This is a genomic window from Pseudomonas sp. S3(2024), from assembly GCF_036861315.1.
In the GTDB taxonomy this organism is placed as follows: domain Bacteria; phylum Pseudomonadota; class Gammaproteobacteria; order Pseudomonadales; family Pseudomonadaceae; genus Aquipseudomonas; species Aquipseudomonas putida_A.
Map to the genome: position 1 here is coordinate 1 of NZ_JAZAQQ010000008.1, position 54099 is coordinate 54099.

A 54099-nucleotide genomic window follows, 5' to 3' on the forward strand; every position below is an offset into this window, starting at 1 on the left:
ACATTCAGATGACTGTTACCCTGATCAAAACCATCGCGATGGAAGATGGTCTGCGTTTCGCTATCCGTGAAGGCGGTCGTACCGTCGGCGCTGGCGTCGTAGCCAAAATCATCGAGTAATTCTCTTTTATAGAGTCTGCTTGATGAATTGAAAAAGCCCCCGCTCAGCGGGGGCTTTTTTATTGGGTTGACACCTATCTGGGGCGTCTATAGAATTGCGCCTCCTTTTAACGGGCGTATTGCGCCCGGTGGGAATAGCAGCCGGAGTCTGAAATCCAATGCAAAATCAGCAAATCCGTATCAGGTTGAAGGCTTTCGACCATCGCCTGATCGACCAATCAACCCAGGAAATCGTGGAAACCGCGAAACGTACTGGTGCTCAAGTGCGTGGTCCAATTCCACTGCCTACCCGTAAAGAGCGGTTCACCGTTCTGGTTTCCCCGCACGTCAACAAAGACGCGCGTGACCAGTACGAAATCCGCACTCATAAGCGCGTTCTGGACATCGTCCAGCCAACGGATAAAACCGTTGATGCTCTTATGAAGCTTGATCTTGCGGCCGGTGTGGAAGTGCAGATCAGCCTCGGCTAAGACTCGGTCTTGGTCGTGTAACGCTCTGAAATGGGCGGCCATAGCGGGTGAAAGCCCCGTACACTCATGAGGTTTACAACATGACTATTGGTGTAGTCGGTCGTAAATGCGGTATGACCCGTATTTTCACCGAAGAAGGTGTCTCCATTCCGGTCACGGTCATTGAGATCGAGCCGAATCGCGTCACCCAGTTCAAAACTGAAGAGACCGATGGCTATCGTGCAGTGCAAGTCACTGTCGGCGAGCGTCGTGCTTCGCGTGTAACAGCAGCTCAAGCTGGCCACTTCGCTAAAGCGAACGTTGCCGCTGGTCGCACCACCATGGAATTCCGTCTTGAAGAAGGCGAGTACCAGGCTGGCGATCTGATCAACGCTGAAATCTTCGCCGCTGGTCAACTGGTTGATGTAACCGGTCAGTCCAAGGGTAAAGGCTTCCAGGGTACGATCAAGCGTTGGAATTTCCGCGGGCAAGATAACACCCACGGTAACTCCGTATCCCACCGCGTCCCAGGCTCTATCGGCCAGTGCCAGACTCCTGGTCGTGTATTCAAGGGCAAAAAAATGTCCGGTCATATGGGCGCTGAGCGCGTGACCGTGCAGTCCCTGGAAGTAGTGCGCGTGGACGCTGAACGCAATCTGTTGTTGGTCAAGGGCGCTGTTCCTGGCGCTACTGGCGGCAACCTGGTTGTACGTCCAGCAGCCAAGGCTCGCGGTTAAGGGGAAGCTGACATGCAATTAAATGTAAATGACGCTCAAGCGATCGAAGTTTCCGAACTGACATTTGGCGGCGAGTTCAACGAGACGCTGGTTCACCAAGCAGTCGTGGCCTACATGGCCGGCGGCCGTCAAGGTAGCAAGCAGCAAAAGACCCGTTCCGACGTTCGTGGTGGCGGTAAGCGCCCATGGCGTCAGAAAGGTACTGGCCGTGCTCGTGCCGGTACTATCCGTAGCCCAATCTGGCGTGGCGGCGGTACCACTTTCGCAGCTCGTCCACAGGATCACTCCCAGAAGCTGAACAAGAAGATGTATCGCGCAGCAATGCGTTCCATCCTTGCTGAGCTGGTGCGTACTGATCGTCTGGTCGTGGTTCAGGATTTCGCTGTTGAAACTCCGAAAACCAAAGATCTGCTGGGCAAGCTGAACAACATGAGCCTGACCGATGTTCTCATCGTGTCGGACGCTGTTGATCAGAACCTGTACCTGGCTGCTCGTAACCTGCCACACGTAGATGTACGTGACGTGCAAGGTTCCGATCCAGTTAGTCTGATCGCATACGACAAGGTGTTGATCACCGTGTCGGCCGTGAAGAAATTCGAGGAGCTGCTGGGATGAACCAGGAACGCGTATTTAAAGTTCTGCTTGGCCCGCACGTTTCCGAGAAGGCTACGGTTCTGGCAGACAAGAAAGGCCAGTTCGTTTTCAAGGTTGCTACTGATGCAACCAAGCTGGAAATCAAGAAGGCCGTCGAAAGCCTGTTCAGCGTGAAAGTAGAGCGCGTCACTACCCTGAACGTTCTGGGTAAGAGCAAGCGCACTGCTCGCGGTCTGGGCAAGCGTAATGACTGGAAGAAGGCAGTTATCTCCCTTCAGCCAGGCCAAGATCTCGATTTCAGCAGCAGTGCTGAGTAAGGAAGGGGTGCATCATGGCAATCGTTAAATGCAAACCGACTTCCCCTGGCCGCCGTTTTGTGGTCAAGGTGGTCAACCAGGAGCTGCATAAAGGCGCTCCTCACGCACCGCTGCTCGAGAAAAAATCGAAGACTGGTGGTCGTAACAACAATGGCCGTATTACCACTCGTCACATCGGTGGTGGTCATAAGCAGCATTACCGTATGGTCGATTTCCGTCGCAACGACAAAGATGGCATCGTCGCCACTGTCGAGCGTATCGAATACGATCCAAACCGTACTGCTCACATCGCACTGCTCTGCTACGCAGACGGCGAGCGTCGCTACATCATCGCCCCTAAAGGCGTGAGTGCTGGCGACCAGCTGATCGCAGGCGCTCTGGCTCCAATCAAGCCAGGCAACGCTCTGCAACTGCGCAACATTCCAGTCGGTTCTACCGTACACGGCATCGAACTGAAGCCAGGTAAAGGCGCGCAGATCGCTCGTTCCGCTGGTGCTTCGGCTCAGCTGATCGCTCGTGAAGGCGTGTACGTTACCCTGCGTCTGCGTTCCGGTGAAATGCGTAAAGTCCTGGCTGAATGCCGTGCGACCCTGGGCGAAGTCTCGAACTCCGAGCACAGCCTGCGTTCGCTGGGTAAAGCTGGTGCCAAACGCTGGCGTGGCGTTCGCCCAACCGTTCGTGGTGTTGCCATGAACCCGGTTGACCACCCACATGGTGGTGGTGAAGGTCGTACCTCTGGTGGTCGTCATCCGGTATCGCCATGGGGCTTCCCGACTAAGGGCGCGAAGACTCGTGGTAATAAGCGTACCGACAAAATGATCGTCCGTCGTCGCAAGTAAATAGAGGGATACGACAGTGCCACGTTCTCTGAAAAAAGGTCCTTTTATTGATCTTCACCTACTGAAGAAGATCGAAGTGGCGGCGGAAAAGAACGATCGCAAACCAATTAAGACTTGGTCGCGTCGTTCGATGATCCTGCCACAAATGGTCGGTCTGACCATCGCAGTACACAACGGCCGTCAGCACGTCCCAGTTCTCGTGAACGAAGACATGGTTGGCCATAAACTGGGCGAGTTCGCCGGTACCCGCACTTATCGTGGGCACGTGGCTGACAAGAAAGCCAAGCGTTAAGGGGTAAGGAAATGGAAGTAGCCGCTAAGTTGTCGGGCGCTCGAATCTCCGCCCAGAAAGCCCGCTTGGTCGCCGACCAGATCCGCGGGAAGAAGGTGGGCGAAGCGCTCAACCTGTTGGCTTTCAGCAGTAAGAAAGCCGCCGAGATCATGAAGAAAGTGCTGGAGTCGGCCGTAGCCAACGCCGAGCATAACGAAGGCGCAGACGTTGATGACCTGAAGGTCAGCACCGTTTTCGTCAACGAAGGGCGTTCGCTGAAGCGCATCATGCCACGTGCCAAAGGCCGTGCTGATCGCATCGTCAAGCGGTCTTGCCATATCACTGTCAAGGTTGCTGACAAGTAACGGAGTCGAAGAGATGGGTCAGAAAGTACATCCCATTGGCATTCGCCTGGGAATCGTCAAGGAGCACACCTCCGTCTGGTACGCAGACGGTCGGACTTATGCGGACTACTTGTTCGCAGATCTGAAAGTGCGTGAGTATCTCCAAGACAAACTAAAAAGCGCGTCCGTAAGCCGTATCGATATCCATCGTCCGGCCCAAACTGCACGCATCACCATCCACACCGCTCGTCCAGGTATCGTTATCGGGAAGAAAGGTGAAGATGTTGAGAAACTGCGTCAGGACCTGACCAAGCAAATGGGTGTGCCTGTGCACATCAATATCGAAGAGATCCGCAAGCCGGAGCTCGACGGTATGCTGGTTGCGCAGAGCGTAGCTCAGCAGCTGGAGCGTCGTGTAATGTTCCGTCGCGCTATGAAGCGCGCAGTACAGAACGCCATGCGCATTGGTGCCAAAGGCATCAAAATCCAAGTGAGCGGTCGTCTCGGCGGTGCTGAAATCGCACGTACTGAATGGTATCGCGAAGGTCGTGTGCCACTGCACACCCTGCGTGCCGACATCGACTATGCCAACTACGAAGCTCACACCACCTACGGTGTGATCGGTGTAAAGGTTTGGATCTTCAAAGGCGAAGTAATTGGTGGTCGCCAAGAAGAGCTGAAACCACAAGCACCAGCGCCTCGTAAAAAAGCTGCTAAGTAAGGGGTACGCCAAATGTTGCAACCAAAGCGTACGAAGTTCCGCAAGCAGATGACCGGCCACAACCGTGGTCTGGCACTGCGCGGTAGCAAAGTCAGCTTCGGCGAGTTCGCGCTGAAGTCTGTTGCTCGTGGTCGTCTCACCGCTCGTCAGATCGAGTCAGCGCGTCGTGCTCTGACCCGTCACGTAAAACGTGGTGGCAAGATCTGGATCCGTGTATTCCCGGACAAGCCGATCTCCAAGAAACCTCTCGAGGTTCGTATGGGTAAAGGTAAGGGTAACGTGGAGTACTGGGTTGCCCAGATTCAGCCAGGCAAAGTCCTGTATGAAATCGAGGGTGTTTCTGAAGAGCTGGCGCGTGAGGCTTTCGCCCTGGCTGCTGCAAAGCTGCCGCTCGCCACCTCCTTTGTTAAACGGACGGTGATGTGATGAAAGCGAATGAACTTCGTGAAAAATCCGCACAGCAGCTGAACGAGCAACTGCTCGGCTTGCTGCGCGACCAGTTCAATCTGCGTATGCAGAAAGCAACTGGCCAGTTGGGGCAGTCTCATCTGCTCTCGCAAGTTAAGCGTGACATCGCTCGCGTGAAGACTGTGCTCAACCAGCAGGCAGGTAAGTGATCATGGCTGAAGCCGAAAAAACTGTCCGTACGCTGACTGGCCGTGTTGTCAGCGACAAGATGGACAAAACCATCACCGTTCTGATCGAGCGTCGCGTTAAGCACCCGATCTACGGTAAATACGTTAAGCGTTCGACTAAGCTGCACGCGCACGACGAAACCAATCAGTGCCACATCGGCGACAAAGTCACTATTCGTGAAACTCGTCCGATGGCCAAGACCAAGTCTTGGGCGCTGGTTGATGTTCTCGAACGCGCTGTGGAAGTCTAAGGGCTAGGGGTCGGAGAAATTATATGATTCAGACTCAATCCATGCTCGATGTGGCCGATAACAGCGGCGCTCGCCGCGTTATGTGCATCAAGGTGCTGGGTGGCTCCCATCGTCGTTACGCTGGTATCGGTGACATCATCAAAGTTACCGTCAAGGAAGCAATTCCTCGCGGTAAAGTGAAAAAAGGCCAAGTGATGACTGCTGTTGTAGTCCGCACTCGTCACGGCGTACGTCGTGCTGATGGCTCCATTATCCGCTTTGATGGCAACGCTGCTGTTCTTCTGAACAACAAGCAAGAGCCGATCGGCACCCGTATCTTTGGGCCAGTGACCCGTGAACTTCGTACTGAGAAGTTCATGAAGATCGTCTCGCTCGCCCCAGAAGTGCTGTAAGGAGATCCGACATGCAAAAGATTCGTCGTGACGACGAGATCATCGTGATCGCCGGCAAAGACAAAGGTAAGCGCGGTAAGGTGCTGAAGGTTCTTGCTGACAACCGTCTGGTTGTTGGTGGTCTGAACCTGGTCAAGCGTCATACCAAGCCTAACCCGATGTCGGGCGTACAGGGCGGTATCGTCGAGAAAGAAGCGCCACTGCACGCTTCCAACGTCGCCATCTTCAACGGCGAAACCAACAAGGCTGACCGCGTTGGTTTCAAAGTAGAAGACGGTAAGAAAATTCGTGTCTTCAAGTCGACCCAAAAAGCGGTTGATGCTTGAACACTGCTAGGTAGAAGACCATGGCACGACTAAAAGAGATTTACCGGAAGGAAATCGCTCCGAAACTTAAGGAAGAACTTAAGCTTTCGAACGTGATGGAAGTTCCGCGCGTTACCAAAATCACCCTGAACATGGGTCTGGGCGAAGCGATCGGCGACAAAAAAGTCATCGAGCACGCTGTTGCTGACCTGGAAAAGATCACCGGCCAAAAAGTCGTTGTGACCTACGCTCGTAAATCCATCGCTGGCTTTAAAGTCCGTGAAGGATGGCCGATCGGCGTCAAAGTGACTCTGCGCCGTGAGCGTATGTACGAGTTCCTGGATCGTCTGCTGTCGATCTCCCTGCCTCGGGTTCGCGACTTCCGCGGCCTGAATGCCAAGTCCTTTGATGGTCGTGGCAACTACAGCATGGGCGTGAAAGAGCAGATCATTTTCCCGGAAATCGACTACGACAAGATCGATGCTCTCCGCGGTCTGGACATTACCCTGACCACCACTGCCAAGAACGATGATGAAGGCCGCGCTCTGCTGCGTGCTTTCAAATTCCCGTTCCGCAACTGATTGGAGTAGGAAAATGGCCAAGAAGAGCATGAAAAACCGTGAGCTGAAGCGTCAGCTCACTGTTGCCAAGTACGCCACCAAGCGTGCAGCGCTGAAAGCTATCATCGTTGATCTGAACGCAAGTCCAGAAGCGCGTTGGGAAGCTACCGTAGCTCTGCAGAAGCAACCACGTGACGCAAGCGCTTCGCGCATGCGTAACCGTTGCCGCCTGACTGGTCGTCCGCACGGCGTTTACCGCAAGTTCGGCCTGGGCCGTAACAAACTGCGTGAAGCGGCAATGCGTGGTGACGTTCCAGGTCTGGTTAAAGCCAGCTGGTAATCGCTGTCAAAGCCTTGATGGTCAGGGTCGCAAGAACCTGACCATCGGTGGCCTTGAATCTGAATCAAGCCCCTTTTGGGGCTTGATTCATTTCTGGGGTGTGTCTAGAATGACCGGCTCGCCTGAGCCCGTGTTTTTCATGCCCGGAGTTTCTCGGCGACATGTAGTAGCCGCAAGGCTAATTTTTCTGTATTAGGAGCGTCTAGCCCATGAGTATGCAGGACCCGTTAGCGGACATGCTAACTCGAATCCGTAATGCCCAGATGGCTGAAAAGTCTGTCGTAAGCATGCCGTCTTCCACGTTGAAGGTGGCTGTAGCAAAAGTCCTGAAGGACGAAGGTTACATCGCGGATTTTCAGATCACCACCGACGCTAAGCCGTCGTTGTCCATCTCGCTGAAATACTTCGAAGGCCGTCCGGTCATCGAGGAAGTGAAGCGCGTTAGTCGTCCAGGCCTGCGTCAGTACAAGTCCGTTGAAGATCTGCCGAAAGTTCGTGGCGGTCTTGGCGTGTCTATCGTCTCCACCAACAAAGGTGTGATGACGGATCGTGCTGCGCGCGCTGCCGGTGTCGGCGGCGAAGTTCTTTGCACTGTGTTCTAAGGGGGGATAAGCATGTCTCGCGTCGCTAAGAACCCCGTTAAGCTGCCAGCCGGTGTCGAAGTAAAATTCGCAGGCCAACAGCTTTCGGTGAAGGGTGCCAAGGGTACTCTTGAACTGAACATCCATTCGTCCGTTGAGATCGTTGAAGAAGCTGGTGAGCTGCGTTTCGCTGCTCGCAATGGCGATCAACAGACTCGCGCAATGGCCGGTACCACGCGTGCGTTGGTAAACAACATGGTCCAAGGCGTAAGCCAAGGCTTCGAGCGCAAGCTCCAGCTGGTCGGTGTTGGTTACAAAGCGCAAGCAAAAGGTCAGGTGCTGAACCTGGCTCTTGGCTTCTCGCACCCAGTGGATTACGAACTGCCGCAAGGCATCACCGCTGAGACTCCTAGCCAGACCGATATCCTGATCAAGGGCATCGATAAACAGCTGGTAGGTCAAGTGGCCGCTGAGATCCGCGACTTCCGTCCACCAGAGCCGTACAAAGGCAAAGGTGTGCGCTACGCGGACGAAGTCGTCCGTCGTAAAGAAGCCAAGAAGAAGTAGGGCATAGCAAATGACCGACAAAAAAGTTACTCGACTGCGTCGCGCTCGCAAAGCACGCCTGAAAATGCACGAACTCGAAGTCGTGCGTCTCTGCGTGTTCCGCTCGTCGCAGCACATCTACGCCCAGGTCATCTCGGCCGACGGCAACAAAGTCCTGGCAAGCGCCTCGACTTTGGATAAAGAACTGCGTGATGGCGCCACTGGCAACATCGACGCGGCCACAAAGGTTGGCCAGCTGGTCGCTACGCGTGCTAAGGCCGCTGGCGTCTCGCAAGTGGCTTTCGACCGCTCTGGCTTCAAGTACCATGGCCGCGTTAAAGCGCTGGCTGATGCTGCTCGTGAAGCTGGGCTGGAGTTCTAAGTTATGTCAAATAACGACCAAAAGCGCGACGAAGGCTACATTGAGAAGCTGGTTCAAGTTAACCGCGTAGCCAAAACCGTTAAAGGCGGCCGTATCTTCACTTTCACCGCGTTGACCGTGGTTGGTGATGGTAAAGGGCGTGTTGGCTTCGGCCGTGGCAAGTCGCGTGAAGTGCCTGCTGCGATCCAGAAGGCAATGGAAGCTGCTCGCCGCAACATGATTCAAGTTGACCTGAACGGCACTACCCTGCAGTACGCAATGAAGTCCGCTCACGGCGCTTCGAAGGTGTACATGCAGCCTGCTTCTGAAGGTACCGGTATCATCGCTGGCGGCGCTATGCGTGCTGTCCTCGAAGTTGCTGGCGTTCAGAACGTTCTGGCCAAGTGCTACGGCTCGACTAACCCGGTAAACGTGGTTCACGCCACTTTCAAAGGTCTGAAAGCCATGCAATCTCCTGAGTCCATCGCTGCCAAGCGTGGCCTGACTGTCAAGGAGATCTTCTGATCATGGCTACCGTTAAAGTTACGCTGATCAAAAGCATGACCGGCCGCATCCCTAACCACAAACTGTGCGTTAAGGGTCTGGGTCTGCGTCGCATCGGTCACACTGTAGAAGTCCAGGATACTCCCGAGAATCGCGGGATGATCAACAAGGCTTACTACATGCTGCGTGTCGAGGGTTAATCGATGAAACTCAATGATCTGAGTCCAGCGCCGGGTTCCCGTCGCGAAAAGCATCGTCCGGGCCGTGGTATCGGTAGCGGTTTGGGTAAGACTGGTGGCCGTGGCCACAAAGGTCAAACCTCCCGCTCCGGTGGCACTATTGCTCCAGGCTTTGAAGGCGGTCAACAGCCGCTGCATCGTCGCCTGCCGAAGTTCGGTTTCGTTTCCCTGAAAGCCATGGACCGCGCAGAAGTGCGTCTGTCCGAGCTGGCCAAAGTGGAAGGCGACATCGTCACCGTGCAGTCCCTGAAAGATGCCAACGTGATCAACGTCAACGTACAGCGTGTGAAAATCATGCTGTCCGGTGAGGTGACTCGCGCTGTCACTATCGGCAAGGGAATCGGCGCCACCAAAGGTGCGCGTGCGGCTATCGAAGCAGCTGGCGGCAAGTTCGAGGAATAAATGGCTAAGCAAGGTGCTCTCTCTGCGCTCGGCAAAGGCGGTATGTCTGAACTCTGGGCTCGTCTGCGTTTTCTGTTCCTGGCGATTATCGTCTACCGAATAGGCGCACACATCCCGGTTCCAGGTATCAACCCGGACCGACTCGCAGACCTGTTTCGACAGAATGAGGGGACCATTCTTAGCTTGTTCAACATGTTCTCCGGCGGCGCGCTGGAACGGATGAGCATCTTTGCACTGGGGATCATGCCGTACATTTCGGCATCGATCATCATGCAACTGATGACCGCCGTCAGCCCGCAGCTGGAGCAGTTGAAGAAGGAAGGTGAAGCTGGCCGTCGCAAGATCAGCCAGTACACCCGCTACGGCACCGTCGTCCTCGCTCTCGTTCAGGCTATTGGCATGTCCATTGGTCTGGCGGGGCAGGGCGTTGCGTTCACTGGTGACTTTGGCTTCCATTTCGTCGCGGTATCCACTTTTGTGGCTGGTGCGATGTTCATGATGTGGCTGGGTGAGCAGATTACTGAGCGTGGTGTAGGCAACGGTATCTCGATGTTGATTTTTTCGGGTATCGTCGCCGGTCTTCCGAGAGCAATCGGGCAGTCTTTCGAGTCTGCGCGTCAGGGTGATATCAATATCTTCGCCTTGGTTGCCATCGGTTTGCTGGCAGTAGCGATTATCGGTTTCGTGGTGTTCATTGAGCGTGGCCAGCGTCGTATCGCTGTTCACTACGCCAAGCGTCAGCAGGGCCGCAAGGTTTTTGCTGCGCAGACAAGCCACTTGCCGCTGAAGGTGAACATGGCCGGTGTTATTCCGGCTATTTTCGCGAGCAGCATTTTGCTGTTCCCGGCTTCGTTGGGTGCCTGGTTTGGTCAGTCTGAAGGTATGGGCTGGTTGCAGGACATCTCGCAGTCGATCGCTCCTGGTCAGCCGTTGAATATTCTGCTGTTTAGTGCAGGGATTATTTTCTTCTGCTTCTTCTATACGGCGTTGATGTTCAATCCGAAAGACGTAGCGGAAAACCTGAAGAAGTCCGGTGCCTTTATTCCGGGCATCCGTCCAGGTGAGCAGTCTGCACGCTATATTGATGGCGTTCTGACTCGCTTGACCATGTTCGGTGCTCTTTACATGACGGCCGTGTGCCTGTTGCCCCAATTCCTGGTGGTTGCAGCAAACGTTCCGTTCTACCTTGGCGGGACCTCGTTGCTGATCGTGGTCGTGGTTGTGATGGACTTCATGTCCCAAGTACAATCGCACCTCGTTTCGCACCAGTACGAATCCCTGATGAAGAAAGCCAACCTGAAGGGTTACGGCAGCGGCATGTTGCGCTGAGTACCCATAAGGTTCGAGGAGTTGGTGATGAAAGTTCGTGCATCGGTGAAAAAGCTGTGCCGTAACTGCAAGATTATTCGCCGCGAAGGTGTTGTTCGAGTAATTTGCAGCGCGGAACCGCGTCACAAACAGCGCCAAGGCTGAGTGTGATTGTGCTTCAAGCCCGGCAGCTAGTGCGCTGCCGGGTTGATTATTTGTTATTACAGCGATATTATCTCGCGCCCTATTTCTTGGCTTCCGGGGCGTAGGTAGCTGTCAATTGGAGTCCCACTGAATGGCCCGTATTGCAGGCGTTAACATTCCAGATAACAAGCATACTGTTATCTCGCTGACCTACATCTATGGTGTCGGTCGCACTACTGCGCAGAAAATCTGTGCAGACACTGGGGTAAACCCAGCAGCAAAGATCAAAGATCTGAGCGACGAGCAAATTGAACAGCTGCGTGGCGAAGTGGCGAAGTTCACCACTGAAGGTGACCTGCGTCGCGAAATCAACATGAAAATCAAGCGCTTGATGGACCTCGGTTGCTATCGCGGTCTGCGTCATCGTCGCGGTCTTCCAGTACGCGGTCAGCGTACCAAGACCAACGCGCGTACCCGTAAAGGTCCGCGTAAGCCGATCCGCAAGTAATCGCCCCAGCGAATCGACAGGAATTTAATCATGGCAAAACCTGCTGCTCGTCCTCGTAAAAAAGTTAAAAAGACAGTGGTTGATGGCATCGCCCACATCCATGCTTCTTTTAACAACACCATCGTGACCATTACCGACCGTCAAGGTAACGCTCTTTCCTGGGCTACCTCCGGTGGTTCGGGTTTCCGCGGTTCCCGCAAGTCCACTCCGTTCGCTGCTCAAGTAGCTGCTGAGCGTGCTGGTCAAGCTGCGCTGGAATACGGCCTGAAAAACCTCGACGTTAACGTCAAGGGTCCAGGTCCAGGTCGTGAATCCGCAGTCCGCGCTTTGAACGGCTGTGGCTACAAGATCGCCAGCATCACCGACGTGACGCCAATCCCGCACAACGGGTGCCGTCCGCCGAAGAAGCGCCGCGTGTAATCCAGGAGATTGTAAAGAATGGCTCGTTACATTGGTCCAAAATGCAAACTCGCTCGTCGCGAAGGCACCGATCTCTTCCTGAAGAGCGGCGTGCGCGCGATCGAATCGAAGTGCAACATTGAAGCAGCACCTGGTATCCACGGCCAACGCCGCGGTCGCCAGTCCGACTACGGCACCCAACTGCGTGAAAAGCAGAAGGTCCGTCGTATCTACGGCGTTCTCGAGCGTCAGTTCAGCGGCTACTACAAAGAAGCTGCTGGCAAGAAAGGTGCAACCGGTGAAAACCTGCTGCAACTGCTCGAATGCCGTCTGGACAACGTTGTATACCGTATGGGCTTTGGTTCGACTCGTGCCGAATCCCGTCAGCTGGTATCGCACAAGTCGATCAGCGTTAACGGTCAGACCGTAAACGTTCCGTCGTATCAGGTTCGTGCTGGTGACGTGGTCGCAGTTCGCGAGAAAGCAAAAAACCAACTTCGCATTGTCCAAGCTCTCGATCTGTGTGCCCAACGTGGCCGCGTAGAATGGGTAGAAGTAGACACTGAGAAGAAGTCGGGCGTTTTCAAGAACGTTCCTGCTCGCAGTGATCTGTCCGCCGACATCAACGAAAGCCTGATTGTCGAGCTCTACTCCAAGTAAGGGCTAGAAAATAGGTGCATCCATGCAGATTTCGGTAAATGAGTTCCTGACACCCCGCCACATTGATGTGCAGGTTGTCAGTCCAACCCGCGCCAAGATCACTCTCGAGCCTCTCGAGCGTGGTTTTGGCCACACCCTGGGCAACGCGCTGCGCCGCATCCTGTTGTCCTCAATGCCCGGCTGCGCAGTAGTCGAGGCCGAGATTGACGGTGTGCTCCACGAGTACAGCGCCATCGAAGGTGTACAGGAAGACGTAATTGAAATCCTGTTGAACCTTAAAGGTCTGGCCATCAAGCTGCACGGTCGTGACGAAGTTACGCTGACCTTGTCGAAGAAGGGTTCGGGGGTGGTTACCGCTGCCGATATTCAGCTGGATCATGATGTCGAGATCGTTAACCCCGATCACGTAATCGCTAACCTGGCGTCTAACGGCGCCCTGAACATGAAGCTCACCGTAGCTCGTGGTCGTGGTTATGAACCAGCCGACTCGCGTCAGAGCGATGAAGACGAAAGCCGCAGCATTGGTCGCTTGCAGCTCGACTCTTCGTTCAGCCCGGTTCGCCGTATCGCATACGTGGTGGAAAACGCCCGTGTCGAGCAGCGTACCAACCTGGACAAGCTGGTTATTGATCTGGAAACCAACGGTACCCTGGATCCTGAAGAGGCTATCCGCCGCGCTGCAACCATCCTGCAACAGCAGTTGGCTGCGTTCGTCGACCTCAAAGGTGACAGTGAGCCAGTGGTTGTCGAGCAGGAAGACGAGATCGATCCGATCCTGCTTCGCCCGGTTGACGATCTGGAACTGACTGTACGTTCGGCTAACTGCCTTAAGGCGGAAAACATCTACTACATCGGCGACCTGATTCAGCGTACCGAAGTAGAGCTGTTGAAGACTCCGAACCTGGGCAAGAAATCCTTGACTGAAATCAAGGACGTTCTGGCCTCCCGCGGTCTGTCCCTCGGCATGCGCCTCGACAACTGGCCGCCTGCAAGTCTTAAGAAGGACGACAAGGCGACTGCCTGATCGTCGTAATCACCGAACGTAGTGTTTGGTAAGGAATGAACCATGCGTCATCGTAAAAGTGGGCGTCACCTGAGCCGCACCAGCTCGCACCGCAAGGCCATGTTCCAGAACATGGCGGTGTCGTTGTTCGAGCACGAGCTGATCAAGACTACTCTGCCAAAAGCCAAAGAACTGCGCCGCGTTGCCGAGCCGCTGATCACTCTGGCCAAGACAGACAGCTTGGCTAACCGCCGTCTGGCTTTCGACCGTACTCGTTCGAAAGCTATTGTTGGTAAGCTCTTCAACGACCTGGGCAAGCGTTACGCTACCCGTGAGGGTGGCTACCTGCGCATCCTCAAGTGCGGTTTCCGCGCTGGCGACAACGCGCCTATGGCGTACGTCGAGTTGGTTGATCGTGCTACTGCTGGCGAAGCTGTATCCGCCGAGTAAGACGTCAGTCTGAAACGAAAAACCGGGCCTAGTGCCCGGTTTTTTGTGCCCGAAAGAAATGCGCTGTTCGTACAAGCTTCTGACATTGTTCTGTTGTCACTATGTGCAGGGAAACATAATTAGTAATTATCTATCGATGACTGCAAGTTAATGAATTTGTAGGTGTCACATCGATGATCAATACTTCCCAGCAAGCCGATTAGCCGGCAGATTCAAGACTGACAGAGGAAGAAGACCGTATGAGCCAGATCAAAACGCTTACGACCGCCAGTGGCGCACCTGTCGCCGATAACCAGAATTCTCGCTCCGCAGGCCCCCGTGGCCCGCTGCTGCTCGACGATTTTCATCTGATTGAGAAGCTTGCCCATTTCAACCGTGAAAACATTCCTGAGCGCCGCGTGCACGCCAAGGGCTCGGGTGCTTACGGTACGTTCACCGTGACCCGTGATATCGCTGAATACACCAGCGCCAAACTGTTTGAGGCCGTGGGCAAGCAAACGCCAACGTTCTTGCGCTTCTCCACTGTAGGCGGCGAACGTGGCTCAGCTGACACTGAACGTGATCCACGTGGTTTCGCCCTCAAGTTCTACACCGAAGAGGGCAACTGGGACATCGTTGGCAACAACACCCCTGTATTCTTCATTCGTGATCCACTGAAGTTTCCCGACTTTATCCACACGCAGAAACGTCTGCCGCAGAGCAACCTGAAAAGCGCCCAGATGATGTGGGACTTCTGGTCTCATTCGCCGGAAGCACTGCATCAGGTGACCATTCTGTTTTCGGATCGCGGCATTCCCGATGGCTACCGTCACATGCACGGCTTCGGCAGCCACACCTACAGCCTGATCAATGCCAAAGGTGAGCGTCACTGGGTGAAGTGGCACTACAAAACCAAGCAGGGCATCAAGAACCTGGCACCGGCCGATGCTGCGCGCCTGGCGGGTACCGATCCGGATTACGCTCAGCGTGATCTGTTCGAAGCCATCGAGCGTGGCGATTTCCCGAAATGGCGCGTATGCATTCAGATCATGACCGAGGCTCAGGCTGCAGCGCACTACGAGAACCCGTTCGACGTGACCAAGACCTGGTCGCAAAAGGAGTTTCCGCTGATCGAAGTCGGAGAACTGGAGCTGAACCGCAACCCGCTGAACTACTTTGCCGAGGTCGAGCAAGCCGCATTCGGTCCGAGCAACATGGTGCCAGGTGTCGGTCTGTCGCCGGATCGCATGCTGCAAGGTCGCGTGTTCGCCTACGCCGATGCACATCGCTATCGCGTGGGCACAAACCACCAACAATTACCGGTGAATGCGCCGCGCAGCCCGGTGAATACGTACCAGCGCGACGGCTCGATGGCCTTCGGCAGCAATGGTGGTGCAGCACCTAACTACGAACCGAACAGCTACGTTGAATCACCGAAGCAAGCTCCGCACTACGCCGAGCCTGCACTGGCATTGAGCGGTGCTGCTGACCGTTACGATCATCGCGAAGACACCGATTACTACAGCCACGCCGGTGCGCTGTTCCGTCTGATGAGCGACGAGCAGAAAGCCTTGCTGGTCAGCAATATCGCCGGCGCCATGAGCGGTGTTTCACCTGATGTGGTTGATCGTCAGTTGCAGCATTTCTATAAGGCCGATCCGGCGTATGGAGAAGCAATCGCAAAGCTGCTCGACGTACAGCTTAACGAAGTCTAAACGAGAAGCAGAACCGCCCTCATTGGGGCGGTTTTTGCGTTATTTAGGCTGGTTTTCTCAGAATATCTTCGCTTTTATTGCGCGAAACGGGGTGACCTTCCGGTCAGCTTGGTTCAAACTACAGACTTTCAAGCAGGGAGATGTAGGGCGATGCAAGGCCACCCAGACGTAATCGATTACCTCAACACGTTGCTGACCGGCGAACTGGCCGCGCGTGACCAATATTTTGTTCACTCGCGGATGTATGAGGACTGGGGTTTCACCAAGCTCTACGAACGAATCAACCACGAGATGGAAGAAGAGGCCGGTCACGCCGACGCACTGATGCGCCGGATCCTGATGCTCGAAGGCACACCGCGCATGCGCCCGGACGATCTCGACGTCGGCACCACCGTCCCGGAGATGCTCGAAGCCGATCTGCGTCTCGAGTACAAAGTCCGCGCCGCTCTGTGCAAAGGCATTGAGTTGTGCGAGCAGCACAAGGATTATGTCAGTCGCGAAATCCTGCGTGTTCAGCTCAACGACACTGAAGAAGATCACACCTACTGGCTGGAAAAGCAGTTGGGCCTGATCAAGCTCATCGGTCTCGAGAATTACCTGCAATCTCACACCTGATTGCACAGACACAAAAAAGCCCCTGTCACGGTTGAAGTGACAGGGGCTTTTTCATGCCCGGAGATCAGGCCCGATCGCGAATCAGCAATGGCTTGAGGTAATGACCGGTGTGAGACTGCTTCATCTCGGCCACTTCCTCCGGCGTACCGGTGGCGATGATCTGACCACCCTTGGAGCCGCCCTCCGGCCCCAGATCCACCAGCCAGTCGGCGGTCTTGATCACGTCCAGGTTGTGCTCGATCACCACTACGGTATTGCCGTGGTCGCGCAAGCGATGCAGCACGTCGAGCAATTGCTGGATATCCGCAAAGTGCAGGCCGGTGGTCGGCTCATCGAGGATATACAGAGTTTTGCCGGTGTCGCGCTTGGACAGCTCGCGTGACAGCTTGACCCGCTGCGCTTCACCACCGGACAGCGTGGTTGCCGACTGCCCGAGCTTGATGTACGACAGGCCCACATCCATCAACGTCTGTAGCTTGCGTGCAAGCGCCGGTACCGCGTCGAAGAACTCCCGGGCTTCCTCGATGGTCATCTCGAGGGTTTCGTGGATGCTCTTGCCCTTGTATTTGATCTCAAGGGTTTCGCGGTTGTAACGCTTGCTCTTGCACACATCGCACGGCACGTAAATGTCCGGCAGGAAGTGCATTTCCACTTTGATCAGGCCGTCGCCCTGGCACGCCTCGCAGCGACCGCCCTTGACGTTGAACGAGAAACGTCCCGGGCCGTAACCACGGGAGCGCGACTCGGGCACGCCGGCGAACAGTTCGCGGATCGGTGTGAACAGCCCGGTGTAGGTCGCCGGGTTGGAACGCGGCGTACGGCCGATCGGGCTCTGGTCGATATCGACGACTTTGTCGAGATGCTCCAGGCCTTTGATGCTGTCGTGCGCGGCCGCTTCCAGCGTGGTCGCACCATTGAGTGCAGTAGCGCTCAACGGGAACAGAGTGTTGTTGATCAACGTCGATTTGCCCGAGCCGGAAACGCCGGTCACGCAGGTCAGCAGACCGATCGGGATTTCCAGATCGACGTTGCGCAGGTTGTTGCCGCGCGCGCCCTTGAGCGACAGCGTCAGCTTCTTGTTACGCGGCGTGCGTTTGGCCGGCACTTCGATCTTCACCCGCCCCGACAGGTATTTACCGGTCAGGGAATCCGGGTGCGCCATGACTTCGGCCGGCGTGCCTTCAGCCACGATCTGCCCGCCGTGCACCCCGGCGCCCGGCCCGATATCCACCACATAGTCGGCCAGACGAATCGCGTCTTCGTCGTGCTCGACCACGATCACCGTGTTGCCGATGTCGCGCAGGTGCTTGAGGGTGCCGAGCAACCGGTCGTTATCGCGCTGATGCAGGCCGATGGACGGTTCGTCGAGGATATACAGCACCCCGACCAGACCGGCGCCGATCTGGCTCGCCAGACGAATGCGTTGCGCCTCGCCACCGGACAGGGTGTCGGCGCTGCGATCCAGCGACAGATAGTCGAGGCCGACATTGACCAGAAATTGCAGGCGCTCGCGGATCTCCTTGAGGATCTTGTCGGCGATCTCGCCACGCCGACCTGTCATCTTCAACTCGCCGAAGTATTCGCAGGCATCGCCAATCGGCAGGTTGGTCACTGCCGGCAGGGTTTTCTCGCCAACCCACACGTGCCGCGCTTCACGGCGCAGACGAGTGCCGCGGCAATCCGGGCAAGCCTGGGTGCTGAGAAACTTGGCCAGCTCTTCGCGCACGCTGGCCGATTCGGTTTCGCGGTAGCGACGCTCAAGGTTCGGCACGATACCTTCGAACGGGTGCGAACGTTTGACGATGTCGCCGCGGTCATTGAGGTACTTGAAGTCGACATTCTGCGAGCCGCTGCCGTGCAGGATATGTTTCTGCTGTTCGGCGGTCAGCTCGTTGAACGGCTTCTCAAGACTGAACTTGTAGTGCGAGGCCAGTGAGCCGAGCATCTGGAAGTAATAGACGTTACGCCTGTCCCAGCCGCGAATCGCGCCCTCGGCCAGAGTCAGTTCACCATTGACCAGGCGCTTGATGTCGAAGAACTGCTTCACGCCCAGGCCATCGCAGGTCGGGCAGGCGCCGGCCGGGTTGTTGAAGGAGAATAGCTTCGGCTCAAGCTCGCTGATGGCATGGCCGCAGATCGGGCAGGCAAAGCGCGCGGAGAAGATCATCTCTTCACCTGGCTCATCGTCCATCGGCGCAACCAAGGCAATGCCGTCCGCCAGCTTCAGTGCGGTTTCGAACGATTCGGCCAGACGCTGCTGCAGGTCGGCGCGGACCTTGAAACGGTCGACGATCACATCGATCGAGTGCTTCTTCTGTTTATCCAGTTTCGGCAGTTCATCGAGTTCGCAAATGCGGCCGTTGACCCGGGCGCGGACGAAGCCTTGGGCACGCAGCTCTTCAAAAACCGAAAGGTGTTCACCTTTGCGTTCGCGAATAACCGGCGCCAGCAACATCAGTTTGCTGCCTTCCGGTTGTGCCAGCACCAGATCGACCATCTGGCTGACGGTCTGCGCCTCCAGTGGAATATCGTGATCCGGGCAGCGCGGCGTTCCGACGCGTGCATACAGCAGACGCAGGTAGTCGTAGATTTCGGTGATGGTGCCGACCGTGGAGCGCGGGTTGTGCGAGGTCGACTTCTGTTCGATGGAGATCGCCGGCGACAAGCCTTCAATGGTGTCGACGTCGGGCTTTTCCATCATCGACAGGAACTGTCGGGCGTAGGCCGACAGGGATTCGACATAGCGGCGCTGACCTTCGGCGTACAACGTGTCGAAGGCCAGGGACGACTTGCCGGATCCGGACAGGCCGGTGATGACGATCAGTTTGTCCCGTGGCAGGGTCAGGTCGATGTTCTTCAGGTTGTGGGTACGGGCCCCACGTATCAGGATCTTGTCCAAAGTGGCCTCGCTCGGCGGGCGTCGAAAACGTAGGAGTATACGGGCAAATACTGGATGGATGCACACTATCAAACGAAGGGTTTTTTACCTTGCATGAAGAGAGTTTCATCTATACGCGTCATAGCGTCGCGATATACCCCGTCTTTCGATGGGACTGGTAGAATCGCCGCCGGTTCACACGAGGTTTTTCCATGCACGATCCCCACAGCGAACGCATGAGTGGCAGCGAGACCCGCGCAGCGAGCGGTCTGGCCCTGGTGTTCGCCTTCCGTATGCTTGGCATGTTCATGGTGTTGCCGGTACTGGCGACCTACGGCATGGACCTGGCGGGAGCGACCCCGGCCCTGATCGGGCTGGCGATTGGCGCTTACGGCCTGACCCAGGCGATTTTCCAGATTCCGTTCGGGATCATTTCCGACCGTATCGGCCGGCGGCCGGTGATTTTCCTCGGGCTGGTGGTCTTCACCCTTGGCAGTGTGCTGGCGGCTCAGGCCGATTCGATCTGGGGCGTGATTGCCGGACGCATCCTGCAGGGCGCCGGGGCGATTTCCGCTGCGGTCATGGCACTGCTTTCCGACCTGACCCGTGAACAACACCGTACCAAAGCCATGGCCATGATCGGCATGACCATCGGTCTGTCGTTCGCCGTGGCCATGGTGGTCGGGCCGTTGCTGACCCGCGCGTTCGGCCTGTCCGGACTGTTCCTCGCCACTGGCGGCATGGCCCTGTTCGGGATCGTCATCGTGATGTTCATGGTGCCGAAATCCACCGGGCCGCTGAGCCATCGAGAGTCTGGCGTGGCGCGTCAGGCCTTGATGCCGACGCTCAAACATCCGGATCTGCTGCGCCTGGACTTGGGCATTTTTGTGTTGCACGCGATGCTGATGTCGAGCTTCGTCGCCCTGCCGCTGGCGCTGGTGGAAAAGGCCGGGCTGCCCAAGGAGCAGCACTGGTGGGTTTATCTGACTGCGCTACTGATCTCTTTCTTCGCCATGATCCCGTTCATCATCTACGGCGAGAAAAAACGCAAAATGAAACGAATTTTGCTCGGCGCCGTCCTGACGTTGATGCTCACTGAGCTATTCTTCTGGCAGTTTGGTGACAGCTTGCGGGCTCTGGTGATCGGCACGGTGGTGTTCTTCACCGCGTTCAATCTGCTGGAAGCTTCGCTGCCGTCGCTGATCAGCAAGGTTTCACCGGCAGGCGGGAAGGGCACGGCGATGGGCGTGTATTCCACCAGTCAGTTCCTCGGTTCGGCACTCGGCGGGATACTCGGCGGCTGGCTGTTTCAGCATGGCGGTCTGTCGGTTGTGTTCCTTGGATGTGCGGGTCTGGCTGCCATCTGGCTGGCCTTTGCTGTTACCATGCGCGAACCACCCTACGTGACGAGCCTGCGCTTGCCGTTGTCGCCCGAGGCGATCCGCGAAGCCGGTCTGGTCGAGCGCCTCAAGGCCCTCGTAGGGGTAACAGATGCAGTGATAGTCGCTGATGAGGCGGCTGTTTACATCAAACTGGACAAAGAATTAGTGGATCGCGACACCCTCGAACGCCTGGTGAACAACCCGGCCGGGGCTGCTTGCGAAGCCTAGGAGAACGTTATGGCCCGTGGGGTTAACAAAGTCATATTGGTCGGCACTTGCGGCCAGGATCCCGAAGTTCGCTACCTGCCTAACGGTAACGCCGTGACCAACCTGAGTCTGGCAACCAGCGAACAGTGGACCGACAAGCAAACCGGTCAAAAGGTCGAGAAGACCGAATGGCACCGTGTTTCGATGTTCGGCAAGGTTGCGGAAATCGCCGGCGAGTACCTGCGTAAAGGTTCGCAGGTGTACATCGAAGGCAAGCTGCAGACCCGCGAGTGGGAAAAAGACGGTATCAAGCGTTACACCACTGAAATCGTGGTCGACATGCAAGGCACCATGCAACTGCTCGGCGGCCGTCCACAACAGGGCGACCAACAAGGCGGTGGCAACAACTACCAGCAGCAGGCGCCACGTCAACAGGCTCCGCGTCCGCAGCAGTCGGCTCCGCAACAGCGTCCAGCCCCGGCTCCACAGCAGGCTGCACCGCAACCAGCTCCGGATTTCGACAGCTTCGATGACGATATCCCGTTCTGATTCGCTGCTGCATCCACGCTGAATAAAAAAGGCCCGTCGTTCAACACGACGGGCCTTTTTTGTGGCGCAAGGTCCGCGATTACCACTGATCTCCTGTGGGAGCGGGCTTGCTCGCGAAGGCGTCGGGTCAGTCAAAGCATTTGTTGAATGGCAGTCCGCTTTCGCGAGCAAGCCCGCTCCCACAAATGCGGGTGTGTGTTTCAGTCGAGGATCAGGTGCGGCAGAAACCGGCTTGAATCCTTGGTGATCAGACTGTTGTCTTCGCGCACGCCGATCCCCGCCGCCTGATCACCAATCACCCACGAGCCGATCAGCGTGTAGCTGTCGTCGAACTTCGGCAATGGCGCAAATTCCTGCAGGATGAATGGCGCATCGGTGTAGGGCCCGTCTTCTTTGACGATCAGACCTTCTGCCGTTTGCAGTTCGATATTCGCGCCTTCGCGGGAGAAGTACGGTTTGCGTACCCAGCCCTTGGGCACCGCACTGGCCGGATTCGGATCAAGGTGCGCCGCGAGCAGATTCGGATGCCCCTTGTGCAGCTCCCACAGCAAAGGCAGCGCGCCTTTGTTCGACAGGATCGACTTCCACGCCGGTTCGAAGAACTGCGTATCGCTTTCGGCGATTGCTGCACCGAATGGCTCGTGGAAAATAAATTCCCAGGCATGCAGCTTGAACAGGTGCGGGATCCAGCGATCCTCAAGGTCAACGAAGCGACCCTCGGCGGTCAGGCCGATGTCTTCGATGTCGATGTGCCGGGATTCGATGCCGACCTTTTCCGCGATCAGGCGCAAGTAGTCGGTGGTTCCCTTGTCTTCGACCGAGTCTTTCATCGACGCAAAGTAGAACGGCCGCTTGAGCTGCAACTCGGCAAATGCCTGATGCAGCTTGGTATCGATGCTGTTGAACTGGTCGGCATGGCGCGGCAGCATCCCGCGCTCGATGCACTGCTCCAGCCAGCCCCACTGAAACGCCGCCGCCTCATAGAGGCTGGTCGGCGTGTCGTAGTTGAGTTCCAGCAACTTGGCGGGGCCGTTGCCGTTGTAGGAAAAGTCCATACGTCCGTACAGATGCGGATGACCTTCCAGCCAGGACGTGCGGATCATGTCGTAGTACGGCGCCGGGATGCTCAGGCGATCCAGCAGCTCCTCGCTGTGCACCACGCGATCGACCAGATCCATGCACATCTCGTGCAGTTCGGTGGTCGGATCCTCCAGATCGTTTTCAATCTGCGCGAGCGTGAACTGGTAGTAGGCGCTTTCGTCCCAGTACGGCTCGTCGTCGATGGTGTGGAACAGAAAGCCGAGGCTTTCGGCCGTCTGTTTCCAGTCGGGGCGCTCGGCGCAGTGGATCTTCTTCATGGTCAGCTGCTCGAACTGCCCCAGCCGCCCCAACCGCTGCGGGCGGAAGACTGGCTGCCGAAGCCGCCGCGGGACGTCGACGAAGCGACGTTGACCGGTTTGCTCCGGGTGCTGTCGTAGCGGGTGTCGGTGCGGGTAGCCGGTGCCGATTCGATTTTGCGGTACTGCGCCGAGGTGTTGTAGGTCTGGCGCGTATCGCGATCGCGATAGACCGTGCGATTGGCGTTGTTGCTCATCGCATTGCCGATCAGCCAGCCCGTCAGCCAACCGTTGCCGCCTCCGGACGTTTGTGCGTTCTGCGCGGCGGCGGCTTCACCGGCAGGCATCTGCGCATTGGCAAGCGCATTCAGGTCCTGTGGCGCCTCGCCGTTCTGCGGCACCTTGAAACCGCCGAGCTTCGGCACGAAGCGGCCATCGGAGTTTTTCTGGCACCAGTCGGCGGCAAAGTCTGCGTCGCACTTGGCCTTGTCATCGTAGGCCGGCGCAATACGTCGGTGTTCGGTCAATGCCGCGACGTAGGCGGTGGAGCAGACGTCGGCGGCCACTTCGGCGCCGACGCACTCCTCGACAGATTGGAAGCGTTGCTGCTCCTGCGCGGTAACCTCGCCGGTAATCGCCAGCGCCACCGAAGCGGCGAGGGACAGTTGAACGTACTTGCTGCGTTTCATCGAAGGCTTCCTGCCGATCAGTTGGACGGGGTCATGCACGCGGCGTTGAGCATGCCGACGCTGATAGCCACCGCGGCCACGTAGATTCCCGAGGCGATTTCACCGTTGGCGATACGCTGCGACGTGCCCTTGAGCACCAGGCTTGTGGCGAGGAAGGCCAGCAGTTGCACCACCGCAGCAATCACCGCCCACAGCACGAAATCGAGGACGTTGACCGAAAACGCGATGACATTGCTGGCCGGAATCGCGAAGCCAATGATCGCGCCCGCCAGAGCGATGGCGGCAGCGATGTTGCCGGAGCGAATCAGCTCGAACTCTTTGTGTGGCGTGATACGGGTGTAGACGAACTGAAACAGCATGAACAGCAGCACGGCGCCGATCAGGTAGACGACGAAACCGACCAGTGCGGTCTTGTTCAGGGAAACGGCCAGCACTTCCAGCATGGAAAACTTCCTTATTTAAATGGTGCTCAAATCAGTCGTGTACAGCGAAATGCCCAGCGAGGTACTCAGGCTGACGGTGCCTTCCTCGTCCTGTTCGACGGAGAACAGCAGCAGTTCGCGGCGATCGGTCAGGCCGGTCTCGCGCGCGTAAAGCATGGAGTGGTGTTCGATGGTGTAGCTCTCATCCGGGTTGACCACATGTTCGGTCATCGGTACGAGTTCGGTCTGGCCTTGTTCGGTGCCCCATTCGCGGCTGTACTGGACGCCGTCGTGGGTGTAGATCGGCAGGCCGATCGGGCTTGCGGGGCCGGCCAGGCGCTGCAGCTCGGCGTCACTGTTGACGGTCACGTAGCTAAGGTAGTTGAACAGGGTGACCGACTCGATCTGGTCGTCACCGGTGACGTGGATCTGCAGCCAGAAGTCTTCGTTGTTGAGGTAGTAGCGGTGCAGCTTGTTGGATTGGCCGAGGTCGATCCAGCCGGCGCTCCAGATTGCCTCTGCCGCTGGAACCTGCACCGAGGTGCTGCCATCGAGCAGCAAGGCCAGAGTCGAATCGAATCGCACGCCTTTGCCTTGTGCCATCCCGAGTGGGCCACTGGCAACGTTTGGCGTTGGCGCAGCGGTCTGCCAGTTGCTGGTGCCCAGCAAGTCTTTGAACCATCCCATGGGTACATTCCTTGAGGCGGGTGGAGGTGTTCGTCGTAAAAAGCGCCGCCAGTGTACCGGGCCGGGCGACGAACGACACGCCGTAAACCATGTGGGAGCGGTTTGCTCGCGAAGGCGGTGTGTCAGGCAGCTAAGGTACCGACTGACACACCGCCTTCGCGAGCAAGCCCGCTCCCACAGGTTTTGTGCAAACGCTTACTGCGCGGACTTCTGCTTCAGACGCTCGAGGATCGCATTGGCGCTGCCTTCGTTCGGCGTGATGCCGGCGTCGCGCAGTTTGCGTTCCAGGTCATTGCCGGTCGAAGCGTCAGCCAGTTCATCGGCGGCACTCAGCTCGGCAGCGCGTTGCTGCTGCTTGGCCTGCAGACGGTTCAGGGTGCCGACGGCGGTTTCCAGCTTGCCATTGGCGCCGCCGCTGGCGATGGACGCGCTGACCTGCGCCTTCTGTACGCTTTCCCGGGCCTTGGCCATGTCCACCTGCTGGCGCAGGCTCTTGATCCGCGACTCGGCCTTGCTGATGTCCTTGCGCATGTTTTCGGCGTAGGTGCCGAACTCGTCGCTTTGGGCTTTCTCGGCGGTCAGGTCGTTGGTCAGGGTTGAAATCGCTTCGGCCACTTCCATGGCCAGGTCTTCGCGGCCGGCGTTCAGCGCGGCAACCGCCTTGGCTTCCAGGTCCTTGATCTTGGCGTCGTACTCGCTCACGCGGTCGGCGGCCAGCTTGTGCTTGGCCATGATGGTGACCAGCTCACGGCGGGCATTCGACAGCGCGGTGTCGGCGTCGCGGATTTCCTGATCTAGGATGCGCAGGGCCTGTTGGTCGACGATCGCTTCGCCGACTTCATTGGCGCCGCCGCGCAGCGCGGTGAACAACTTGCTCCAGATGGACTGAGTCATTGGATATTCCCTGTTGATTACTTGAAGAAGTGTTCGAAGGCTTCGCTCGCGCGCTGCACGTTGTCGACCAGGGTTTTCACCTCAGTGACGACGTTGGTCAGGCTCGAGTCGGCGCTGAGGGCGCCAAACATGTTGTAAACGGTCTGACCATTGGGCATCGACTCGATGCCGATCGACGACAGCGGGAACATTTCCCGGCTGCGCAGCACGGCGTCGTTGAAGGCGCGCACGTCAGTGATCGAATCGATGTCCACCAGCACGGTGTCGACGATGATCTGCTGACCGGCCACGGCGATGTGAATCGGCAGACCGCCGAATTCGTTCATTTCCAGCTTGATGCTGGGTTCGGAGCTCTGGATCAGAGACAGCGTGATCTCGTGCGAAGCCACCTCATCCAGTGCCTTGAGGGCGTTGAAGAGGCTATCGATGTTCCAGTTGTTGCCTGCGCTCATGTAATTCTCCGACATGAATGAGCCAGCCAGAATCGGTTGGCGTAGCTGTTGCTCCATCTGCTTGAGCAAGCTTCGGTTTTCCGGAAGTACCCAAGTTTCGTGTTTCACATAACCGGCGGCAGCCAGGCCCGCGCGCATCTGCTTCATGTAGAAGCTCGACGGCTTTTTCGCGGACGGTTTCGAGCGCTCTCCCTGTGGGCTCTCTGATGCAACGGTGGGGGAGCGACTTTTCATGGCATTGACTCCGTTATGAACATCTCACGCGTGAGCCACACTACAACCAATTCAAAATGCCATCAATGGCTCACGCGTGAGATTTTTTCGGTCTGTGGAAATCGCTGATGAGGTGTGGTCGCAAGCGTTGTCCCGGGTGGAGAGTGTGTTTCTGATTAATCACTGATGTTTATTGTCTGGAAGGCGAATTTATTTTCAATTCTCCCGCTGTGAATCTTCACTGTTTAAATATTGAAGATAATTCCTACATTGTTTTTGCATGTTTCCGTAAGAAGTAATAGCGATACTTTGTAAAGTCGTAGGAAGTGTATTTGGCGTGAGTAATATTAAGAAACAAGGTCGGTTCGCAACCACTGAAAACTTATTCTAGTTTTGGGGTGTGCACACCTTCACCCGGTGGAAACAGCTTCACCACCGGCCCTTCAACTTTTGAGGAAATCATTATGACTTTCGAAAAAGCATCTACCGCTGGCGATTCTCAGATCGGCTGATCTGATCAGTAAGAACCGGGGCCTTCGCGGTCCTGGTTCTTTTACTAACTTGTTTTAATAGCGATCGAGGCTCGAATATGAAGCTTTGTCTTAAACCGACGATTATTCCGTTCAAACTTGATGGTCAGGTAGTTCTGCGTTTTAACGGTCAATACGCAAAAATCCCCGACCTACACGGTGCTGTCTGGGAGTTCATCAAGGCACTTGATGGCCGTACAGCCTTTGAGGAGTTGATTACCCAAGTGGCAGACCGTTACCCCGCGGTGGATCAGGACGAAATCCGAAGCGTCGCGCAAGATCTGATCAAATACCGGCTGGTCGAGAGTCCGGATGCCTTTGAGACTACTTCTCTTTCGGATCATGATCGCATCAGATTTTCCCGCAATATCGACTTTTTCGGGTCGATGGCGGCTGTGGGCGAGAACAAGTTCACCCATCAGGAAAAATTGCGCGCGGCCAGGGTCTGCGTACTGGGCTGCGGCGGTCTGGGCACCCATATCCTGTTCGACCTGGTGGCGCTGGGTGTCCACCACCTGACGATCCTCGATTTTGACACGATCGAGTTGAGCAATTTGAACCGGCAGATCCTTTACAAGGAAGCCGACGTCGGCATGCCGAAGGTTGCAACGGCCAGGCGCAGGTTGCTTGAATTCAACAGTCACCTCGACATTACTGCTCACGAAACCCGCCTGCAGTCGGCGCAAGACGTCGCCGGCATCGTACGCGGCCACGATATTGTGATTTGTGTCGCCGATAAACCCGCGAACTACATGGCCGACTGGCTGAATGAGGCCTGTGTTGAACAGGGCGTACCCTTCATTTCAGGCGGGCTTGATGTACGGCGCTCGGTGTTTTATTCGGTGGTGCCTGGCTCCTCGGGCTGCGGTGCTTGCTGGCTGACGTCGGCGCGTAACAAGAGCAGCCTGGTGAACAGCGTTTCGACCATGGCCAAACAGCACGACATCACTTATGAGCATCCCGGCCCGGCTCTTGTGACTTTGGTGGCTGTCACCGCCGGGATGATGGTCAGCGAAACAGTCAAGATCATCACCGGCTGCCAACCGCCACAATTGACCAACAAGCTAAAGGAATTCACATTCGACGACCTGGACGTCAGCGTCGCCGAAGTCTGGCAACAGAATCCGGACTGCACCGTGTGTGGACATCTCGCGGACGCGCAACGGACGCGGCAGGCGGAGACTGTCTAGATGTTCAAACTCCTGGCCTCCTATGCCATCACGTCCATCTGTTCATGGGCCATCGCGTTTCTGATCCCGCTTTATGTTTATGAGCAGACCGGCTCCCCAGTCTGGACGTCGCTGGCTTTTTTCGCCGCGATGGCGCCCTACATACTGGTCACGCCCTTCGCCGGTGTGTGGAGTGATCGCTACAGCAAACGGCGTTTTCTGATTGGTGGTGATCTGATCAACATCGTCACCGGCTGCCTCATATATGCTGCCGTGAGTACGCTGTCCGGGAGCAACTTGAGTATTACTCTGTTACTGCTGAGCTTTCTGTTGGCAAGCGTCGGTGCCACCCACCACCCGGTCTTCCAGAGTATTGCGCCTGCGCTGATCGAGGGGCCCAAACTTCATCGATTCAATGCGATCGTCAACGCCAGTGACAACATCATTCGCATCGTTGCACCAATCGGCGTTGCAGCCTTGCTGGCCTTCAGTACCAAGGAGCAGTTGCTGATTGGCAGCATTGTCGGATTTGCGCTATCCCTGCCGCTTTGCCTCTTGCTGAAAGAGCAGGGTAAGCCTGCGCCTGCCACCACGCGGGTATTCACGGAAATCAAAGCCGGACTGTTGTATGTCATCCAGCAGCGAGAACTGTGTTCGTTTGTCATGCTGTTCTTTTTCTGCAATTTCGGTTTTGCCTTGATCGGTGCCAGCCTTGTCTATGTCTACACCACGCTACTGGCCGTGCCATTGAGTGATGTGGGCTATTACTACGGGCTCATTGGTGCAGGTGCCGTCGCCGGATCAGCTATGGGGGCGTTTCTGGCGAGGAGATATCCGGCCGGCATTCTTATCCGTCGAAGCTGTTTGCTGGCCGGGGTGTTCACGCTGATGGGGGCGATGGCCAACGATCCGTGGTCACTTTCGGCACTGTGGGCGCTTTCTACCGGTTGCCAATCCGTGGTGGTCATCGCTTTTTTCACCTATCGCCAGCAAGTGGTGCCGCAAGCGATTCTTGGGCGAACGGTGGGAGTTACACGGCTCATTGCCTACCTCGCTATTCCGCCGGCGAGCCTGCTGAGTGGATGGCTGTTACTGCATTTCTCGAGCAGCGCTGTGATTCTTGCGTCAGGCGGTCTGTGTATCATTTTCGCCTCTTTATGTGCCTACTTTCTCGCCAGGCTTGAGCGCCCGGTCATTTACAGCGATGCACAATGAATATGGCTTTGTAAGTTTGTCGGGGTTTCGGAATAACTGGAAAGTTGCGATCGGCTGGATGGCTGATAAAGAATTAAAAGGAATTTAAAGTTGGAAGTAGATAAAGAGTTAAATCGCGGCGATGGGGCGAAGGTCATTAAGCTCATGACCGGAGGCACATTATGGGACGAATGGCTGGACGCTGATGCGTTATATGGATTGGTTAATCATGAACTGTTGCTGGCAATGCAAGACGGTCATGTTTCGCTGAAGGGGATGCGTTATTTTCTGATCCAGCATCATTACTACTCGCGGAATTTCACTCGTTTTCTGTGCGCGATCCTCAATCGCCTTGAGTCCCTTGGCGACATAAAATTGCTATTGGAAAACATGCAAGAGGAAATGGGCATAGATGGTGATAACAAGCTCACGCATGCCGAGCTGTTTCAAAGGTCGCTGCGGATCCTGGGCACCCATCCCTTGGCAGAATCGCCTTTACCTCAGACAGTGGATTTCACCCACTGCATCATGCAGCTTTGCCGCAGTGAAAATCCTGTCGAGGGCCTCGCAGCACTCTGCCTGGGAGCCGAAGCCATTGTGCCGCTGATTTACAAACCGATTCTGCTGGCACTGGAGGGACTGAAAGTCGGTGAGGAAGGCCTGGAGTTCTTTCGCTTGCATATCGAAGAGGATGAGGATCACGCGATTACCATGTTGGGAATTCTGCAACGACTGACTCATCAGACTCCTGAGGCCAAGCGGCTTGCGATTCAAATCGGGCGTCAGGCTATCCTCAAACGTTGTGTCATGTTCGATGCCATCTGGAAGGAAATCAGTCAGCAGTAGCCAGCGTCCCGATTCGTGCAAATTGCCGCGGATTCGCAGGCGGTCGTGCAGATTGAAACAGGCCTGATGCCACCATGCTTTTTCCAAGTGATTGAATCATTGGGCATTCCCGGCCTCAGGCGATTGGCCTGATCTCTGCACTTCTCTCATTACATTCATCAATTGGCTTGAAGGGGGACGCATGACCCCGATGTCGAGCAGGAAAGTGGTCGTCGCCCATTCGGTTCGGGCCGGGGCGCCGCAACATGAAGTGCAGACCAACAAGGCACTGGCCCGCTGGCTGGCGCAGATTCTCGGACTCAACTTCGGTGGAAGTTTTGACCCGCAGAGGCATCGAGGTCGCGATTTGTATTGGCTGCCGACCCAGACCATTGTTGGCCCGGCCAGCGCGCGTAATCTGGGGATCAGGGGGCCCGGCGATTTGTGGGGCGGGTACGTCGAACACGATTTCATTTGCACCAAAGCCATCAGCCACGGCTTGCGCAGTCATCTGGCTCACGCGCCACAAGGCTGGGCGCCGCAATTCTCCGAGCGCGTGCGCGATGTGGTGCTCGACGGCTTGACGGTGTTTGCCGTGGAAGATGCGCGACCCGCTGCCGAGCATCTGCTGTACAGCGGACCGATCCGCCTGAAGCCGATTCACGCCTGTGCCGGTCGTGGCCAGGAAGTTATCAACAGCCTCGACGCGTTCGATGAAGTACTGGCCCGTGCAGAAGCGGAAGCGTTGTTTCGCGATGGCGTGGTGCTCGAACAGGACTTGAGCAAGGTCTTCACCCACAGCGTTGGCCAGTCATTCATCGGCGACAAAATGCTTAGCTACTGCGGTGATCAATACTTGACCAAGGATGCCCATGGCGAAGACGTCTATGGTGGTTCGAATCTGTTGGTAGTGCAGGGCGGCTACGAAGATCTGCTGGCGCTGGACTTGCCGGATGACGTGCGACTGGCCATCAAGCAGGCGCAGATTTTCGACCGGGCGGCGGATGAGGCTTATCCAGATTTCTACGCCTCGCGGCGCAACTACGACATTGCCCAAGGCCTGGACAGCAATGGCAAACCCCGCAGCGGGGTGCTCGAACAATCCTGGCGCATGGGCGGTGCCAGCAGCGCTGAATTGGCCGCGTTGCAAAGCTTCGTCAATGATCCGCAGATGCCCGCGATCCGCGTGTCGACCGTAGAAACCTATAGCGATCAAAGCCTGCCGGCGGACGCCATCGAAATCTATCGCGGGCCAGCGGAGAACAGCGACTTCCTTCTCAAATACGTAACGGTCAAATCTTATGACGGCTAGAAGCGAAAGCATTCAGATCGACATTGATGATGAACAGATGAGCGGGACGTTTCTCAGTCCAAAATCGAAAGTCCCCGGCGTGTTGTTTGTGCACGGTTGGGGCGGTAGCCAGGAGCGTGATCTTGAACGCGCCAAGGGCATCGCCGGTCTCGGTTGTGTATGCCTGACCTTCGACCTGCGCGGCCACACCGGTGGCACCGGCATTCCGCTGACGCGGGTGACGCGCGAAGACAACCTGCGTGACCTGCTCGCAGCTTACGACCGCCTGCTGGCGCATCCGGCGCTCGACACCTCGGCGATTGCGGTGGTTGGCACCAGTTATGGCGGTTACCTGGCTTCGATCCTCACCTCGTTGCGTCCGGTGCGCTGGCTGGCGCTGCGGGTACCGGCGCTGTATCGCGACGAGCAATGGCACACGCCCAAGCGTGAACTGGACAAGGCCGACCTGCGCGATTATCGGGCGACGTTGGTCCGTGCAGACAGCAACCGTGCGCTGCACGCCTGTTCGCAGTTCACCGGGGATGTGTTGCTGGTGGAATCGGAAACTGACGATTACGTGCCCCACGCAACGATCATGAGCTACCGTGCCGCCTGTCAGCAGACGCATTCGCTGACGCACCGGATCATCGACGGCGCCGACCATGCCTTGAGCGAGCCGGTTTCGCAGCAGGCTTACACCTCGATTCTGGTGGACTGGATTACCGAAATGGTTGTCGGTGAGCGATTGAGCATTATTCAGTCCACATGATTTGTTGTGGCTCTTCGGACGCCTTCGCGAGCAAGCCCGCTCCCACATTTGGAATGCGTTCAACCTGTGGGAGCGGGCTTGCTCGCGAAGGGGCCATCAGCCATAACAAAAAAAATCATGAAGGCGTCTTCTCGATCCGCAACGCCTTGGCCTTGGCCTCGACCAGCAAATACATCACCACCGTAATCAACAACGGCAGCAGAAAGTAAATCGCCCGATACGCCAGCAACCCCGCCACCAGACTGCCCCGCGAAGCCTCGTGCTGCAGCAGCGCGACAAACACCGCTTCCAGCACCCCGAGCCCCGCCGGAATGTGCGTGATGACTCCGGCAATCGCACTGATCAACAGCACGCCGAGCACCAACGGATAATCCAGTTTGCTCGGCAGCAGAGTGAAAATCACCGCCGCCATCAGCGACCAGTTTAATGCACCGAGCAGCAATTGCAGGACGGCCATGCGCAGGGATGGCAGGTTGATTTCCACCCCCCGAATCGACCACTCGCGGCGCTTCGAGAACTGGCACGCGGCGAGGTAACCGGCACTCAACAGCAGCAACAGCACGCCAATGCCCTGCAACGCGGCGCTGCTGATTTTCCAGCCCGGCGGCATGCTCACCAGGCCGCTGCTGAACACCACGCCGGCAATCGTCATGTAGCCGAACCAGTTGGTGGCCAGGCTCAGACCGAGAATCTTGGCGATGTTGCTTTTGCTCACCCCCAGGCGCGAATACAGCCGATAGCGCATGGCAATCCCGCCGACCCAGGCGCTGAGATTGAGGTTGAACGCATAACTGATGATCCCCACCGGGAGGATCTGTTTCCAGGTCAGGTCCTGGCGAATGTAGGTGCGGCCGATCAGGTCGAAACTGGCGTAGGTGAGAAAGCTCAGCAGGGTCAGGCTGGCGGCGATGATCAGCGTGCGCACCTTGAAGTCAGCCAGGGTTTGCAGAACTTCCGCCCATTCGATACGGGTGGCGAACATCGTCAGCAACACGATCAGCGCGAGGAAGAACAGCAACGTCAGTGGGCGTCTCCAGCGACTCCAGCGAGAGTGAGTGGCGGGCGCAGACTGTGCGTGGGAATGGCTCATGACGTGCGCCCCCGAAACGGCTTGAGCCGCGGTTTGTGCGCCGGCAACCATCCGGCCATTGACGGGAAATGCCGCAGGAAGTGAAACACCAGAAACCCTACGGTCATGTGCCAGATCCGTCCTCGCGGGGACATGCTGGCGTCCATCGCCTTGCAGTGGTTCTGGCTCAGGTCTTCGAGGCGCCGAAACAAATGCTGATTGAACGCGCGATCGCGGATCAGCACGTTGGCTTCCAGGTTCAGCGACAGGCTCAGCGGGTCGAGATTGCTCGAGCCGACGGTGCTCCATTCCTCATCCACCAACGCGACTTTGCCGTGCAGCGGGCGCTGGCAATATTCGTGGATTTGCACGCCGGCTTTGAGCAGGTAGTCGTAGGTCATGCGCGCCGCCAGTTTGGCCACCAGCATGTCCGGTTGACCTTGCAGGATCAGCCGCACCTCGACGCCACGGCGCGCGGCGTTGCGGATCTCGCGCAGCAGGCGGTAGCCGGGGAAGAAATAGGCGTTGGCGATCACCACCCGGCGTTTTGCCCGGCGCAATGCGTGCAAGTACACATCTTCGATGTCGGTGTGATGCTGATCGTTGTCGCGAAACACCAGACGTACCTGACCGTCGTGATCGTTGAAAGCCATGTCCGCCCGGCGCTGACGCCGGCGCTGCCACCAGAACCGTGCGCGTCCCGGACGACCACTTTGCAGCAGGGCGAAGTGATGGATGTCAGCGACCGCTGGCCCTTGAATCTGCACCGCATAATCCTGTTTCGCCTCGGGGCCGAAATCGGCCAGGTGATCGCCGGAAAAGTTGATCCCGCCAATGAACGCGATCAGTCCGTCGACCACCACAATCTTGCGGTGCAGGCGGCGGAACCAGTTGGTGCGAATGCCCAGGTGCTTGGGCGCCGGGTCAAACATCTGCAGATGCACGCCCGCTTCGCTCAGTGCCGCGAGATAACCGGTGGTCAACTCGCCGCAACCAAAACCGTCGAGGCTGACAGTGGTGCGCACGCCACGCCGGGCGGCGTCGATCAGGATCTGTTGCAACTCTGCACCGACCTTGTCTTCGAAAACGATGAAGGTCTCCAGCAGAATTTCACTCTTCGCCGCACGCATGGCGTCGAACACCCGGGGGAAATATTCCTCGCCGTTTTCCAGCAACTCGACGCGGTTATTGCCCTGCCAGCCGTATTCGACATCGACATGCCCGGGCTCGCGCACTGGCGGGTTGATGCTGATCGGTTCCACGGCGGATTTCTCCAGCGGTGCGCTGCTCATAGTTCGATCTCCACCGATAACGGGACGTGGTCGGAAAGGTGTGACCAGGGCCGGTTGGCCAGGACTTTCGGTTGGCTGGCCTTGAGGTTGCGTACATAAATACGATCGAGCCGCAGCGTCGGCAGCCGCGCCGGAAAGCTGCGCGCCGGTTTGCCGTGATGCTCGGCGAACACCTCGCGCAGGCCGCAGGGTTCAAGCAGCGCGTCGGCGCGCTGGCGCCAGTCGTTGAAGTCACCGGCGACGATTACCGGTGCGTTATCCGGCAGCTCCGCCAGACGCTCGCCGAGCAGTTTCAATTGCGCATTACGATGGCTTTCGCGCAGACCCAGATGCACGCAGATCGCATGCACTTCGACGCCATCGCCGGGCAGGCGCAGCACGCAATGCAGCAGCCCGCGGTTCTCGTGGCCGCTGATCGACACGTCGAGGTTGTCGTGGCGGATGATCTGGAATTTCGACAGCAACGCATTGCCGTGATCGCCCTCCGGATACACCGCGTTGCGCCCGTAGGCGAACTGCGGCCACAGGCTGTCGGCGAGGAACTCGTACTGCGGCATCGTCGGCCAGTTGCTGTAGCGCTTGGGATGATGTTCGTGGGTGCCGTGGACTTCCTGCAGAAACACCACGTCGGCGGCCACGCTGCGCACCGCTTCGCGCAACTCCGGGAGGATGAAACGTCGGTTGAGCGCAGTGAAACCCTTGTGTGTGTTGACCGTCAGCACGGTGAAACGACGTACCGACACTTCGACGCTGGTCTGCTCGTCGGTGAACCCGACCGGCTCTGGAATACTCATGCCAGCACCCCTTCGGCAACCGGTTCACCGGGGGTGGTGGCGAGCGTTTTATCCAGCTCGAATCGGTGGAGCAAGTTGCGCGCGTCGTAGGGCGCGCGGACTTTGATGTCGTTGTCGAAATAACAGAACACTTCGCGGGATTTGCGCGCCCGCGGCTTGAGGCGCGGCGCGATCAGATGCGCATCGCCGGGTTGCCGGCCGTGATGCCAGGCGTCGATGCGTTCAGCCCATTTGTTCAACGCGGCGTCGGTGTAACCGCTGGCGTAAAGCTCTTCGGCACCGTGCAGGCGCAGGTAGACGAAATCGCTGGTGAGGTCTTCGCGGTACGGCCATTTGCCGGCGGTGTCGGCGATCACCAGGGCGGTGTTGTAGCGTTTCAACAAGCGCACGAAGTCGGGGTCGATGAACGTGTCATTGCGCACTTCCACGGCATGGCGCAGCGGTTTTTTGCGCCAGGCTTTGAGGCTGGCGTGGCCGTGAAGATGTGAATCGTGTTGGCGGGCGAGGGCGGCGGCCGCTGCAGTATCGTGGGGCAACAATGAGAGGAAGTGTTCGAAGCGCTCGGGGTCGAATTTGAAGTTCGGCGGAAACTGCCAGAGGATCGGCCCGAGCTTTTCCTTAAGCTCCAGCACCCCGGAGGCGAAGAAATTCGCCAGCGGCTTTTCGATCTCGCGCAGGCGCCGGACGTGGGTGATGAAGCGCGGCGCCTTGACGCTGAACACGAAGTCGTCGGGCGTTTCGTTGTACCACTGGGCGTAACGTTCGGGCCGTTGCAGGGCGTAGAACGATCCATTGATTTCGATGCTGTTGACCGCCCGCGAAGCGAACTGCAATTCGCGCTTCTGCGTCAGTCCTTTCGGGTAGAAATCCCCTCGCCACGGAACGTAGCGCCAGCCGGAAATACCGATGTGAATCGTTGCCATGCCGCCCTCCCGTTGTCAGTCCTCGTACAGCCTGTCTCTGTTGATGACTGCGGGCGGTTCGGGAAAGTTTCGGTGGCGTTACGGACGGTACATCCCTGAGAGCAACACAAAGCTAATGTGGGAGGGGGCTTGCTCCCGAAGGCGGTCGTTCAGTCAACATCAATGGCGACTGATACACCGACTTCAGGAGCAAGCCCCCTCCCACAGGATTACTCAGTGGCCCGTGAATACTCGGCCTTGAGCCGGTTCGGCATAGGCCGGACCGAGCCGATCCAGTCGACCGCTCCATGCGGTGAGTGCCAGCGCCACCAGCACCACCAGACCACCGATCCACGCCGTATGAATCAGGCCCAAATGCTCGACGATCAGCCCGCCGCCCCACGCCCCGCTGGCAATCCCTAGGTTGAACGCAGCAATGTTCAGCCCGGATGCCACGTCCACTGCCTGCGGTGTGTGATGTTCAGCCTGACGCACTACATACACCTGCAGACCCGGCACGTTGCCGAACGCCACCGCGCCCCACACCAGCACCGTCGCCAACGCCAGCCATGGATTGGCGGCGGTGAAGGTCAGCACGAACAGCACAGCGGCGAGCAGGGCGAAGATGATCTTCAGGGCGCTGATCGGCCCGCGCTTGTCCGCCAGTTTGCCGCCCCAGATATTACCGACCGCCACCGACACGCCGTACACCAGCAACACCAGGCTGACGGTGTCGGCGCTGAAACCGGAGAGGTCCTGCAGGATCGGCGCAAGGAAAGTGAAGGCGATGAACGAGCCGCCGTATCCGATCGCGGTCATCGCGTATACCAGCAGCAGACGCGGTTGTTTCAGCACTTGCAGTTGCTGCAGCAAGGATGCCGGTTTGCTGTGGGCGATGTTGTTCGGCACATACAGCAGGCTGCCAATGAAGGCGATCACACCCAACGCCGAGACGGCGAGGAAGGTTTCGCGCCAACCGAAATGCTGACCGATGAACGTGCCCAGCGGCACGCCGGTGACCAACGCCACAGTGAGGCCGGTGAACATTATGGCAATCGCGCTGGCGGCTTTTTCCTTGGGCACCAGACTGGTGGCAATGGTCGAGCCGATGGAGAAGAACACCCCGTGGGCCAGACCCGTGACGATCCGCGCCAGCACCAGCGATTCATAACCCGGCGCCAGCCAGGCCAGCAGGTTGCCGAGGGTGAACAGCACCATCAGCGACAGCAGCAACAGTTTGCGCGGGACTTTGCCGGTGAGGGCGGTCAGCACCGGCGCGCCAATGGCAACGCCCAACGCATACAGACTGACCAGCAGCCCGGCGGACGGCAAGCTGACGCCGAGATCGGCGCCGATGGTGGGCAACAGGCCAACGATGACGAACTCGGTCGTCCCGATGGCGAATGCGCTGAGAGTCAGCGCGAGCAAGGCAATGGGCATGACAGCACTCCGTTAGAGGTTTGAATGGAGCGCAGTGTCGGGGTTTGGGTTGTGCGGAAAAATACGGGGTTGGGCATTTGATATTTGCTACTGGCGCAAATATCCACGGAGTGCTGTGAATTCTGTGGTGAGGGGATTTATCCCCGATGGGTTGCGAAGCAACCCCAAACGGTTCCAAACGGTGTGAAAGCAGATGTCTACGACTGCTGCGCAGCCGATCGGGGATGAATCCCCTCACCACAGGGGGAAGGTCATTGACCCAAAAACCGAACTTGTCCGCCATTCACCGATCAGTTCCTTACAGGTTCAGCCAACGGAGAACGGAGTTTTGATCAAGTTCAGGATCGCCATTGTGCTGGGAGCGCTGCTGTTTCTCGGCACCAGCGAACTCGAAGCCGCCACGCTGCCGGGCGTTCCGGCCGCTGCTGAAGAAGCGGCCAAACCCGAGCCCATCGTGCAGGGCGGTCTGCTCGGCGCAATCAGTTCGAGCATCGATGACGTGCAGGACAAACTCGATCTCAATGAACATCTGGTCGACGCCTGGCGTCTGCGTGCCGACCGTGCGGCGGATGAGGTCGACAAACTGGTCAACCAGCCGTCGAACCGATCCGGCTGGAGCGTCGCCGGGGATTTCCTGACTCTGTCCGGCGTGTGGCTTGGCGCCTTCGCGTTGCTTACGGTGCTCGGCAGCCTGCTGGCCAAACGGCTGAGTCAGGGTCGTTGGCTGCGCACCCGCCAGCGCAGTCAGGACCTGGTGGGTTACTTGCTGCCGTACACCGCCCCGGCGCTGATCTGCCTGCCGCTGACGCTGTACGTCAGCCACTTTCTGCAAGCCTCGGTGGGTCGGGCGCTGGCGTTGTGTCTGGCGTATGCCACCAGCAGCGGGATTTTCTCCACCTCGATGCTGTTGTGCGTGGTGGTGATGTTCAACGTCGGCCACAAACGACCGGCCGCGCGGATCATCCGCGACTACTGCCCGAAACCGCTGTTCCTGATCGGCTTTCTCGCCGCCCTCAGTGATGCGTTGACCAGCCCACAGATCGCCCGTCAGTTGGGCGGCAATATCACCAGCAGCGTCGCGGTGTTTACCGGGCTGATCGCCTCGATCATCTTCGGTCTGCTGGTGATTCGCCTGCGTCGGCCAGTGGCGCATCTGATTCGTAACCGACCGCTGGCGCAACGTCTGAAACAGCCGTCGCTGCAGGAGTCGCTGCGGATTTTTTCCGGTCTCTGGTACTGGCCGATCGTGCTGATGGTGCTGGTTTCGGCGGTCAATCTGATCGGCATCGGTGAGGACAATCAGAAGGCCCTGCGCTGTGCGCTGTTCACCACGGTGCTGCTGATCGGCACGGTGTTCCTCAGCACCATCCTCCAGCACCTGTTCAAGTCGCGAAAGGCCGAAGCGATCCAGCGCAGCAGCGCCTACAAGGAACGCTTTCTCAGTCTGTTACACGCGTTGCTGCGGATTGTCATTGCGATTGCCTTCATCGATATTCTCGGGCGGATCTGGGGCGTTTCATTGCTCGATTTCGCCCAGAGCAGCACGATCGGCCGGGCGATCAGCAACGCGTTGAGCAGCATCGGCCTGATCTTCCTCGTCACGTGGCTGTTGTGGGTGGTGCTCGACACGGCGATTCAGGAAGCACTGAAACCACCGGTCAGCAAACGCTCGTCGCGCCAGCCCAGCACCCGGGTGAAAACCATCCTGCCGCTGCTGCGCAATGCGATCAAAATCATCCTCGTGGTGATCTGCGCGATCACCACCATGGCCAACCTCGGCATCAACGTTGCGCCACTGTTGGCCGGTGCCGGGGTGGTCGGTCTGGCGATCGGTTTCGGTTCGCAGCAACTGGTGCAGGACGTGATCACCGGTTTGTTCATCATCATTGAGGACACCCTGTCGATCGGCGATTGGGTGGTGCTTGATTCCGGGCATGCCGGTACGGTCGAAGGCCTGACCATTCGCACCCTGCGCCTGCGTGACGGCAAGGGCTTCGTGCACTCGGTGCCGTTCGGCCAGATCAAGGCAGTGACCAACCAATCACGCCAGTTCGCCTATGCATTTTTCTCGGTGCAGTTCACCTACGACACCGACGTCGACAAGGCCATCGAGCTGATCCGCGAGACTGGTGATTCGATCCGTGGAGACCCGTTCCTCAAGTACAACCTGCAGGGGCCGCTGGATGTGTTCGGGGTGGACCGGATGGACTTGAACGGCGTGGTGCTGACCGCACAATTCCGTACCGTGTCGGGCGGGCAGTATGCAGTGAGCCGGGCGTTCAACCAGCGTTTGAAAAAGCTTGTGGATAACAGCCCTGAGGTGCATTTCGCGCAGACTTATCCACAGCAGGTTTTGTTGCCCAAGCGGCAGGGTGAGGGGGCGTTGGTGGCGAGCGAGGTGCCGCAGAAGTCGAGTACTTGACCGCCGGATTTTGTGCTGGGATTGCCGGCCTCTTCGCGGGCAAGCCCGCTCCCACATTGGATTTGTGAACGCCGCAGATTTTCTATGGAGAAGGTTCCTACACTGTATTTGTGAACGACGCAGATTTTCTGGGGAGAGGGCTCCCACATTGGATTTGTGAACGCCGCAGATCCCCGGTGGGAGCGGGCTTGCTCGCGAAAGGGCCGGAACTGTCGACATCAGTGCCGGATCAGCTTGCTGCGCACCTGTTCCATAGTGATCTGATCCAGCTCAGCCCAGAAAACCTGCTTGCCGGCAATCTCGGCAGCAACCGGCACCCCATCGCGATATAGCAGCCGATTACTCGCCAACGCCGGCACTTTTGCCCCCGGCAACAATGTCCCCGCCAGGTTCAATGGATCCACCCCGCACACCGCAATCAGACTGCCGTCATGTGCCCGGCGGCGCACTTCGCGCAGCAACGGAATCGCCTCGGGCAAGGCAAACTGTTCCCCCGCCAGACCACTGACAAAGCGCCCGCCGCGAATCTCCCCACGGGCCTCCAGCCGATGAAACGTGCGCAGCAATTCGCGCCAGCTCGGCAGCCAGTCCGCTTCGCGCTCCAGCAGACGCCAGAACACCACGCCGTAGCGGCGCAGCAAGGTCATGGCGACATGTTCGAGGGTTTCCGGCGAAGCGCTCTGGCTGTTCTCCATGAGCGGCCCTCGGCGCAACAACGCCCAGCGCCCGGCATCGTCCATGCCACCGACAAACGCCCCGCGCCCGCGTCGACTGCTGCGTTGCTGGCGCTTGCTCGCCGGGGTGATCAGGGCGCGCAAACCGGCGAAGCTGTCGGCGTTCACCAGGCCGGCACCGACCAGTTCCTGCAAGGCGATTTCCAGCTCGGTGCGCAGCAGATGCGCCTCGTGAATCAACTCATCGAAAAACAGCGCGCCGTGCTGACTCAGCGCCTCGTAGACCTTTTGCGTTTTCGCTGACAGTTCGCTGACCGGCGTTTGCTCGGCCAGCGCACTCCACAGTCCGACCTGACTGCGCGGCAGCAGCACAATCGGCGTACTGCGCAACGCCGTGCCGCTGACTTTCTGCCGGGCGCTGAGGCGCGTCCACACCAGTTTGCCGTTGCGGCACAGGTCATCCAGCCAGCTCGGCGAATAGTCTTTCAGGCGTGCCGGGAGAATGTCGCTGTCCCACGCGGAGGCCGCTGCCGGGTAACCTTCGAACTGGCCGACAATCGCCGGCAACACCGCGCTGCCCTGAGCGCGCGTAGCGGAGGACAGATGCTGCCAGTCGAACAGAAAACGCATGAAATCCTGCAGAGCCACCGGCTCGATTTCCCGGCGCAAACGCTTGACCGTGTAGCGATGAATGCGCGCCAGCAGATGCCGTTCGCACCATTCTTCAACCGTCGCGCCCGGGGTGAATTTACCGCGCAGCACGTAGCCTTCGCGCTCCAGTTGCGCGAGGGCCTGATTGACCTGCGGTATCGGCAACGCGAGTGGTTCGGCAATGGCGGCTAACGGCAGCGGGCCAAATGCGCCCAGTCGCGCGCGGAGCACTTCGACCAGCGCTTCCTCTAACGTCCAAGGTTCGTTGAAACCGGGCAAGGCCTCTTGCTGCGGTTGCAGCGTGGCCTGTGGATAAAGCGCCAACAGGCAGGTCAGGCGTTCTCGCGCCAGCCACAACGAGCCAGGCTGTGGATGTGTAGTGACTGTGAGGCCGTCTTCGCGAGCAGGCTCGCTCCCACAGTTGACAGTGTTCCGACTGGCGGAACGCGGTTGAATGTGGGAGCGAGCCTGCTCGCGAAGCTTTTCTTTTGCCGTTACTGGCGGAACGGCCAAGCGGCAGGCGCGACCGCTCGCAGTCAGCGCGTCAAGCCATTCGCGCCAGTGTTCGCCAGCCTGAACTTCAAGGTCGCTGATGCAGGCCAGGCTCATCAGCGCCTCGTGCATTTCATCGGCGTTGGTTGGCGTCGGCCATGCCTCTTCACGCACCGCGTTAATGGCGTCTGCGTCCAGCGCACCGAGATCATCAGTGGATTGCGGATCGCTCCAGCGCCGGTTGATCACCGCTTGGGTGCGGCGTTCTTCCAACGGCGCATCGTCGAGAAAGCTGTACGGCCGCGCGCTGAGAATTTCTGCCGCCAGCGGTGACGGCGCAGGCAGATCGCGGCTGAGCAACCGCACCTCGCCACTCTCCATGCGCCGCAGCAGATTGAGCCAGCCGTCGCTGTCCATGGCCTCGTGCAGGCAATCGTCGAGGGTTTGCTCCACCAGCGGATGTTCAGGGACTTCGCGTTCGCCGGCGAGGTTTTCCAGGCATGCGATCTGGTCGGGGAACACGCTGGCAATCAGGTCCTCGCTTTTCATCCGCTGCAATTGCGGCGCAACTTTGCGCCCGCCGGTAAAACGCGGCAGCGCCAACGCCACCCCGGCATTCCAGCGCCAGCGCACACCGAACAATGGCGCGTCGAGAATCGCCTGAATCAGGATGTGCTCGGCGCTGTTGCTGTGCAGGTAACGCCAGACGTCGTCCAGCTCGAAACTGTGGCTGGTGGACAGCGACAGGACGATCGCGTCTTCGCTGGCGGCAGCCTGTAATTCGAAGTTGAAGGTGCGACAGAAACGCTTGCGCAGCGCCAGGCCCCAGGCGCGGTTGATGCGGCTGCCGAACGGTGAATGGATGATCAGCTGCGTGCCGCCGGACTCATCGAAAAACCGCTCCATCAGTAACGTGTCCTGCGATGGCAGGGCGCCGAGGGTCAGGCGAGCGCGGGCGAGATAGTCCACCAGCTGTTCGGCGCTGGCGCGGTTCAGGCCGAGGGTTGCGGTCAGCCAGTCGAGCGCCGGTTGCAGATCGCCGGGGCTGGCGCCGAGCAACAGGTCGAGGGTCGCTTGCAGGCGCGCCACCGCCGCAGACAATTCATCGCTGCGCCCCGGGGCTTCGCCGAGCCAGAACGGAATGGTCGGCGGCTGGCCTTGGGCATCTTCGACCCGCACCTTGCCGGTTTCCACCCGCAGGATTCGGTAGGAGGTGTTGCCGAGCTGGAACACATCACCCGCTATGCTCTCCACGGCAAAGTCTTCGTTGACGCTGCCGATGTTCAGGCCTTGTGGCTCAAGCATCACGCTGTAATCGGCGTTGTCGGGGATGGTGCCGCCGCTGGTCACAGCGGTCAGTTGCGCGCCACGGCGGCCACGCAGGGTGCAGCTGACCGCATCGCGGTGCAGGTAGGCACTGCGGATGCCCTGACGACCGTTGTAGCCTTCGGCGAGCATCGTCAGCAGCGCCTGATAGTGTTTTTCGTCGAGATCGCGGTAGGGCGAGGCTTGGCGGAATAGCGCCAGCAGCGCGTTTTCCGCCCATTCCCGGCAACTGACTTCGGCGATGATCTGCTGCGCCAGCACATCCAGTGGCGCCTCGGGGATGTGCAGGGTGTCGAGTTCGCCACGGCGCACGCAGTCGAGCAGGGCGGCGCATTCGATCAGGTCGTCGCGGGTGGTGGCGAACAAGCGGCCCTTGGGCGTGCCGCCGACCTGGTGCCCGGAGCGCCCGACCCTTTGCAGAAACCCGGCAATCGAACGCGGCGAGGATATTTGGCAGACCAGATCGACTTCGCCGATATCGATGCCCAATTCCAGTGAGGCGGTGGCGATCAGCACTTGCAGCTCGCCGCGCTTGAGCCGCTGTTCGGCGTCGAGGCGGAATTCCTTGGCCAGGCTACCGTGATGCGCGGCCACCGCCTGTTTGCCCAGACGTTCGCTGAGGTGCCGACTCAGGCGTTCGGCCAAGCGCCGGGTGTTGACGAAAATCAGCGTGGTGCGGTGTTCGCGGGCCAGTTCGGCGAGCCGGGCATAAACCAGTTCCCAGACGTCGTTGGCCATCACTGCCGACAACGGCACCGGCGGCACTTCGATGCCCAGATCCCGTGGCCGGGCGTGGCCGATGTCGATGATTTCGCAGGGGCGATCGGTGCCGACCAGAAATCGTGCCACGGCATCAATCGGCTTTTGCGTGGCGGACAAGCCGATGCGGGTCAAGGGTTCGGCACACAACGCCTGCAGGCGTTCTAGGCTCAGGGCCAAGTGACTGCCGCGTTTGCCGGCCGCGATGGCGTGGATCTCGTCGATGATCACCGTGCGTGTGTTGCCGAGCATTTTGCGCCCGGACTCGGAGCCTAGCAGCACGTACAGCGATTCCGGGGTGGTCACCAGAATGTGCGGCGCACTTTTGCGCATGGCGGCGCGGTCTTTCTGTGGAGTGTCGCCGGTGCGTACGGCGGTGGTGATTTGCAGTTCGGGCAGGCCCATCTGGCGCAACTGCTCGGTGATTCCGGCTAGCGGATTCTGCAGGTTGATGCGGATGTCGTTGGATAAGGCCTTGAGCGGTGAGACGTAGACCACCAGCGTTTCGTCGGGCAGGCCGTCGGGGTTTTCCAGGCCACGGTGGACGAGGTCGTCGAGCACCGCGAGAAACGCGGTGAGGGTTTTGCCGGAGCCGGTGGGCGCGGCAATCAGCGTCGAACGGCGCTGGCGGATCAACGGCCATGCGCGGGCCTGGGCGGCGGTGACCGTCGGGAAAGTGCTGCTGAACCAGGCGCTGACGGCGGGATGGAAGCCCGCCAGGGCCGCGTCCTTGGGGATGGGCAGATTCATGCTCAAGTTATGCGGGTGAGGGCGGCAAGATGCAAGTACCGCTGGGGATCTCCAGTGGCTGACAGGCTTCATCGCGAGCAGGCTCACTCCTACAGGGGAATGCGGTCAACTGTAGGAGTGAGCCTGCTCGCGATGGGGCCAGTTGATTCGGCACAATTCCCGGCGATCTACACTTTACGGGTGACGGTTGCGCACTAAACCCGCAAAATGCAACGATTCCGGCATTATCGACGACGGGTGTCACCAGCACCGTCGCTAAAGCCATCGTTCCAATCAGACTGGGCCTGCTGACTCTATGCGAATGCGCCTTATGTTACTGGGCGGCGGAAATGCCCTTGGGCAGGCGCTGATTCGCCTCGGTGCGGAAGAAGACATCGGTTTCCTCGCCCCCCGCCCGCCAGAAGACGGCTGGGATGCCGCGAGCCTGACGCAACTGCTCGACGATACCCGTCCGGATGCGTTGATCAACCTCGCCTACTATTTCGACTGGTTCCAGGCCGAGACCGTCAGCGAAAGCCGTCTGGCCGGGCAGGAACGCGCCATCGAGCGGCTGGCCGAGCTGTGCCAGCACCACAACATCATCCTCGTGCAGCCTTCCAGCTATCGGGTGTTCGACGGTTCGCGGGCGACCGCCTACAGCGAAAAAGACGAGCCGGTGCCGTTGGGCCTGCGCGGTCAGGCGCTGTGGCGCATCGAGCAAAGTGTTCGCGCCACTTGCCCGCAACACGTGTTGCTGCGCTTCGGCTGGCTGCTCGATGACAGCCCTGAAGGCACCCTCGGGCGCTTCCTCGCCCGCGCCGAACAACCGGACGAATTGCTCATGGCCGATGACCGCCGGGGCAATCCGACTCCGGTCGATGACGCCGCACGGGTGATCATTTCGGTGCTCAAGCAACTCGATTGCGCAGCGCCGCTGTGGGGCACTTACCATTACGCCGGCCACGAAGCGACCACGCCGCTGGCGCTCGGTCAGGCGATTCTGACCGAGGCGCGCGGCCTGCATCAGTTGGCAATCGAAGCGCCGACCGCTCAGGCCCATGCCGCGCGGCCGGACGCCGCCGAGGAACCGCAACACGCGGTACTCGCCTGCAAGAAAATTCTGCACACTTTCGGGATCAAGCCCCGCGCCTGGCGCGCCGCACTCCCGGCTTTACTGGATAGGTTTTATCGTCATGGCTGAAGGCCCTGTTTTAATCACCGGCGGCGCCGGTTTCATCGGCTCGCACCTGACGGATGCGTTGCTCGCCACCGGCCACTCGGTGCGGATTCTCGATGATCTGTCGACCGGCAAACGCAGCAACCTGCCGCTGGACAACCCGAAGGTCGAACTGATCGTCGGTGACGTCGCCGATGCCGCGCTGGTCGCGCAGGCCATGCAAGGCTGCAGCGCCGTTGCGCATTTGGCGGCAGTCGCTTCGGTGCAGGCGTCGGTGGACGATCCGGTGAAGACGCACCAGAGCAATTTCATCGGCACCCTGAATGTCTGCGAAGCCATGCGCCAGGCCGGGGTCAAGCGCGTGCTCTACGCCTCGAGCGCAGCGGTGTACGGCAACAACGGTGAAGGCGAGTCGATCGACGAAGACACGCCAAAAGCCCCGCTGACGCCATATGCCTCGGACAAACTGGCCGGCGAGCACTACTTCGATTTCTACCGTCGTCAGCATGGTCTGGAGCCGGTGATCTTCCGCTTCTTCAACATCTTCGGCCCGCGCCAGGATCCCTCTTCGCCGTACTCCGGGGTCATCAGCATCTTCAGCGAGCGGGCACAGAAAGGCCTGCCGATCACGGTGTTCGGCGATGGCGAGCAGACCCGTGATTTCCTCTATGTCGAGGATCTGGTCGATGTGCTGGTGCAGGCGATCGACAAGCCTGAAGTGGAAGTGGGCGCGATGAACGTCGGCTGGAATCAGGCAATGAACCTCAAGCAGATGCTGCAAGCGCTGCAGGAAGTGGTCGGCGAGCTGCCGCCGATCAGCTACGGCCCGGCACGCTCCGGCGACATCCGCCATTCGCGGGCGAACAACGCGCGTTTGCTGCAACGCTTCAAGCTGCCGGAGCCGACGCCGATGCGCGTGGGGCTGGCGCGGTTGCTCGGCAGGTAGGTTTATCGCAGACATGAAAAAGGCGCCTTTTTACAGGCGCCTTTTTCACGGCCGGAATTTGTCGCTAATCCTGTGGCGAGGGGATTTATCCCCGATCGATCACGAAGTGATCGTCGTCAGTTCTAAGCCTGCTCACCCAAAGCCTCATTCACCACCACGTGAACGTTCCTGGTTGAATCTGCCTTAGAACTTGTAGCCCAGACCCACCATGTACACAAACGGATCGACATCGACATTCACCTTGGCACGGGTGCCCGGCGCCACGGCGTTGTTCTCGACGGTGGCTCGAGTATCGATGTCGATGTAGCGCACCTGGGCGTTGAGCATGATGTTGTCGGTCAGCATGTAGTCGGCGCCGACCTGCCAGGCCAGGCCCCAGGAGTTTTTCGCCTTGAAGTTGCTGAAGCCGTTGGACTGGGCTTCGCTGCCGACGTGCTCGTCGTAGATCCAGGTGTAGTTGATGCCGCCACCGATGTACGGCTGGAATGGCGATTTCGCATCCAGCGGGTAGTACACGACGCTGAGGGTGGGCGGCAGGTGTTTCAGGGTGCCGAGTTTGCCGTTGGCAGCTGGCAGCGCGGTGCCTTTGATTTTAACGTCATGCTCGAACGGCGAGGCCGCCAGCAACTCGATCCCGATGTTGTTGGTCAGCATGTAAGCGAAGTTCAGACCCAGTTGGGTGTCGCTGCTCATGGTCGCCTTGCCGCCCAGGTTGGTGCCGCTCAACGGACCCTGATCGACCTTGACATTGGAGCTGTCGGCCTTCGGGTTGACGGTGATCGCACCGGCGCGAACGATGATGTCACCGGCTTCGTGGGCGTGGGCGAGCGGGGCTGCGAGCGCGAGGGCAAACAGCGAGGCGCTGAGCAAGGACTTGTTCATGGGGGCTCCAAAAGGACGTTAAAAGCTTCTGATGTCCTATGGTATGAAGCCAACTGATACGGTCTTTTGACTCAGCTCAATGAAACAGTGATGCCGCGGTTTTTTGTGGAACCTTGGCCGGTCCCTTCGCGAGCAAGCCCGCTCCCACTTTGGAACGCGGGCACCTGTGGGAGCGGGCTTGCTCGCGAAGAGGACGGATCAAACAATACAAAAACTACCGGGATTCACTCCGGCAGTTCATACACATAAATCTTGTCCGCCGCCATCTGATACCCGGCATCGGCCAGTTCGCTGGTGGACGCCTTGACCTGCAACGGTCCCTCGACCCAGTACGGCTGATACAGCTCGTCGAGCTTCACGCCCAGCTCGCTTTTCACATGCACGATCTGGTTAGACGGCGGTGGCGGCACGTGGATGCAGGCGCCGAAGTACGGCACCAGCAGGAAGTCGGTGGTGCGGCCCTCTTCGTTGACTTCCAGCGGCACGATGTAACCCGGCAGGCGGATGTTCTGCCCGTCGAGACTCTGCACCACCGGCGCGTTGGGCATGTCCTGCTTGGCGGCTGGCGCCGACTCGGCGGACAGCGCATCACTCATTTTCGACATGTCGTGCAACGGCGTCATGTTCGGCACTTCCGGCGCGGCGTCCGGCGGGATCATCTCCGACCAGGTCAGGTCTTTCGGCGCCGCTGCCCACACAGGCAGGGCAACCAGCAACAGCAGCGCAAGCACGGCGCGGGGCATGGTGAACATCCTCATAAACGGATCGACAGGCCATCGGCCAGGGATTGGCGATACGCGCGCCAGGCCGGCACGCTGCCCATCAGCAGCGCGGCCGCCAGAATGCCACCGAGCAGCGTCCATTCATACTCGCTCGGCCACGCCAGTGGCAGATACAAACCGTAATTGGCCTGCACATAACCCTGCGCGGCGGCGATGCCGATGTACAGCAAGGCCAGTCCGGCGATTACGCCGGTCAGCGCCAGGGCGAAGGCCTCCAGCACCAGCAGACTCGCGATGTGCCACGGCCGGGCACCGACCGAACGCAGAATCGCCATCTCGCGGCGACGCTCGTTGAGGCTGGTGAGAATCGCCGTGAGCATGCCGATCAACCCGGTCAGCACCACGAACAGCGAGACCACGAACAAGGCTTTTTCCGCAGTACTCATCAGGCTCCACAACTCCTGCAAGGCCACGCCCGGCAGGATCGCCAACATCGGCTCACCGCGGTATTCGTTGATCTCGCGTTGCAGGGCGAAGGTGGAAATCTTGCTGTTGAGGCCAAGCATGAACGCAGTGATCGCCTGTGGCGTCAGGTCCATGTTGCGTGCCTGATCTGCGGTGATCCGGCCGTTGCCCCGGGCCGGCACGCCGTTGTGCCAGTCGATGTGAATCGCCTCCATGCCGCCGAGGCTGATGTGCAACGTGCGATCTACCGGCGTGCCGGTGCGCTTGAGAATGCCGACCACGGTGAACGGTTTGTCGTCGTGTTTGACCAGACTGATCGCCGCCACGCCGTGGGCCAGCACCAGTTGGTCGCCGAGCTTGTAATGCAGCGCCTCGGCCACTTCGGCGCCGAGCACCACTTCGAACGGATCGGTGGCGAAGGCGCGGCCGTCGGCCAGTTCCAGGTGCTGCTGGCGGCCGTACTGGTAATGCTCGAAATACGCTTCAGTGGTGCCCATCACCCGGTAGCCGCGATGTGAATCGCCGAGGGACATCGGGATTGCCCATTTCACTTTCGGGTTGCTGGCGAAGTGTTCGAAGCTGTCCCAGCGGATGTTGTTGGTGGCGTTGCCGATGCGGAACACCGAATACAGCAGCAGGTTCACCGAACCTGAACGGGCGCCGACGATCAGGTCGGTGCCGCTGATGGTGCTGGCGAAACTGGCCTTGGCCTCGGTGCGCACGCGCTCGACGGCAAGTAACAGGCACACCGACAGAGCAATGGCGAACGCGGTGAGCAGGGCGGTAAAGCGGCGGTTGGCCAGACTGGCCATGGCCAGACGAAACAGATACATCTCAGACCTCGGCAGACGTGGCGGCGCGATTGAGCTCGGCCAGGGACAGGTGACGGTCGAACAGCGGCGCCAGGCTCTGGTCGTGGCTGACGAACAACAGGCTCGATCCGGCTTCGCGGCATTCGGCGAACAGCAGGCGAATGAAGTTTTCCCGGGCGTCGTAATCCAGCGCCGAGGTCGGTTCGTCGGCGATCACCAGTTCCGGTTGGCCGATCAAGGCACGAGCGGCGGCGACCCTTTGCTGTTGACCGATCGACAGCGAATCGGCGCGACGACCGAGGATGCTTTCATCTTTCAGGCCCAAGTGGGCGAGCAGGGTGGCGGCGGCCTGATCGACGCTGCCGTGACGCTGTTTCGCCCGCTCGGCACGCAATCTGGAGAAGTGGCACGGCAACTCGACGTTCTCGCGTACCGAAAGAAACGGCAGCAGGTTGAACTGCTGGAAGATGTAGCCGGTGTGATCGACGCGAAAGCGGTCGCGGGCGCCGGCACCGAGTTCGGTCAGCTCCTGGCCGAGCAGTCGAATGCTGCCGCGCCCGGGTTTCTGCACGCCACCGAGCAGGCCGAGCAGGGTGGTCTTGCCACTGCCGCTGGGGCCTTTGAGGAACAGTGTTTCGCCCGGTTCCAGGCGAAACGTCGGGATGTCCAGCAGCGGCGGGTGACCGGGCCAGTTGAAGCCCAGGTCGGACAGTTCGATGAGTGCTTGGGTCATGGCACCAATTTCATGGAGTGAACACATAACCCTGTGGGAGCGGGCTTGCTCGCGAACGCGGTGGATCAGCCAAATCTATGTTGACTGACACACCGCATTCGCGAGCAAGCCCGCTCTCACAGGGGATTTTCGGTGTGATCAGAAATTCAGGGACGCCGCCTTGGCGGTCACTTCCGTACCCTGCTGGCCGCTCGGGCCGATCAGTTGTACCTGAATTTTCTGAGTGGCCGGGAAGGTATTGAAGACGTTCGCCAGATCCAGCGTCTTCAAGGCACCTGGTGCAGCGCAACTGAATTGGTAGTGTGCGTGGATTTCGCTGTGATCGTGGTGATGCGCTTCACCACCCTTGGCATCTTCGTCGTGGTCATCATCGTCATGCTCGTCGGCAGCCGGTTTGTCGCCGAACAGCGGGCTTTCCAGTTCCTGGCTGGTGACCTTGCAACCGGCGGCGGCTGGCAGGCTGAACAGCGCCAGCGGGTTTTCCAGTTTGGTGCGCGCGGCCACGACTTTGGCTTTGTCGGCGTCGGTGGCGGCGGCGTGTTCGAAGCCCACCAGGTTCATCGCCGGGCTTTCCAGTTCCAGTTCCAGGGTCTGGCCGTCGAGTGCGGCGTTCAGTCGGCCGACACCATGTTCGTGGGCGCCGAGGCTGCCGTGCTCATGGTCATGATCGTGCTCATCGGCGGCATGGGCGATGGCCAGCGGCAACAGGGCAAACGGCAAAGCGAGCAGCAGACGACGCATGGCGGTCTCCGGAAAGTAAAGTGAAGAGTTTGTTATGTAATCTTATAACGAAAGTTCGCAGAGTTTGCCCGTGCGCTTGGCGTTGCACAAGTCCCGTGGGAGCATGCAGGTCAGAAATGTGCAGGAGCGAAGCAGATGTTGCGGATACGCGGAACCGTTGGCGCGACGCCGGTGGATTTGACGGTGGAGCTGGATGACAGCGATTGGGCGAAGCTCGGCGCAGCCCTTGGCGCGCAGCCGCAGGGCGATCAGCCTGAAGCGGCATTGAGCACGCCGGCAGTGAAGCCACTGAACCAGGACGATGCGTTGTGGCAGGTCGCGCAGGATCTGTTGCGCAAGGCCGGGCAACTCAGCGGGCCAGATCTGCTGGAGCAGCTTGAGGGATTGACCGGCAGCGCGGCCGCAGGCAAACGCCTGCTGGTGCGCTTGCGCCACAGTTCACAGGTGAAAGTGGCGAGCGGCGGCGATACGCCGCTCTACAGCTGGGTCGAGTGAGCGCTTAGTACAGCGCAGCGAAGACCTTGCGCCGGTAAGCGGTCACCAGCGGATGATCGTTGCCCAGCAGTTCGAACACCTGCAGCAACGTCTTGTGCGGCAACCCTTCGCCGTAGCTACGGTTACGGATGAACAGCTTGAGCAACGCCTCCAGCGCCGCCTCGTATTGCTGACGCGCCAGTTGCTGGATCGCCAGTTGATACACCGCTTCGTCGTCCTGCGGATCTTTGGCCAGACGCGCCTTGAGGTCGGCAGCATCCGGCAGATCACGGGCAAGTCCCAGGAACTTGATCTGCGCCTTGGCCCCGGCCAGTGCAGCCTTGTGTTCATCGCTCTTGACTGCGTCGAGCACGGTTTGCGCTTCGCCCAGTTCGCCGCGCTCGGTCAGACAGCGGGCATAGAGGATCAGCGCCTTGGCGTTGCTGTTGTCTTCGGTAAGCATCACCACCAGCGCCGCTTCGGCATCGGCGAAGCGCCCTTCATCGAACAGCGCCTGAGCCTGTTCGAACGGATCGGCGGCGGCCGGCGGCGGCATCTGCACATGCGGTTCGAGCAGGGCGCGCACCGCGGATTCCGGTTGCGCACCGGCAAAACCGTCGACCGGCTGACCGTCCTTGAACAGCACCACGGTCGGCAGGCTGCGGATACCGAAGCGGGCGACGATGTCCTGCTCGATGTCGCAGTTGACCTTGGCCAGCAGCAGTTCGCCCTGATAGCTCTCGGCAATGCCTTGCAGCATCGGCATCAACGCCTTGCACGGCGCACACCACTCGGCCCAGAAATCCACCAGCACCGGCTTGTTGAAGGAAGCTTCGATCACCGACTGGTCGAAATCGGCAGTCGTGGCGTCGAAGATGTACGGCGTTTGCTGACTCATGGGGGATCTCGTAAAAGCGTGGATGGGGCAACTATACGGCTTGGCGGGGTGTGGCCGGAAGCGGGACAGGTTTTAGAGTTGTGTCGCCCGGCAGGACGCTTTCGCGAGCAAGCCCGCTCCCACATTTGGAATGCGTTACCCCTGTGGGAGCGGGCTTGCTCGCGAAGCTTTTAACTAGCGACGCGCGTGGTACAGGCTCACATGCCGAAATTCTTCTGGCTCCGCCAGATCCGGTAGTGTCATCGCCTCAAGCATTTCAATACGCTCATACAGCGGATGGCGAAAATCCCGAACCCGCGAATCCGCGACCAACGCCTCGCGGCCACGGCTGAGAAACGCGTCGAGCAGCGGCAGGTTCTCGCGGTCGTAGAGCACATCCGCCACCAGAATCAGATCAAAGCGATCAGCCTCGGCAAAGAAGTCCGTCGAATAACTCATCTGCACATCATTGAGTTCAGCGTTGGCCCGGCACGCGGCAATTGCCAGCGGATCCAGATCACAGGCAACCACCTCCAACGCCCCGGCCTTCACCGCAGCAATCGCGGCGATCCCGGAACCGGCGCCGAAATCCAGCACCCGCTTGCCGCGCACCCATTCCGGGAACTCGGCCAGATAGCGCGCCACCGCCAGACCGCTGGCCCAGCAGAAGCTCCAATAGGGCGGTTCGTGGAGAATGCGCCGGGTTTCATCCGGGCTGAACTCGCGGTGCATGTTGTCACCGTCGATCAGCCACAGCTGCAGATCGGTATCCGGTAATGCGCAGGCCTTGAGCCGCGCATCACCGAGCAATTCACCCAGCGCCTGTTGCAGGTCGAGCGGTACGGTCATGGTGCTTTGACAAATTGCAGCTGGCCAAGCGCCTGAGTGGTCGGCTGGGTGATGGTTTGCGACGGCAGGTGCAGGATCAACTGACCCGACTGCGTGGCTCGCCCGCGCAGCTCAACCCGTGCGCCGGCCGGGAAGGCTTCCGGATTGAAACGCAGGCGAAACGGCAGGATCTGGTTGTTGCCGATCAGGCTGGAACTGGCGAGCAGTTGTTGCGGGCGCGACTTTTCATCGATCACCAGCAGCGCCAGTTCGACTTCGGCCCCGGCCGGCACGCCTTGCAGGGTGCCGCTCAGTTCCCGTTGATAGGCCGGCAGCGGACCAAGATCAGCGGCCTCGCGGGCTTTTTTCTGCGCCTGTTGTGGTGCAGGTCCCGGTGTTGGCGGTTGCGGCTTGGGCTTGTCGCTGCCGCAAGCCACCAGCAGGGCGAAAAGACTGAGCAAAACGAGCGGTCGTAGCGACATTGGCAGCTCCAGAAAATGAAATCCGTGGATCAAACGATCATGGCAGTCTGTATACCGCAAACCCTATGGCTTGTCTTGCCACCGGGATGCGCTACCATGGCCCTCCCTTTTTTTGTTGCCAGCCACCATGCACTGTCCCTTCTGCGGTGCCAACGACACCAAGGTCATCGACTCGCGTCTGGTCGCCGAGGGCGAACAGGTGCGCCGCCGGCGTGAATGCCTGGCCTGCGGCGAACGTTTCACGACATTCGAGACGGCCGAACTGGTGTTGCCGCGCCTGATCAAAACCGACGGCAGCCGCCAACCGTTCGACGAAGAAAAACTCCGCGCCGGCATGCAACGCGCGCTGGAGAAACGTCCGGTGAGCGTTGAGCGCCTCGAATCCTCTCTGGTTCACATCAAGCACAAGCTGCGCGCCACCGGCGAGCGCGAGGTCAAATCCCTCGTGGTCGGCGAACTGGTGATGGCCGAGCTGCAAAAGCTCGATGAAGTGGCCTACATCCGTTTCGCTTCGGTATACCGGCGCTTTCAGGACCTCAACGAGTTCCGCGAAGAGATCGACCGCCTCGCCCGCGAACCGGTGAAAGAATGACCAGCGCCGCCGAGCAGGCGATCCTCGACGCCCACTTCATGG

64 protein-coding genes and 1 pseudogene (1 of these 65 only partly in view) are annotated in these 54099 nt (G+C 58.9%); 44 read left to right on the plus strand and 21 right to left on the minus strand.

Features of this window, described 5'->3' with window-relative positions:
- From VLA07_RS19785 to bfr, 31 genes and pseudogenes are all read left to right on the plus strand, one after another.
- Positions 1–119 (plus strand): annotated as a pseudogene (locus VLA07_RS19785) (EF-Tu/IF-2/RF-3 family GTPase); the annotation flags it as partial.
- Between the two features lie 158 nt (positions 120–277).
- Positions 278–589 (plus strand): 30S ribosomal protein S10, encoded by a 312-nt coding sequence (gene rpsJ / locus VLA07_RS19790; RefSeq protein WP_003186070.1) that lies wholly within the window; start codon positions 278–280, stop codon positions 587–589.
- Between the two features lie 80 nt (positions 590–669).
- A complete protein-coding gene (gene rplC, locus VLA07_RS19795) occupies positions 670–1305 on the plus strand; it encodes a 50S ribosomal protein L3 (protein ID WP_003228738.1) in 636 nt (211 codons plus the stop codon).
- A 12-nt stretch (positions 1306–1317) separates the two neighbouring features.
- On the plus strand, positions 1318–1920 hold the full coding sequence (rplD, locus tag VLA07_RS19800; RefSeq protein WP_003228735.1) for a 50S ribosomal protein L4: 603 nt from the start codon (positions 1318–1320) through the stop codon (positions 1918–1920).
- The gene (gene rplW, locus VLA07_RS19805) at positions 1917–2216 is read left to right on the plus strand and encodes a 50S ribosomal protein L23 (protein WP_002555488.1); all 300 of its coding nucleotides are present in this window, start codon (positions 1917–1919) and stop codon (positions 2214–2216) included. The genes rplD and rplW overlap by 4 nt, the downstream gene beginning before the upstream one ends.
- A 14-nt stretch (positions 2217–2230) precedes the next feature.
- A complete protein-coding gene (gene rplB / locus VLA07_RS19810) occupies positions 2231–3055 on the plus strand; it encodes a 50S ribosomal protein L2 (RefSeq protein WP_003228734.1) in 825 nt (274 codons plus the stop codon).
- Between the two features lie 16 nt (positions 3056–3071).
- Positions 3072–3347 carry a 30S ribosomal protein S19 gene (gene rpsS, locus VLA07_RS19815; RefSeq protein ID WP_003228731.1) on the plus strand — a complete coding sequence of 92 codons (276 nt, stop codon included), beginning with the start codon at positions 3072–3074 and terminating at the stop codon, positions 3345–3347.
- Between the two features lie 11 nt (positions 3348–3358).
- Positions 3359–3691: a 50S ribosomal protein L22 gene (gene rplV / locus VLA07_RS19820; RefSeq protein ID WP_003103908.1), complete on the plus strand. Its 333-nt coding sequence runs from the start codon at positions 3359–3361 to the stop codon at positions 3689–3691.
- Positions 3692–3704: 13 nt separating this feature from the next.
- Positions 3705–4391, plus strand: a complete 687-nt coding sequence (rpsC, locus tag VLA07_RS19825; RefSeq protein WP_003176422.1) for a 30S ribosomal protein S3 — start codon at positions 3705–3707, stop codon at positions 4389–4391.
- Between the two features lie 12 nt (positions 4392–4403).
- Positions 4404–4817, plus strand: a complete 414-nt coding sequence (gene rplP, locus VLA07_RS19830; protein ID WP_003228729.1) for a 50S ribosomal protein L16 — start codon at positions 4404–4406, stop codon at positions 4815–4817.
- Complete coding sequence (gene rpmC, locus VLA07_RS19835; protein ID WP_002555481.1) at positions 4817–5008, plus strand: 50S ribosomal protein L29; 192 nt, start codon at positions 4817–4819, stop codon at positions 5006–5008. The genes rplP and rpmC overlap by 1 nt, the downstream gene beginning before the upstream one ends.
- 2 nt (positions 5009–5010) lie before the next feature.
- On the plus strand, positions 5011–5277 hold the full coding sequence (rpsQ, locus tag VLA07_RS19840; RefSeq protein ID WP_003194644.1) for a 30S ribosomal protein S17: 267 nt from the start codon (positions 5011–5013) through the stop codon (positions 5275–5277).
- Between the two features lie 23 nt (positions 5278–5300).
- Positions 5301–5669 (plus strand): 50S ribosomal protein L14, encoded by a 369-nt coding sequence (gene rplN, locus VLA07_RS19845; protein WP_002555479.1) that lies wholly within the window; start codon positions 5301–5303, stop codon positions 5667–5669.
- A gap of 11 nt (positions 5670–5680) precedes the next feature.
- A complete protein-coding gene (gene rplX, locus VLA07_RS19850) occupies positions 5681–5995 on the plus strand; it encodes a 50S ribosomal protein L24 (protein ID WP_003186046.1) in 315 nt (104 codons plus the stop codon).
- A 20-nt stretch (positions 5996–6015) separates the two neighbouring features.
- Complete coding sequence (gene rplE / locus VLA07_RS19855; protein WP_003210069.1) at positions 6016–6555, plus strand: 50S ribosomal protein L5; 540 nt, start codon at positions 6016–6018, stop codon at positions 6553–6555.
- A gap of 13 nt (positions 6556–6568) precedes the next feature.
- Positions 6569–6874 (plus strand): 30S ribosomal protein S14, encoded by a 306-nt coding sequence (rpsN, locus tag VLA07_RS19860; RefSeq protein ID WP_003228726.1) that lies wholly within the window; start codon positions 6569–6571, stop codon positions 6872–6874.
- Between the two features lie 209 nt (positions 6875–7083).
- Positions 7084–7476 (plus strand): 30S ribosomal protein S8, encoded by a 393-nt coding sequence (rpsH, locus tag VLA07_RS19865; RefSeq protein ID WP_007966178.1) that lies wholly within the window; start codon positions 7084–7086, stop codon positions 7474–7476.
- A 12-nt stretch (positions 7477–7488) separates the two neighbouring features.
- Positions 7489–8022 (plus strand): 50S ribosomal protein L6, encoded by a 534-nt coding sequence (rplF, locus tag VLA07_RS19870; RefSeq protein ID WP_007966176.1) that lies wholly within the window; start codon positions 7489–7491, stop codon positions 8020–8022.
- 10 nt (positions 8023–8032) lie between these two features.
- Complete coding sequence (rplR, locus tag VLA07_RS19875) at positions 8033–8383, plus strand: 50S ribosomal protein L18 (protein WP_003186037.1); 351 nt, start codon at positions 8033–8035, stop codon at positions 8381–8383.
- 3 nt (positions 8384–8386) lie between these two features.
- On the plus strand, positions 8387–8887 hold the full coding sequence (gene rpsE, locus VLA07_RS19880; protein WP_003176409.1) for a 30S ribosomal protein S5: 501 nt from the start codon (positions 8387–8389) through the stop codon (positions 8885–8887).
- Positions 8888–8889: 2 nt separating this feature from the next.
- Positions 8890–9066: a 50S ribosomal protein L30 gene (rpmD, locus tag VLA07_RS19885; protein WP_003176408.1), complete on the plus strand. Its 177-nt coding sequence runs from the start codon at positions 8890–8892 to the stop codon at positions 9064–9066.
- A 3-nt stretch (positions 9067–9069) separates the two neighbouring features.
- Complete coding sequence (rplO, locus tag VLA07_RS19890) at positions 9070–9507, plus strand: 50S ribosomal protein L15 (protein WP_003228720.1); 438 nt, start codon at positions 9070–9072, stop codon at positions 9505–9507.
- A complete protein-coding gene (secY, locus tag VLA07_RS19895) occupies positions 9508–10836 on the plus strand; it encodes a preprotein translocase subunit SecY (RefSeq protein ID WP_003228718.1) in 1329 nt (442 codons plus the stop codon). It begins immediately after the preceding gene.
- 27 nt (positions 10837–10863) lie between these two features.
- Complete coding sequence (gene rpmJ / locus VLA07_RS19900; RefSeq protein ID WP_002555468.1) at positions 10864–10980, plus strand: 50S ribosomal protein L36; 117 nt, start codon at positions 10864–10866, stop codon at positions 10978–10980.
- 130 nt (positions 10981–11110) lie between these two features.
- A complete protein-coding gene (gene rpsM, locus VLA07_RS19905) occupies positions 11111–11467 on the plus strand; it encodes a 30S ribosomal protein S13 (RefSeq protein ID WP_008374135.1) in 357 nt (118 codons plus the stop codon).
- A gap of 30 nt (positions 11468–11497) precedes the next feature.
- Positions 11498–11887 carry a 30S ribosomal protein S11 gene (rpsK, locus tag VLA07_RS19910; RefSeq protein WP_002555466.1) on the plus strand — a complete coding sequence of 130 codons (390 nt, stop codon included), beginning with the start codon at positions 11498–11500 and terminating at the stop codon, positions 11885–11887.
- An 18-nt stretch (positions 11888–11905) separates the two neighbouring features.
- Entirely contained in the window at positions 11906–12526 is a 621-nt protein-coding gene (rpsD, locus tag VLA07_RS19915; RefSeq protein WP_003176404.1) for a 30S ribosomal protein S4, read from the plus strand.
- 22 nt (positions 12527–12548) lie between these two features.
- The gene (locus VLA07_RS19920) at positions 12549–13550 is read left to right on the plus strand and encodes a DNA-directed RNA polymerase subunit alpha (RefSeq protein WP_003186012.1); all 1002 of its coding nucleotides are present in this window, start codon (positions 12549–12551) and stop codon (positions 13548–13550) included.
- A gap of 42 nt (positions 13551–13592) precedes the next feature.
- The gene (gene rplQ, locus VLA07_RS19925) at positions 13593–13979 is read left to right on the plus strand and encodes a 50S ribosomal protein L17 (RefSeq protein WP_003176402.1); all 387 of its coding nucleotides are present in this window, start codon (positions 13593–13595) and stop codon (positions 13977–13979) included.
- Between the two features lie 239 nt (positions 13980–14218).
- Positions 14219–15673, plus strand: a complete 1455-nt coding sequence (locus tag VLA07_RS19930) for a catalase (RefSeq protein WP_333990805.1) — start codon at positions 14219–14221, stop codon at positions 15671–15673.
- Between the two features lie 150 nt (positions 15674–15823).
- Positions 15824–16288, plus strand: a complete 465-nt coding sequence (gene bfr / locus VLA07_RS19935) for a bacterioferritin (protein ID WP_003228714.1) — start codon at positions 15824–15826, stop codon at positions 16286–16288.
- Between the two features lie 64 nt (positions 16289–16352).
- On the opposite strand, the gene uvrA is transcribed toward bfr, so the two are convergent.
- Positions 16353–19187, minus strand: a complete 2835-nt coding sequence (gene uvrA / locus VLA07_RS19940; RefSeq protein ID WP_003228713.1) for an excinuclease ABC subunit UvrA — start codon at positions 19185–19187, stop codon at positions 16353–16355.
- Positions 19188–19378: 191 nt separating this feature from the next.
- Between uvrA and VLA07_RS19945 the strand changes: the two genes are divergently transcribed.
- Entirely contained in the window at positions 19379–20776 is a 1398-nt protein-coding gene (locus VLA07_RS19945; protein WP_333990810.1) for an MFS transporter, read from the plus strand.
- Between the two features lie 9 nt (positions 20777–20785).
- Entirely contained in the window at positions 20786–21304 is a 519-nt protein-coding gene (locus tag VLA07_RS19950; protein ID WP_007966163.1) for a single-stranded DNA-binding protein, read from the plus strand.
- A 200-nt stretch (positions 21305–21504) separates the two neighbouring features.
- Here the strand turns inward: VLA07_RS19950 and VLA07_RS19960 are convergent, their stop codons facing one another.
- The 6 genes from VLA07_RS19960 to VLA07_RS19985 form a co-directional block, all read right to left on the minus strand.
- Positions 21505–22662, minus strand: a complete 1158-nt coding sequence (locus VLA07_RS19960; RefSeq protein WP_330207190.1) for a glutathionylspermidine synthase family protein — start codon at positions 22660–22662, stop codon at positions 21505–21507.
- Between the two features lie 2 nt (positions 22663–22664).
- Positions 22665–23330 (minus strand): DUF1190 domain-containing protein, encoded by a 666-nt coding sequence (locus VLA07_RS19965; protein ID WP_333990815.1) that lies wholly within the window; start codon positions 23328–23330, stop codon positions 22665–22667.
- A 17-nt stretch (positions 23331–23347) separates the two neighbouring features.
- Positions 23348–23773 (minus strand): DUF350 domain-containing protein, encoded by a 426-nt coding sequence (locus VLA07_RS19970; protein ID WP_095139066.1) that lies wholly within the window; start codon positions 23771–23773, stop codon positions 23348–23350.
- Positions 23774–23788: 15 nt separating this feature from the next.
- Complete coding sequence (locus VLA07_RS19975) at positions 23789–24439, minus strand: DUF2491 family protein (protein WP_333990822.1); 651 nt, start codon at positions 24437–24439, stop codon at positions 23789–23791.
- A gap of 195 nt (positions 24440–24634) precedes the next feature.
- Entirely contained in the window at positions 24635–25333 is a 699-nt protein-coding gene (locus VLA07_RS19980; RefSeq protein WP_333990825.1) for a PspA/IM30 family protein, read from the minus strand.
- A 17-nt stretch (positions 25334–25350) separates the two neighbouring features.
- The gene (locus tag VLA07_RS19985) at positions 25351–26019 is read right to left on the minus strand and encodes a YjfI family protein (RefSeq protein ID WP_096796345.1); all 669 of its coding nucleotides are present in this window, start codon (positions 26017–26019) and stop codon (positions 25351–25353) included.
- A 568-nt stretch (positions 26020–26587) separates the two neighbouring features.
- Here VLA07_RS19985 and VLA07_RS19990 point away from each other — a divergent pair.
- The 5 genes from VLA07_RS19990 (at position 26588) to VLA07_RS20010 (ending at position 31776) form a co-directional block, all read left to right on the plus strand.
- Positions 26588–27718, plus strand: a complete 1131-nt coding sequence (locus VLA07_RS19990) for a ThiF family adenylyltransferase (protein ID WP_333990829.1) — start codon at positions 26588–26590, stop codon at positions 27716–27718.
- On the plus strand, positions 27719–28912 hold the full coding sequence (locus tag VLA07_RS19995) for an MFS transporter (RefSeq protein ID WP_333990831.1): 1194 nt from the start codon (positions 27719–27721) through the stop codon (positions 28910–28912).
- 90 nt (positions 28913–29002) lie between these two features.
- Complete coding sequence (locus tag VLA07_RS20000) at positions 29003–29737, plus strand: TenA family transcriptional regulator (protein WP_333990833.1); 735 nt, start codon at positions 29003–29005, stop codon at positions 29735–29737.
- A 181-nt stretch (positions 29738–29918) separates the two neighbouring features.
- Positions 29919–31028 (plus strand): DUF3182 family protein, encoded by a 1110-nt coding sequence (locus tag VLA07_RS20005; RefSeq protein ID WP_333990835.1) that lies wholly within the window; start codon positions 29919–29921, stop codon positions 31026–31028.
- The gene (locus tag VLA07_RS20010; protein ID WP_027614239.1) at positions 31018–31776 is read left to right on the plus strand and encodes an alpha/beta hydrolase family protein; all 759 of its coding nucleotides are present in this window, start codon (positions 31018–31020) and stop codon (positions 31774–31776) included. The genes VLA07_RS20005 and VLA07_RS20010 overlap by 11 nt, the downstream gene beginning before the upstream one ends.
- A gap of 115 nt (positions 31777–31891) precedes the next feature.
- Here the strand turns inward: VLA07_RS20010 and VLA07_RS20015 are convergent, their stop codons facing one another.
- The 5 genes from VLA07_RS20015 to VLA07_RS20035 form a co-directional block, all read right to left on the minus strand.
- A complete protein-coding gene (locus VLA07_RS20015; protein WP_333990837.1) occupies positions 31892–32866 on the minus strand; it encodes a lysylphosphatidylglycerol synthase domain-containing protein in 975 nt (324 codons plus the stop codon).
- Positions 32863–34137, minus strand: a complete 1275-nt coding sequence (gene clsB / locus VLA07_RS20020; protein WP_333990838.1) for a cardiolipin synthase ClsB — start codon at positions 34135–34137, stop codon at positions 32863–32865. Before clsB ends, VLA07_RS20015 begins: the two co-directional genes overlap by 4 nt.
- A complete protein-coding gene (locus VLA07_RS20025) occupies positions 34134–34931 on the minus strand; it encodes an endonuclease/exonuclease/phosphatase family protein (RefSeq protein ID WP_027612950.1) in 798 nt (265 codons plus the stop codon). Before VLA07_RS20025 ends, clsB begins: the two co-directional genes overlap by 4 nt.
- A complete protein-coding gene (locus VLA07_RS20030; RefSeq protein WP_333990842.1) occupies positions 34928–35854 on the minus strand; it encodes a DUF72 domain-containing protein in 927 nt (308 codons plus the stop codon). Before VLA07_RS20030 ends, VLA07_RS20025 begins: the two co-directional genes overlap by 4 nt.
- A gap of 213 nt (positions 35855–36067) precedes the next feature.
- Positions 36068–37273 carry an MFS transporter gene (locus VLA07_RS20035; RefSeq protein ID WP_333990844.1) on the minus strand — a complete coding sequence of 402 codons (1206 nt, stop codon included), beginning with the start codon at positions 37271–37273 and terminating at the stop codon, positions 36068–36070.
- Between the two features lie 328 nt (positions 37274–37601).
- Between VLA07_RS20035 and VLA07_RS20040 the strand changes: the two genes are divergently transcribed.
- Positions 37602–39695: a mechanosensitive ion channel family protein gene (locus tag VLA07_RS20040; RefSeq protein ID WP_333990846.1), complete on the plus strand. Its 2094-nt coding sequence runs from the start codon at positions 37602–37604 to the stop codon at positions 39693–39695.
- Between the two features lie 218 nt (positions 39696–39913).
- Here VLA07_RS20040 and VLA07_RS20045 read toward each other — a convergent pair whose 3' ends face one another.
- Positions 39914–44347 (minus strand): DEAD/DEAH box helicase, encoded by a 4434-nt coding sequence (locus VLA07_RS20045; protein WP_333990847.1) that lies wholly within the window; start codon positions 44345–44347, stop codon positions 39914–39916.
- Positions 44348–44642: 295 nt separating this feature from the next.
- On the opposite strand from VLA07_RS20045, the gene VLA07_RS20050 reads away from it, so the two are divergent.
- Positions 44643–45527: a sugar nucleotide-binding protein gene (locus VLA07_RS20050; protein WP_247268923.1), complete on the plus strand. Its 885-nt coding sequence runs from the start codon at positions 44643–44645 to the stop codon at positions 45525–45527.
- Complete coding sequence (locus VLA07_RS20055) at positions 45520–46449, plus strand: NAD-dependent epimerase/dehydratase family protein (RefSeq protein WP_333990849.1); 930 nt, start codon at positions 45520–45522, stop codon at positions 46447–46449. Before VLA07_RS20050 ends, VLA07_RS20055 begins: the two co-directional genes overlap by 8 nt.
- Positions 46450–46632: 183 nt before the next feature.
- On the opposite strand, the gene VLA07_RS20060 is transcribed toward VLA07_RS20055, so the two are convergent.
- The 5 genes from VLA07_RS20060 to VLA07_RS20080 form a co-directional block, all read right to left on the minus strand.
- Entirely contained in the window at positions 46633–47331 is a 699-nt protein-coding gene (locus VLA07_RS20060) for an OmpW/AlkL family protein (RefSeq protein WP_027612943.1), read from the minus strand.
- Positions 47332–47555: 224 nt separating this feature from the next.
- Entirely contained in the window at positions 47556–48074 is a 519-nt protein-coding gene (locus tag VLA07_RS20065; RefSeq protein ID WP_003228673.1) for a DUF3299 domain-containing protein, read from the minus strand.
- 11 nt (positions 48075–48085) lie between these two features.
- Positions 48086–49351 carry an ABC transporter permease gene (locus VLA07_RS20070; RefSeq protein ID WP_064589441.1) on the minus strand — a complete coding sequence of 422 codons (1266 nt, stop codon included), beginning with the start codon at positions 49349–49351 and terminating at the stop codon, positions 48086–48088.
- 1 nt (position 49352) lies between these two features.
- Positions 49353–50063, minus strand: a complete 711-nt coding sequence (locus VLA07_RS20075) for an ABC transporter ATP-binding protein (protein WP_131671521.1) — start codon at positions 50061–50063, stop codon at positions 49353–49355.
- 138 nt (positions 50064–50201) lie between these two features.
- Positions 50202–50804 (minus strand): DUF2796 domain-containing protein, encoded by a 603-nt coding sequence (locus VLA07_RS20080; RefSeq protein WP_333990860.1) that lies wholly within the window; start codon positions 50802–50804, stop codon positions 50202–50204.
- Between the two features lie 135 nt (positions 50805–50939).
- Between VLA07_RS20080 and VLA07_RS20085 the strand changes: the two genes are divergently transcribed.
- A complete protein-coding gene (locus VLA07_RS20085) occupies positions 50940–51299 on the plus strand; it encodes a hypothetical protein (RefSeq protein WP_096796333.1) in 360 nt (119 codons plus the stop codon).
- Positions 51300–51303: 4 nt separating this feature from the next.
- On the opposite strand, the gene trxA is transcribed toward VLA07_RS20085, so the two are convergent.
- The 3 genes from trxA to VLA07_RS20100 all read right to left on the minus strand — a co-directional run bounded on the left by trxA (position 51304) and on the right by VLA07_RS20100 (position 53465).
- Positions 51304–52176 (minus strand): thioredoxin, encoded by an 873-nt coding sequence (gene trxA / locus VLA07_RS20090; protein ID WP_096796332.1) that lies wholly within the window; start codon positions 52174–52176, stop codon positions 51304–51306.
- 174 nt (positions 52177–52350) lie between these two features.
- Positions 52351–53004: a class I SAM-dependent methyltransferase gene (locus VLA07_RS20095; protein ID WP_333990864.1), complete on the minus strand. Its 654-nt coding sequence runs from the start codon at positions 53002–53004 to the stop codon at positions 52351–52353.
- Entirely contained in the window at positions 53001–53465 is a 465-nt protein-coding gene (locus tag VLA07_RS20100) for a YbaY family lipoprotein (protein WP_027612936.1), read from the minus strand. Before VLA07_RS20100 ends, VLA07_RS20095 begins: the two co-directional genes overlap by 4 nt.
- Before the next feature lie 127 nt (positions 53466–53592).
- Between VLA07_RS20100 and nrdR the strand changes: the two genes are divergently transcribed.
- Both nrdR and ribD read left to right on the plus strand, forming a co-directional pair.
- Positions 53593–54057 (plus strand): transcriptional regulator NrdR, encoded by a 465-nt coding sequence (gene nrdR, locus VLA07_RS20105; protein ID WP_003228656.1) that lies wholly within the window; start codon positions 53593–53595, stop codon positions 54055–54057.
- A protein-coding gene (ribD, locus tag VLA07_RS20110) for a bifunctional diaminohydroxyphosphoribosylaminopyrimidine deaminase/5-amino-6-(5-phosphoribosylamino)uracil reductase RibD (RefSeq protein WP_333990872.1) crosses the window boundary here: on the plus strand, positions 54054–54099 show its 5' portion. It continues 1088 nt past the right edge of the window; the window shows 46 of its 1134 coding nt (coding positions 1–46); the start codon lies at positions 54054–54056; its stop codon lies beyond the right edge, outside the window. Before nrdR ends, ribD begins: the two co-directional genes overlap by 4 nt.

Bases quoted from the DNA above. Each gene is read 5' to 3' on its own strand.
- rpsJ (WP_003186070.1), top strand. From the start codon at position 278: ATGCAAAATCAGCAAATCCGTATCAGGTTGAAGGCTTTCGACCATCGC.
- rplC (WP_003228738.1), top strand. From the start codon at position 670: ATGACTATTGGTGTAGTCGGTCGTAAATGCGGTATGACCCGTATTTTC.
- rplD (WP_003228735.1), top strand. From the start codon at position 1,318: ATGCAATTAAATGTAAATGACGCTCAAGCGATCGAAGTTTCCGAACTG.
- rplW (WP_002555488.1), top strand. From the start codon at position 1,917: ATGAACCAGGAACGCGTATTTAAAGTTCTGCTTGGCCCGCACGTTTCC.
- rplB (WP_003228734.1), top strand. From the start codon at position 2,231: ATGGCAATCGTTAAATGCAAACCGACTTCCCCTGGCCGCCGTTTTGTG.
- rplV (WP_003103908.1), top strand. From the start codon at position 3,359: ATGGAAGTAGCCGCTAAGTTGTCGGGCGCTCGAATCTCCGCCCAGAAA.
- rpsC (WP_003176422.1), top strand. From the start codon at position 3,705: ATGGGTCAGAAAGTACATCCCATTGGCATTCGCCTGGGAATCGTCAAG.
- rplP (WP_003228729.1), top strand. From the start codon at position 4,404: ATGTTGCAACCAAAGCGTACGAAGTTCCGCAAGCAGATGACCGGCCAC.
- rpmC (WP_002555481.1), top strand. From the start codon at position 4,817: ATGAAAGCGAATGAACTTCGTGAAAAATCCGCACAGCAGCTGAACGAG.
- rpsQ (WP_003194644.1), top strand. From the start codon at position 5,011: ATGGCTGAAGCCGAAAAAACTGTCCGTACGCTGACTGGCCGTGTTGTC.
- rplN (WP_002555479.1), top strand. From the start codon at position 5,301: ATGATTCAGACTCAATCCATGCTCGATGTGGCCGATAACAGCGGCGCT.
- rplX (WP_003186046.1), top strand. From the start codon at position 5,681: ATGCAAAAGATTCGTCGTGACGACGAGATCATCGTGATCGCCGGCAAA.
- rplE (WP_003210069.1), top strand. From the start codon at position 6,016: ATGGCACGACTAAAAGAGATTTACCGGAAGGAAATCGCTCCGAAACTT.
- rpsN (WP_003228726.1), top strand. From the start codon at position 6,569: ATGGCCAAGAAGAGCATGAAAAACCGTGAGCTGAAGCGTCAGCTCACT.
- rpsH (WP_007966178.1), top strand. From the start codon at position 7,084: ATGAGTATGCAGGACCCGTTAGCGGACATGCTAACTCGAATCCGTAAT.
- rplF (WP_007966176.1), top strand. From the start codon at position 7,489: ATGTCTCGCGTCGCTAAGAACCCCGTTAAGCTGCCAGCCGGTGTCGAA.
- rplR (WP_003186037.1), top strand. From the start codon at position 8,033: ATGACCGACAAAAAAGTTACTCGACTGCGTCGCGCTCGCAAAGCACGC.
- rpsE (WP_003176409.1), top strand. From the start codon at position 8,387: ATGTCAAATAACGACCAAAAGCGCGACGAAGGCTACATTGAGAAGCTG.
- rpmD (WP_003176408.1), top strand. From the start codon at position 8,890: ATGGCTACCGTTAAAGTTACGCTGATCAAAAGCATGACCGGCCGCATC.
- rplO (WP_003228720.1), top strand. From the start codon at position 9,070: ATGAAACTCAATGATCTGAGTCCAGCGCCGGGTTCCCGTCGCGAAAAG.
- secY (WP_003228718.1), top strand. From the start codon at position 9,508: ATGGCTAAGCAAGGTGCTCTCTCTGCGCTCGGCAAAGGCGGTATGTCT.
- rpmJ (WP_002555468.1), top strand. From the start codon at position 10,864: ATGAAAGTTCGTGCATCGGTGAAAAAGCTGTGCCGTAACTGCAAGATT.
- rpsM (WP_008374135.1), top strand. From the start codon at position 11,111: ATGGCCCGTATTGCAGGCGTTAACATTCCAGATAACAAGCATACTGTT.
- rpsK (WP_002555466.1), top strand. From the start codon at position 11,498: ATGGCAAAACCTGCTGCTCGTCCTCGTAAAAAAGTTAAAAAGACAGTG.
- rpsD (WP_003176404.1), top strand. From the start codon at position 11,906: ATGGCTCGTTACATTGGTCCAAAATGCAAACTCGCTCGTCGCGAAGGC.
- VLA07_RS19920 (WP_003186012.1), top strand. From the start codon at position 12,549: ATGCAGATTTCGGTAAATGAGTTCCTGACACCCCGCCACATTGATGTG.
- rplQ (WP_003176402.1), top strand. From the start codon at position 13,593: ATGCGTCATCGTAAAAGTGGGCGTCACCTGAGCCGCACCAGCTCGCAC.
- VLA07_RS19930 (WP_333990805.1), top strand. From the start codon at position 14,219: ATGAGCCAGATCAAAACGCTTACGACCGCCAGTGGCGCACCTGTCGCC.
- bfr (WP_003228714.1), top strand. From the start codon at position 15,824: ATGCAAGGCCACCCAGACGTAATCGATTACCTCAACACGTTGCTGACC.
- VLA07_RS19945 (WP_333990810.1), top strand. From the start codon at position 19,379: ATGCACGATCCCCACAGCGAACGCATGAGTGGCAGCGAGACCCGCGCA.
- VLA07_RS19950 (WP_007966163.1), top strand. From the start codon at position 20,786: ATGGCCCGTGGGGTTAACAAAGTCATATTGGTCGGCACTTGCGGCCAG.
- VLA07_RS19960 (WP_330207190.1), bottom strand. From the start codon at position 22,662: ATGAAGAAGATCCACTGCGCCGAGCGCCCCGACTGGAAACAGACGGCC.
- VLA07_RS19965 (WP_333990815.1), bottom strand. From the start codon at position 23,330: ATGAAACGCAGCAAGTACGTTCAACTGTCCCTCGCCGCTTCGGTGGCG.
- VLA07_RS19970 (WP_095139066.1), bottom strand. From the start codon at position 23,773: ATGCTGGAAGTGCTGGCCGTTTCCCTGAACAAGACCGCACTGGTCGGT.
- VLA07_RS19975 (WP_333990822.1), bottom strand. From the start codon at position 24,439: ATGGGATGGTTCAAAGACTTGCTGGGCACCAGCAACTGGCAGACCGCT.
- VLA07_RS19980 (WP_333990825.1), bottom strand. From the start codon at position 25,333: ATGACTCAGTCCATCTGGAGCAAGTTGTTCACCGCGCTGCGCGGCGGC.
- VLA07_RS19985 (WP_096796345.1), bottom strand. From the start codon at position 26,019: ATGAAAAGTCGCTCCCCCACCGTTGCATCAGAGAGCCCACAGGGAGAG.
- VLA07_RS19990 (WP_333990829.1), top strand. From the start codon at position 26,588: ATGAAGCTTTGTCTTAAACCGACGATTATTCCGTTCAAACTTGATGGT.
- VLA07_RS19995 (WP_333990831.1), top strand. From the start codon at position 27,719: ATGTTCAAACTCCTGGCCTCCTATGCCATCACGTCCATCTGTTCATGG.
- VLA07_RS20005 (WP_333990835.1), top strand. From the start codon at position 29,919: ATGACCCCGATGTCGAGCAGGAAAGTGGTCGTCGCCCATTCGGTTCGG.
- VLA07_RS20010 (WP_027614239.1), top strand. From the start codon at position 31,018: ATGACGGCTAGAAGCGAAAGCATTCAGATCGACATTGATGATGAACAG.
- VLA07_RS20015 (WP_333990837.1), bottom strand. From the start codon at position 32,866: ATGAGCCATTCCCACGCACAGTCTGCGCCCGCCACTCACTCTCGCTGG.
- clsB (WP_333990838.1), bottom strand. From the start codon at position 34,137: ATGAGCAGCGCACCGCTGGAGAAATCCGCCGTGGAACCGATCAGCATC.
- VLA07_RS20025 (WP_027612950.1), bottom strand. From the start codon at position 34,931: ATGAGTATTCCAGAGCCGGTCGGGTTCACCGACGAGCAGACCAGCGTC.
- VLA07_RS20030 (WP_333990842.1), bottom strand. From the start codon at position 35,854: ATGGCAACGATTCACATCGGTATTTCCGGCTGGCGCTACGTTCCGTGG.
- VLA07_RS20035 (WP_333990844.1), bottom strand. From the start codon at position 37,273: ATGCCCATTGCCTTGCTCGCGCTGACTCTCAGCGCATTCGCCATCGGG.
- VLA07_RS20045 (WP_333990847.1), bottom strand. From the start codon at position 44,347: ATGAATCTGCCCATCCCCAAGGACGCGGCCCTGGCGGGCTTCCATCCC.
- VLA07_RS20050 (WP_247268923.1), top strand. From the start codon at position 44,643: ATGCGAATGCGCCTTATGTTACTGGGCGGCGGAAATGCCCTTGGGCAG.
- VLA07_RS20055 (WP_333990849.1), top strand. From the start codon at position 45,520: ATGGCTGAAGGCCCTGTTTTAATCACCGGCGGCGCCGGTTTCATCGGC.
- VLA07_RS20060 (WP_027612943.1), bottom strand. From the start codon at position 47,331: ATGAACAAGTCCTTGCTCAGCGCCTCGCTGTTTGCCCTCGCGCTCGCA.
- VLA07_RS20065 (WP_003228673.1), bottom strand. From the start codon at position 48,074: ATGCCCCGCGCCGTGCTTGCGCTGCTGTTGCTGGTTGCCCTGCCTGTG.
- VLA07_RS20070 (WP_064589441.1), bottom strand. From the start codon at position 49,351: ATGTATCTGTTTCGTCTGGCCATGGCCAGTCTGGCCAACCGCCGCTTT.
- VLA07_RS20075 (WP_131671521.1), bottom strand. From the start codon at position 50,063: ATGACCCAAGCACTCATCGAACTGTCCGACCTGGGCTTCAACTGGCCC.
- VLA07_RS20080 (WP_333990860.1), bottom strand. From the start codon at position 50,804: ATGCGTCGTCTGCTGCTCGCTTTGCCGTTTGCCCTGTTGCCGCTGGCC.
- VLA07_RS20085 (WP_096796333.1), top strand. From the start codon at position 50,940: ATGTTGCGGATACGCGGAACCGTTGGCGCGACGCCGGTGGATTTGACG.
- trxA (WP_096796332.1), bottom strand. From the start codon at position 52,176: ATGAGTCAGCAAACGCCGTACATCTTCGACGCCACGACTGCCGATTTC.
- VLA07_RS20095 (WP_333990864.1), bottom strand. From the start codon at position 53,004: ATGACCGTACCGCTCGACCTGCAACAGGCGCTGGGTGAATTGCTCGGT.
- VLA07_RS20100 (WP_027612936.1), bottom strand. From the start codon at position 53,465: ATGTCGCTACGACCGCTCGTTTTGCTCAGTCTTTTCGCCCTGCTGGTG.
- nrdR (WP_003228656.1), top strand. From the start codon at position 53,593: ATGCACTGTCCCTTCTGCGGTGCCAACGACACCAAGGTCATCGACTCG.